The following is a 57671-nucleotide window of genomic DNA, read 5'->3' as shown; positions in this document are numbered from 1 at the left end:
ATAAAGTGGAGATTGGTTTTGGTAGTCCTGAATTTGATGCTGAGGGGCGCTATGTGCGCTGCGACTTTGGTAACTTGTCGATAATCTCAGTATATTGCCCTTCAGGATCATCCTCGCCTGAGCGGCAAGAAGCTAAATTCCGGTTTATGGCTTTGTTTTACCCGCACTTACTGGAGCTGATTGCCCAAGGACGTGAATTAGTCATTTGTGGTGACTGGAATATCGCCCATAAAGAAATCGATTTGAAAAACTGGAAAAGCAATCAAAAGAATTCCGGCTTTTTGCCGGAGGAACGTGCATGGATGACGCGCTTGTTTGATGAGCAAGGTTGGGTTGACGTGTATCGCCGCTTGCATCCGGATACGACTGGGGAGGCTTATACCTGGTGGAGCAATCGTGGCCAGGCATGGGCAAATAACGTCGGTTGGCGAATTGACTACCATGTAGCAACGGCGGGTATTGCGGCTAAAGCGAAAACAGCCGCTATCTATAAAGACCAGCGCTTTTCAGATCACGCGCCACTGATTATCGAATACGCATAAAGCTGTCTTTAAGAAAAATACTCCCTGTATGTATATGATATCAAGCTTAGATTGTCCATATAATCATTGGACAATCTAAGCTTAACTATTAATACTCCCTCTATTCTCTAAAATAAATCAAAAATCGTTTGCCAATCTATTCACTTCGTTTGACACGGTCTGTCGCCACCGCAGCCAGTTTGCCGCCCTCGGCACGCACATAAGTTTCTAGTGCATCTAAATCACGTCCGGCCAGTTGACGATCTTGTCCTTGCTTAAACATAGTGAAGGCGTCGCCACCATCGGCCAGAAAACTATTTACAACGACCTTGTAGATTTTTGCCAATTCCAAAGGTTTGCCATTAATCAGAACATTTTGCACCCGCTGGGGTAGTGGCAGAGCGGCGCTCCAACGGTAGCTAAAGCTACTCGAAACGAATAACTTTTTAGGATTATCCGCCTCGCGTCCTTGCCATTGCTGCTGCAAAACGGCCATGATCTGCTCTCCAGATAAGCTCATACGAACCAGATTGTTACCAAATGGCTGTGATGCGTAGATATCGCCAAAAGTCACGGCTACCGATTTGGTCTCCGCACCCGACGGCAAGTCACTGCGAATACCACCCGAATTCATGAAGGCAATATCTGCTGGTCCACTATTTTGCGCGTACTTCAATTGCGCATCGGCGATAACATTACCCAAACTACTGTCAAAAATACCCTTAGCACTTTCACGCTTTAAAGGTGCGGCTAGCGTTGTAACCGGGCGCAGGCGGATTTCTGTGGTCAATGCTGCGACTTTATCCACTAACTGCTGCGCTTGCGGATCAGGTTTTAGCTTCTGCTGATCCACAAGATAATTGATGGCGCTACTAGCAATCACTTGCTTACTGCTACGGTCAATGATGAGTTTGGTTTCTGTGAGATAAGCGCCGTAACTGCGTGCCTGCACAACTAAGCGACCATCAATCTTGCAGGTGTATCCTTGGTGGGTATGCCCGGAGACCACTAGGCTGATTGCTTTGTCGAGTTTTTTGCTGATATCAATAATCGGCCCTTCTAAACCATTGCATGCATAACTTGGATCATTGGCGTCACCTTTATAATTACCGCCCTCATGGATAAGGACCACTATAGCGGAGACGCCTTGCTGTTTAATCTCTGGCACATAACGATTGATCGCAGTTGCCTCGTCCTCAAACTGCAAACCCCTTACACCATCACCTGCGACTAAATTGGGAGTGTCGGAAGTAACCGCGCCGATAAAAGCGATTTTGACATCACCGACCTGGCGAATCACATAGGGTTTAAGCCAGGATTTGGCTGTCTGCGTATCGATCACATTGGCAGCAATATATTCATATTTGGCACCAGAAAAACCTGGGAAGGGGCAGCCGCTCAGCGGACACTCGCCTTTTATCTTGCTCAATAAATCAGCCCGGCCAGCGTCGAATTCATGATTGCCAACAGAAGTAACTGATAAGCCCATTTGATTAAAAGCCTCAATCACTGGCTGATCCTTTAACAAAGCAGAACCGATAGGCGATGCACCCATCAGATCGCCAGCCCCGACAAAAATGCTGGCAGGTGCTACCAGACGGCGCTGTTTTAAAAGTGCGGCCAGATAAGCGTAACCGCCGGCGAGCGTGGTCATGGCCTCACCGTGATCGTGCCCATGTTCTACCGGTGCCACTGGTGCCAAATAAGGTACAGGTTTATCAGACTGCAAATTGCCATGAAAATCGTTGATACTAAAGATCGTAATTTCACTTGTGCCAGCAGCGATTGACTGTTGTGCCGACTCCAGCCCTGATTGTTGTGTTTTTTGTGACACCGCACAGGCAACTAGCAGTAATGAGACCATCAATGCTGGTACCGACTTCATCGTTAACATATCCATCCTTACAAAAAATGAAAAAAGCCTGCAATCGCGCTAAGCATGATTGCAGGCTCAAATACTGAAGAAGTTGCGACTAAGCCTAAGCGCATCGCAACCTCCGGTCTTGCATTGACTGGTTAGAAATCAGCAGACAAAGTGACAGACATGAAACGTGGTGCGCCTAAGTAATAGAAAACACCTTTTGCCGCAGCAGTGCCATAGGGCAGCGCATTGGTTACGTTAAAGCTAGATGGATTACGATATTTCTCGTTAGTCAAGTTACTAACATTGAGGCGCAACGTTGGCTTTTTCAAATAAGTTGTGTTTGGGAATTGGTAACCAGCGTCAAATCCAAGCAAAGTATAAGAAGGCACCAGTTCGTCGTTAGTCATTGTTGCTTGTTGACTGCTTGTGTACTTAGCCGTCATTCGCGTATACCAAACACCTGTTTCATACTGTGCGCTTAGACCAGCTTTCCAATTAGGCGTCAAAGTCATTTCTTTACCTGCAGTCGGTAAAGTTGCCGTTGAACTGACGACTAAATTATCTTGAATCTCGCTCTTCGCATAACCCAATGAGCTGTAAAACGACCAGCCATTGATTGGAGTATTACCTAATTCAACTTCAAAACCATGGGTCTTAACTTTTCCGACATTAGCCAAACTAACGGTATTTGTTGAAGGATCGTAAGCTGTTGCTTGGCGATTCTGGAAATTCACTGCATACACTGTGGCTTGAGCAGTTAATTTATCGCTTTGCAAACGGTATCCAACGTCAAGATTATATGAAGTTTCAGCTTTGACATCGATAGGCAACGTGGCGACGCCATTAGTTACAGGCAAACTTGCATAAACAAAATTTGGTGGAGCCTTCATATTACGAGCGAGACTAGCAAAAATCGAATTATTGTAGTCAATCTGGTAACGGGCACCCAATTGCGGCAATAATTCAGAATAAGTTCTCTTAATATTATAAGTAACAGGCGCACTTTCATTCGCGTAATTAGTGAAATCACGTTTCATCGTAGGAGCACGCAAACCAAGGTTAACCGATAACTTGTCCTCCATCATGCTGATTGTATCTTGTGCAAAGAACTGATAAGCAGTACTAATTGTTTTCCAGTCACGGTTTTCAAATGGTGTGCCATCTGGGCGAAGAATACGGCCTTCACGCATCCAGATGTCGTTAGAATTGCCATTAGCATCGACTGCGACCATAGGACCAAATTGTTCATGTACTGCGCGCTCAACCCAGAAACCCGCCAAAATTTGATGATTACCAACGTTGTGGGACAAAGAGGCAGTAATACCTGGACGGTTGGTACGAGTTACGTTACTGCTGGCAACAATCACTTTGTCTAAAGTGTCGCCGTCACCATTTAAATCCACTCCAGCAGTATTTTTTCCAGTAGCTTTATTAAGGAATGCGCTTTCTGTTTGCAAACGTTGCTGTGTACCGCCAGTGCCGAAACCGTACCAAAAATAAGGAATGATTTTCAGGTCAGTATTTTCACCGACTCTGAACTTACCTACGGCTGATGCAATTATGTTCTGGAACGGGTTTTGTGTCAGCTTATAGAAAGTATCAGCATTTGCTTGGGTAGGATCATTACCGGCCTTACCTGGACTTGGGGGCACGTGTCCAATGAAGCTAGTAGAATAATCGTAGTAGTAACCGTTCTTCGCCAAATCAGCTAAGTTAAAAGTACTAATATTTTGGTTAATCGCACGGTTATACAAAATCGTACCGTTAATCGAATTAAAACGATCAAAGTCTGTACGGAAGCCGAAATCCACGTGATCACGGTTAGCACTGCCCTCACCTTTCCATTTATCTGCTTGAGCATGCGACACCGAAATGAACATGCGTGAACGCTCGTCTAACATACCAGTATCGTAACGAACATACGTTTTGGAGAGCGATAAACCACCCAAAGTTTGCATTACACGTATATTTCTTTGCTTAGCCGGATCACAAGTTGTAATGCCAATGTTACCGCCGGTAGCACCAATTTGTGGGGAATCTACGTCCGTAGAACCTTGAGTAACAAATTGCGTACAAGTGTTTTCCTGATCAACGAACTCTTGCGGAAACACAGAGAAGCTACCTGAATCATTGACAGGCACACCGTTAATAGTCACACCGATCTGATCGCTGTTAAAACCGCGCAAAGTCAAACCACCACCGAACAAACCCGTAGCGTCATAGTTATAGCTATTAACCGCTGGCATCAATTCAAGCGCTTGGTAAGCATTACCAGTTGGACGCTGTTTTGACAATTCTTCTGCGGTCACTGTACTACGCGCTTTGGGCGCTATTTCTTGCACCATCAGACCCATACCAACTTTTTTGCCAGTGATCGTGACGCGATTTGGATCGACTGGTTCATTTGATTCTGCTGTTGGTGCTGTTTGCGCATAAGCAGACATGCTCAGGCAAACCAACTGGCAAGCGACAGCAACCATCGACAAACGCGATGGGAATGTCGATGAAAGTTTTCTTGATTGCTTCATTTACTACTCCTTGATCAAGGTTTTTTTTGGAATTTACTAATAGATATAAAAAATGCACGAAAAACTATTTAAACAAACATCTGATACCAATTTAAGTTACTAAAAAAACAATCTATTCCGCTTTTATTTACGAGCAATTTCAACACAGCGAAAAGCGGATCAAAAATTTGAAAATATCTTCCAATCGACATAAGGAGCGTTGCATCATCACAACAAACTCTTCGTTTTAGAAGAAAAATTGCACAAAAAACATTCAAATTTCGATCAGCGCAAACGATTGCTTTGTAACTAAAAACTTTTAATTCCAAAACGCGCAAACGATTGCTTTACCAACTAAAAAAAACGATAAGGGCTGCATCCGGATTTTGTTTTTCAATTCTTTGGCTACAAATTCCATACTGCTACAGAGGAGAACATCATCGTGTAATTTTATTAAAAGCAGAGAACGTGCCACGCTTTGGAGTGCCTTTCAGCAAAAACTAAGCTGAGACAAATATCGGGTGATTTTTACACTTTCTTACCAGATATACATTCACTGAAATAAAGTCTAGCACACAAAATTTTGGGTAAGCAAAGTCTGGCATTCAATTATGAACAGTTGATGACAGGTACTAAATTCGCATTAAAACGTGTCATAAATGCGACTTTTTGGACTTTTGAGTCAAATTAGCACCACAGATGTGCGAAGCACATGAGCAGCTAGACAAGCCGCTTAGGCAAGCAGTTGTCTCAATTAATAGCGGGGATAGTTTTGATATTCGTTCGGTAAGGCGGCAAATTAGCGAGGAGAATGCCTTGTTTCTTGGCAAACAAAGGTAACACTTCTGGCAAATGACGTTGAATTTCAGCAATTCTATTTTGACCAGCAGGATGGGTGGATAGCCATTGTGGTGGCGCACCTTTATTGACCATTGCCATTTTTTTCCAAAGCGCAATACCTGCGCGCGGGTCGTAACCAGCACGGGCAGCGATGTCTAATCCGACCACATCGGCCTCGGTCTCGTCGTCACGGGAAAATTTCAGCATGCCAACATTGGCGAGACCGCCTGCCACAGAACCTGCCACGTTAGGATCGTAGCCTTTTGCACCCGCTACGATTTCTGCCAGCTTGATACCAAAATTGGCGGCAGCCGCCTTGCCCGCCCGCTCTGCGCCATGTTCACGCAAGGCATGCGCAATCTCGTGTCCCATGACAATAGCGACTTCATCGTCCGTCAATTTGAGTGTATCGAGAATGCCGGTATAAAACGCGATTTTGCCGCCAGGCATGCAATAGGCGTTGATTTGCTTGGAACCGATTAAGTTGACTTCCCACTTCCATTGCGGCGCACGCTCGTTCCAGCGCAATGCCAATGGGATTAAGGCTTTGGCGATTGCGCGTAAACGTATCAGTTGTGGGTTGCTGTCTGGCGCTAGGGCATTTTGCTGTTGAGCTTGCTGCATCGTCTGGCTATATTGCATAGCCGCTTTGGATTCTAAACCTCCACCCAATTTGCGAAAGATCGACATTTCACCAACCTTGACGCCATCCTGGCCGCTATTTTGTGCACAGGTAGGGGTAGCAAAGGTGAGGCAAACAGCGGACACAAGAATGGCAATGCGAGCTGGCGTCATAGTCTGGCGTTAGAAAATGGAATAAGCATGAAATGGTGGCGCTACATCCAATTTAAAGTCACCGGTAAAACGAATCACTTTACTCACTTTGCATTCCATGGCGCGATTTTCGGGAGTAACAACATACCGGGAATCGCAATAACGAAACAGAAAATGAAAAAGTAAAACCAGCCTGTCTCCGCCACAATAAAGCCGACAGAGGATGTGACAAAGGTGCGCGGCACAGCCGCCAGACTAGAAAACAAAGCAAATTGCGTTGCGGTGTAGCGCGGATCGGTGGTTCTGGCGATATACGCCACAAACGCTGCGGTTCCCAGTCCGACCCCAAATCCCTCAAAACCAATCGCAGCAGCCAGCAGATACAGGTTGGGGCCTACATAAGCTAACAAGGCAAACCCCAAACTGGTCAATGCCTGCAAGACACCAAAAATCCATAAAGCGCGGTTAATCCCTAACTTCACCATCCAGATACCGCCCACGACACCACCCGCGATACTGGCCCAAAACACGGTGAGTTTAGCGACAACGCCAATCTCAGTTAACTGAAATCCCAGATCAATAAAAAACTTGGTCAGTAAAGCACCGGCAACGCTGTCGCCAATCCGGTATAAAAAAATAAAACTCAATATCCACAAGGCAGTCACCCAACCATCGCGTGCGATAAATTCTTTAAAGGGTAATACCACCGCTTCTCTGATATTTTTTGGCGGCGCTCCGTACATCGTCGGCTCCGGTGCCAGCAGCGTACAAATTAGGCCTGGCAACATAAACGCAGCAGTTACCCAAAATACTAAATTCCACGACACATGATCTGCCAAAATCAAGGACAAAGATCCCGGCACCAAATTGGCAACCTTGTAGGCATTGACGTAAATCGCTGCGCCTAAACCTTGCTCGTTATCTAGCAAAGTCTCACGCCGATACGCGTCAATCACTACGTCCTGGCTTGCGGATAAAAAGGCAACACCGACCGCTAATGCAACGATGATCGGTAACTGAGTTTGGGGATCAAACATGCCCAAACTACCGATGGAGAATACCAATAAGACTTGTGTCAGCGCCATCCAGCCACGTCTGCGTCCTAGCACGTTAAAGCTAAACCGGTCCATCAACGGTGACCACAAAAACTTCCAGGTGTAGGGAATCATCACCAGGGCGAACAAGCCTATCGCTTTTACATTAAGCCCAGATTTTGCCAGCCATGCCTGCAGCAAATTGACTAGCAAATATAAAGGCAGCCCTGAGCTGAATCCTAGAAAGACGAGTACTAACATTCGCCTGTTCAGATATTCCGTCCAGTGAATAACGCTTTCTGATTTGGTCTCGACTTCTAATGGTAATTCCGCCGATGTTGCAGGTGATTTGATATCGGTCATCCTTATTTCTTCCGCAGTCTAAAGACCGCCAAACTACCGCGCAAATTAGGTAAGAATTGTATCGGCTTGCCTTCATGCAAAGCGACGCACTCTAAAACTTCCAGACCGACTTCGGTCGCCAGATCAGAAAAATCATAAATCGTCGCGCAGCGTAAATTGGGTGTGTCGTACCACTCGTAGGGCAAGGATTTAGACACCGGCATTTTGCCGCGTAGCAGCGCAGTGCGATGCGGCCAATAACCAAAGTTAGGGAAAGACACAATCGCCTCGCGCCCTACTCTGGCAATGTCGCGCAGCAAAGGCTCTACATGCTTCATCATTTGCAATGACGATAAACACAACACGGTATCAAAACCATTATCCTGAAACATACTGAGGCCGTTTTCCATATCTTGCTGAATCACATTGACGCCGCGTTTGGCGCACGCCAATACTTTGTCGTCGGCGATTTCTGTGCCGTAGGCGCTGCATTGCTTATCGCTTTTTAAATAATCGATCATGACACCATCGCCACAACCGACGTCTAGCACCCGCGATTGCGGCTTGATCCAATGTGCAATAAATGCCAGATCAGGGCGGAGCTGACTGAGTTCAGAAAAATTCATGCAAGCTCCTGGTCGATATTCGCAAAATAAGCAGCGATTAAATTCAAATAACGAGCGTCGTCGAGCAAGAAGGCATCATGCCCATGCGGTGCATCGATTTCTGCGTAGCTGACGATGCGCTGATTACTGACCAGAGCCTGCACAATATCCCGGCTGCATTGCGGTGAAAATCGCCAGTCCGTCGTGAATGAGGCAAGCAGAAATTTTGCCTTGGTCTTTGCCAGCGCCTTACTCAGATCGCCATCAAACGCGCGGGCGGGATCAAAATAATCCAGCGCTTTCGTGATCAACAAATATGTATTGGCGTCAAAATAATCCGCAAATTTATCCGCTTGGTAGCGTAGGTAAGATTCAATCTCAAAATCAATCCCAAAGCCGAATTGATATTCGCCAGTGCGCAGATCACGGCCAAATTTTTCCGCCATATCGTCATTGGATAAGTAAGTGATGTGACCAATCATGCGTGCGACTCGTAAGCCGCGACGCGGAACCACCTTATGCGCATAAAAATCGCCGCCATAAAAATCCGGGTCGGTCAAAATCGCCTGCCGTGCGACATCATTGAAGGCGATATTTTGCGCTGACAATTTAGCGGTCGAAGCGATCACGACACAATGCCGCAAACGATCTGGAAATAACATGCTCCACGCCAGCGCCTGCATGCCGCCAAGCGAGCCGCCCATCACCGCGGCAAACTGCTGAATACCGAGATGATCCGCTACCCGCGCTTGCGCTTGCACCCAGTCCTCCACCGTCACTACCGGAAAATCCGCGCCATACGGTTTGTCCGTTTGCGCATTGTTGTGCATCGGTCCGGTGGAACCAAAACAAGAGCCAAGATTGTTGATGCCGATCACAAAAAACCGGTTGGTATCGACCGACTTGCCAGGGCCAATCATGTTGTCCCACCAGCCGATATTTTTTGGGTCGTCGGCATACGCACCAGCGACGTGATGCGAGGCGTTGAGCGCGTGGCAAATCAGTACAGCATTGGATTTGTCGGCATTCAGCGTGCCATAGGTTTCTATCATCAGATGATAGTCGCTGATCGTTGCGCCACTTTGTAAAATCAGCGGCTGATCAAATTGTATCGTCTGCGGCGTGACAAAACCGATTGATGACAATGGCGTTGTTGGCACTGGCGGCGCCGATGCCGGTGTTGAAACTGATGTTGTCGATGACGGTACGGTAGTCATGCGTCTTCCTAGCGAGAATCATCTCGTTTTACATTAATTCAGGAAGGCTAAAAGAAGGGCTGAATGAGGAGGAGAGGCGGCATTCAAGCTCGCTTTAGCCGTATTTATTGTTTCAGAAAATTTTCCAAAACGGCGCCCGCAAGCTGATTTCAAATCGGCGCAATGGGTAAAGGATAACGAAGTATCGCGGTGGCGTCAAACCGGAACAAGTCCAGAGATGTATCACTCGACGCTCTCGATGGTATCCAAGCAAAACTAACGAAGTTTTAAGTACGAGGCGTTAGAATTTCGCGCCGTACTGATTAATGACTTCGACGTTTGTAAGCAATTGATAGTGACAGCAATATTCACATGGGGAACTCAATATGTAAAATGTAGTTTAAACGCAAATTATATACTCCCCATATGTATATATAAAATTCCCCCTATATACGTGGACAAATCCACTTTTTAGATAATTTATTCTGGAGTATATGAATAAAGCATTTTCCCACACTCAAACAGATGTGGCCACTGCATATGTCAGTGTCATTTCGTTTAGCGACTTCGGAAGGTCTCTGCGAAAACTATCTAAATAATTTGCAGACCCGAAGTCAAAGCGTTCTCTCTAAGAGCGATAACTCACAAGTAAATACCCAAAAATACAGGCTTTGACCGATACGCAACATGTCTGATGTCGTAACACAGACCTATCTGTTCACAAACATCTCATTAGTGACCAGCTTTTGACATAGATCAAGGAAAGATCATTCGTAGAGCCTATGCTTAAAGGTATGGCATTTTGCTGATTGTAACTTTCAAGACGCTCACGGATCACTCTATCCAATAATTACTCAATAACAAGCACTTTCTTTGCTATTACTTAGGAAATCAAATGTCAAACCGCAGAAAATTTATAGCCCAACTGAGCTGGGGGAGTGCTGCCTTTTTATTAAAAAACGCCAGTGCCCAAGTTGTGATGGTTAATGAAACGGATCCACTGCCCTCGTCTATGGGCTACAAAGAAAATAGTAATAAAGTCGATGGTACAAAATATCCTAAGCACGCTACCAGCCAGCAGTGCAGTAATTGCACTCTATACCAAGGAAAAACGGAGAATATTACCGGAGGTTGCGCACTTTTCTCAGGAAAGCAGGTAACTAGTGTTGGCTGGTGCAACGCCTGGTCAAAAAAACTGTAAACGTTGAACACAACAAACAGAAGGAGCAAGGCAAGCGATGAACTCCCTTGAGAAACCCATTTCTTTAATTAAATACTGGCACTACAAAATACTATTCATTTTTTGTAATTTTTTAATTCTCTCTTCAGTACACGCATTACCTTCTTTCGCCAGACAGACAGGACAAAACTGTGTTGCATGCCATGCCGGGGGACAATTTCCTGAATTAACGCCATACGGGCGGCTATTCAAAATGACTGGCTACACCATAGGTGAAAGAGGAAATCCTTTAGCAGTGATGGCAGTCGCAAGTTATACAAAAAGTGCGACTCCAACCGCTGACGCCGCGTTTGCAAAAGATGCAGTAGCGCTTTTTCAAACAGGTAGCGTTTTTGTGGCAGGCAAAATCACAAATAATGTCGGCATATTTGCTCAATTTACTTACAACAATTACAGCAATCAAAATACAGATACGAATCAATGGGAAGGCAAATGGGGATCAGATAACTTTGACCTGCGCTACGCTGATCGATATATCGATGCAAATCGGGATTTGATTTTTGGGTTTAGTCTCAATAACAATCCGTCTATATCGGATCCTTGGAACACCGCTCCCGCATGGTTGCAATATGTTCCGACTGGCTTTGGCGTGACCGGCGCCGACGCTAGTCCAATAATCACACAACTAGGCTCGCAAGTAGCAGGCACTGGTGCATATATTTTCTTAAATCAAACTATATATGCTGAGATTTCGGGTTATCAAACTGCGAACGGCTCATTCTCTTTTTTGAGTAAAGGTATAGCTAATACTGATCAGACCAAACTAAAGGGAATTAATCCCTACATTCGCTTGGCACTTAGCCACGATTGGGGTCCGCATAGTGCTATGGTAGGCCTGTTAGCGATGAACACTGATGTCTACCCTGATAACCTGACTCTTGCAGGTCCTACTATTAAGTACCGCGACAGAGGAGTGGATGCCCAGTATCAATATTTACTCGATCCCCATTCTGTTACTGCACAAATCAGCTATGTACGCGAAACCATTAACAATGGAGACATCACTGGCGTAAGTGCAAACGCTTCCAACACGCTAAATCAGCTAAAAATGAAAGCCAGCTATATTTATCGAGCCAAATATGGAGGTAGCCTGAGTTATTTCAGTACGACAGGAACATCCGACAATATCTTATATCCTGATCCTGCCAGTAACCCGGATACTCGAGGATTTGTGCCAGAGTTATTTTGGACGCCAGTACAATATCTGAGAATTGGTGCGCAGTATTATCGATTCAATAGATTCCATGGTGCATCTGTTAATTACGACGGATCAGGACGAAATGCGAAAAATAACAATACGTTTTTTCTGTACGCATGGGGAGCCTATTAAATGATCAATCGTGAACAAGCAACATATCTGCGTCACCAATTTCATGGGGAACAGAGGCGCCGTAAGAGCAATACATTTCTCTTACTCCTGTTAGGTACTAGTATTTTCTTAAGTGCTTGTACTTCAGAGGAAAGATCGCGAGCGCTAGACGATCCTACAGTATTACCTAAAACGGTGGCGCTTCAGGTTTGCTCAAATTGTCATGGGGTAAACGGTATTTCGACTTCGCCGATTTTTCCCAACTTAGCGGCGCAATCAAAACTCTACCTGACTGAACAATTGAAATCGTTTAAAACTCATGGCCGTTCAGACCCTGAAGGATATGAATACATGTGGGGTATCAGTGCACGTCTGACAGACAATCAGATTGAGGGGCTAGCGCAGTATTTTTCTGAACAGCGTGCTCCTGCAGGGAAAAAGTCCAGCGAAAATCTGTTAATTGCAGGAAAAGCGATTTATGAAAAAGGCATTACAGCAAGCAATACTCCCGCTTGCGCCAGTTGTCATGGCCCTAAGGCTGAGGGCATGCAACTATTCCCTCGTTTGGCAGGTCAGCATGCGGACTATACTAAGAAACAATTAATGGTCTTTAGAAATACCGATCAGCGGCCTGAGGGTGCACTGATGAAAACAATCGCGCATGGATTGAAAGACCAAGACATCGAAAACATAGCCATTTATTTAGAGGCGATGCCGTCTAGTTGAGTTAAGTTGATCGACGTCAGGTCTGTCTGCAAAAGCAGATCCGGCGTAAATCTACTTTTTTTAAGCCATTCCCAATATCAAATCAGGCGATGGCTAACTGAGCCAAACTTTCCTGAATCACATCAGGATCGTAAGAGCGCAGAATCTTTTTGACCAGAGATTGCAAGGACTCGATATTGGTATTGAGGATTTCTTGTTTAACCTCTGGCAGCAAAGCCGGGGGCATCGATAACTCGCGGAATCCCATCCCGATCAGCAAGCGCGTCAAACGGATATCACCCGCCATACCACCGCAAATCGCGACCGGAATTTCGGCCTTTTGCGCGGCGCTGACGGTCATCGCCAGCAACTGCAAAATGGCAGGATGAATGTCGCTGTATAAATGGGAGACCTCATGATCAGCGCGATCAATTGCCAGCGTGTATTGGATTAAATCGTTGGTGCCGACTGATAAAAAATCCAGCTTTTTGACAAACATCGGCAAGCTGAGTGCCGCAGCAGGAACCTCGATCATGGCGCCAACCGGGACTTTGTCATCAAACTTTTTATCTTCTGCCAGCAAGGATTTTTTGGCCTGTTCTATCATCGCCAGAGATTGATCAATCTCAAATGCGTGCGCCATCATCGGGATCAGAATATGCACCGGTCCAAAAGCGGAGGCGCGCAAAATCGCACGTAATTGCGTCAGGAATAATTGCGGCTCGGCCAGGCAATAGCGGATTGCGCGCAAGCCCAATGCGGGGTTCAGAATATTGTGATCTGTGGTGTCGAGTGGTTTGTCAGCGCCTACATCGAGGGTACGGATGGTGACGGGCTTGCCTTTCATGGCGAGCACGGCATCGCGGTAGGCGACGAACTGTTCTTCCTCGGTAGGTAATTCTTGCTCGTGGCCGGTACGTCCCATGAACAAAAACTCTGAGCGAAATAAACCAACGCCGCTGGCACCAGCTTCCATCGCGGTGATGGCATCTTGCGGCAATTCGATATTCGCCAGCAGGGTGATCTCGATACCATCTTGGGTAATGGCTGGGGTCTTTTTGAGCCGGGTTAATTTTTTACGGGTTTTGAGTAAAACCGCTAGCAGGTTGCGATATTCCTCAATCACCTGAGCCGAGGGCGCGACGATGACAACACCTGCGTCACTATCAATAATCAGCCAGTCGTCTTGCTGAATCAGATGAGAAGCGTTGCCCAAACCAACCACGGCAGGAATACCCAAACTGCGCGATACGATTGCCGTGTGGGAGTTTTGGCCACCTTCATCCGTCACAAAACCGCTGAAAGCCGCATCGCGGAATTGCATCATATCGGCGGGTGAAATATCCCGCGCAACGACAATCATATTCCCGCGGCGTTCATCCACATTGGCGTCACGTGGTAAGTCATTAGCGCTACCGGTTAAGACTTTGAGCACGCGCTCGGCAACTTGCTGGATGTCAGCTTTGCGTTCACGCAGATAGTCGTCTTCTATCTCATCAAACTGCGCAGACAAGGCATCGATCTGAGTCACCAGCGCCCACTCTGCGTTGTAATTGCGGGTGCGGATGATTTCTAGCGGCGCTTCAGAGATCATCGGGTCGGACAAGATCAGCGCATGTACATCCAGAAAAGCGCCAAGCTCGGTCGGCGCATCCAATGGCAGATCGGCCCAGATGGTTTGTAGTTCTTTGTGGACCTGAACGATGGCATCTTGCAGACGCAGCACTTCTGATTCGATCTGCTCCTGGGCAACAAGGTAATGCTCGACATCCAGCGCGGCGGGACGCATTAAGTGAGCGCGTCCTATGGCGATACCGCGTGAAACGGGGATGCCCTGCAATGTAAATGATGCCATGCTGTTGTGTCCCCTTTACTCTTTTTATTTTTGCTACGAGCTGATGGCGTTGGCTTTAGCAGCCAGAATTTTGGCGCTAGCGATGTTCACTACTCGCCCTCACCAAACTTGTCATTCACCAACGCAAGCATGGCGTCAAAACAGGCTTGTTCGTCCTCACCTTCGGTCTCCAGCAAGACTTTGCTGCCTTTGCCTGCGGCTAGCATCATCACGCCCATGATCGATTTACCGTTGACCCGGCGGTTATTGCGGGTGAGCCAGACCTCACACTTAAATTTGCCCGCCAGTTGAGTGAATTTTGCTGATGCTCGTGCATGCAGGCCCAGCTTATTTACGATTTCAATTTCTTGTTGGATCATTGCATTTTCACTTTACTCGACATAATGAACGACCTTATTGGTTTATTAGCTTGAATCTGAACCTACCTATAACCGTACATATAACCGTATTTATCCACTTACTGACAACCTCAATTACCTACTCAGTTAGGAGAAAGCCTTACCCGGTTATCCACTCGCAAAGCGCCATTTTGCCCGCCCGCCAAAGCCATCTCCACCACTACATCCAGAGTATCGTGACGATAGGTAATAGCGCGCAGCAACATCGGCAAGCTGACGCCGGCAATGGTTGCCACCTGATCAGGCTCACCTAACTGACGACAACAGTTCGACGGTGTACCGCCCAACACATCTGTCATGACCAGCACACCGGTACCAGCGTCGAGACGTTTAATCGCTTCTTTTGCAAGGCGATTAACGTCATCAATATTCTGGTCAGCGATCACATCAATCGCTTCAAAATGTTCTGGCATGCCGCGAAACACATGCGCCGCGGCCTGCATAAAGGCCGACCCCAGCGGGGCATGGGTTAATAAAAGTATTCCAACCATATTCACATTTCTTGGGAGTATGCACAAAAACCATGCTTACATCCCATTATTTATCTGGACACCAGAATATACTCTATAGCAGTATATTCTTCCATCAAATAGCGGACTCCAGCGCATCGATGAACATGCCAGCCACATTAAAGCCTTTTTGCTGCGTAATTTCTTGAAAACAAGTCGGGCTGGTGACGTTGACTTCCGTTAGATAATGCCCGATGACATCTAATCCTACCAGCAACAGACCACGCTGGTACAGTATTGGCGCCAAAGTCTCTGCAATCTCCAGATCGCGCGCAGTGAGTTCTTGCGCCACTCCGATGCCGCCAGCGGCAAGATTGCCGCGTACTTCGCCGTTTTGCGGGATACGTGCTAGCGCAAACGGCACCACTTTGCCGCCAATCAGCAAAATCCGTTTATCGCCATACACGATCTCAGGAATATAGCGCTGCACCATGATGGTTCTGGCACCATTCAAGGTCAAGGTTTCAATGACAGAACCCAGATTCATGCCATCGTCACGGATGCGGAAAATGCCAGCGCCGCCCATACCATCTAGCGGCTTTAAAATAATATCCTGATGGGTCTGATGGAAAGCACGAATCCTTTGTTCATCCCGCGTCACTAGCGTCGGCGTAGTGAACTGGCTGAATTGCGCAATACTCAGCTTTTCATTGTGATTACGGACCGCTGCAGGCTTATTAAATACCCGTGCCCCCTGCTGCTCCGCCAGCTCGAGCAAATACGTCGCGTAGATGTATTCCATATCAAATGGCGGATCTTTGCGCTGTATAACCGCATCAAACGCACTTAGTGCTGACGCTTGCGGGGCTTCGGCACGATACCAGTCATGCGCGTCACCCGTCAGATTGATCCGACGGACATTTGCCACCACCACGCCGCCTTCTAAGGCCATGTCGTCTGGTCCGAAAGCAAACAACTGGTGCCCGCGAGAATCCGCCTCGCGCATCATGGCGAAGGTGGAGTCTTTATAGGTTTTAAATTGATCGAGCGGATCGGTGAGGAAGACGATTTTCATGGTGGATCTTTAAATTACTTCTCAAATTAGAATTGCTCGGCATGTCAATCTCCCTCACCCCCAACCCCTCTCCCGCAAGCGGGCGAGGAGAGCGGACGAGACTAATCCGATATCGGCTTAATACACCTCAGGATTTGGATCTGTTTTTTCCAACTCCAGCGACGCTGCCAATAAGGCCAGACGTGCTACCACGCCATACATATAAAAACGATTCGGTGCGGCGGTGCCTGGTTTGGCGGTGATATCCGGTACGGCATGTTGCTGAGCAAATGCCAGCGGCACAAAATGCATGCCCGGTGCGTTTAAGTTTTCATCGACACCGCGATCTTCATGCACGCGATAGAAGCCGCCAACGACGTAGCGATCCATCATGTAGACGACAGGCTCGGCGACGGATTCGTTGATCTGCTCGAAGGTGTGTACGCCCTCTTGTACGATCACATCGTTGACTTCCAGACCTTCTTTAACGACCGACATTTTGTTGCGCTGTTTGCGGTTTAAATCACGTACTTCGCTACCATCACGCACCGTCATGATGCCCATGCCATAGGTACCGGCATCGGCTTTGACGATGACAAACGGTTTTTCTTTGATGCCGTATTCTTTATATTTTTTGCGGATCTTTGCCAGAATCGTATCGACGGTATTGGCTAGTTCATCCTCACCAATCCGTTCGTGGAAATTAATGCCGGTACATTTGGCAAAATAAGGATTCAGCATCCACGGATCAATATCAATCAGCTTGGCAAATTTCTTGACGACTTCATCATAAGCGGCAAAGTGATTGGTCTTACGACGTACTGCCCAACCTGCATGCAATGGCGGCAACAAGGTTTGCTCATTCAGATTTTCTAAAATCGGCGGGATACCTGCCGACAAATCATTGTTGAGCAAAATCGTACAAGGATCGAAATTCTTCAAACCAAGGCGACGGCCATTGGCGGAGCGTTCCAGCGGTTCTAAAATCAATTGCGTACCGTCTGGCAGATCAATCGCCGTTGGCTCTTTGATGTCGTCAGATAAAGTGCCGAGACGGACATTTAAACCTGTCTGACGGAAAATTTGCATCTGGCGTGCGACGTTTTGCAAATAGAACGCATTGCGCGTGTGGCGCTCCGGGATCAGCAACAAGTTTTTAGCGTCTGGACAGTATTTCTCAATCGCGGCCATTGCCGCTTGTACTGCCAGCGGTAACATTTCTGGAGAAAGATTATTGAAGCCGCCAGGGAACAGATTGGTGTCCACCGGTGCCAGTTTAAAGCCAGAATTGCGCAAATCAACTGAGCAGTAAAACGGCGGCGTATGCTCTTGCCATTCCAGACGGAACCAGCGCTCGATCGCAGGCGTGGCTTCGAGTATCTTTTTTTCTAAATCGAGTAAGGGGCCGTTGAGGGCGGTAACGAGGTGCGGAACCATGATGTCCTTTGTAGTATAGCTGGGCAGGGTACTGCTGATATGCGTAGTGCGCTAAATTGCTGAATAGCATAGGACGGATTCTAACGGGAATCAGCAATTGACGTGCTTGGCTTGTCTAACTTGGGATGAAATAACAATTATCAAGACATGACAGTTTTGCCACGCGATTCTCGGACTGCTTTTGCGTAGTCCTATGATTTGAAAGTGATTATTATTTCACAATGATTATTAAACTATCTTGTGTATCACTAGCTCAAATACCAATAAATACTCCCTACATGTATTTATTAGTTGTCCAGAGATTCATTGGACAATACGGCGTTATTGATCAAAAAATAGGGGAGTATATTGAATTCCCCTTGATAACTTTATGATCTAGCAAGCAGATTGAAATGTTCTACCGTTGGCGGCACGGCGAAGAAACCGCCGACAATCGCCCGCCATTCCTGGAACGCCGGTGACTCGCGGAAATCGACGGTGTGGTTTTCCAAAGTCTCCCAAAAAATCATCAGGACGTAACGTTCCGGCGACTCTATTCCTTTGTTGATTTTGTAACCACTAAACCCTTTGGCATGAGAGATCACTTCGCTCAGGCCACGTTGGATGGCGATATCAAATTCGGCTTGTTTGCCTGGCTGGATACGAATATCGGCGAGTTCTAAAATCATTTTATTTCCTTTAAATTAATAACTACGGAAGCGTATTGAGGTAGAGCCCATTGGCAACTACACCAAGCCCTGATCGCTCAATTCCCTTTTAATATACGCATAAAATACTGGGGCTGCTACAACCCCCGGCACGCCAAATATGGTTTCCATGACCAAAATCGCGGTCAACAGCTCCCAGGAACGGGCATTGACTTTGGAACCAATAATTTTCGCGTTTAAAAAATATTCCAGCTTATGTATCACCACCATAAATACCAGCGAGGCAACAGCCGTATGCAGAGAGTGCGACAAACTCACCACCACGATCACCGTATTGGACAGAATGTTGCCTACCACGGGGATCAGTCCGGCCAAAAAGGTAATCAAAATCATACTTTTGGTCAGTGGCAAATGAATACCGGCTAATGGCAAAATCACTAATAAATAGATCGCTGTAAATGCGGTATTAATCAGCGAGATGCGCACTTGGGCAAAGACAATTTTCTGAAACATCAGACCCAAGGTCACCACGCGCTGATGCAAAGCGGCTGCAAATGGACGGTAGTTGGCATGCTGTGTCGTCTCCTGCAAGGCGACCATACTACCAATGATCATTCCCAGCAGCAGATGCACAATCACATGTCCAGCCTCTTGCACCAGCAATTTAGCTTCGGATGCGTGTTCTCTAAAGCCGTTGGTCAGTAGCTCTCGCAAGGCATCTGCGCCTTCTGGCAAGTTATTACTGACCCAATCCGGCATCTGGTCGCTGGAGGCATCAATAATGTCGGCCATTTTTTGCAGCAGCACGTTAAGGTTGCCGCCTTCACTGCGCAAGTAGGCGTAGAGCAGCCAGAGCACCAGAGAAATCGTGGCAATAATCACTACCGACAAGAAAATAACCGCAATCATGCGCGATTGCTGGCTGCTGAATTTTCGCTCTATGGTAGGCGCGAGTAAGTGAATCAGGGAATAGACCAGCAACCCAGAAAACAGCGCCACCAGCAAACCCATCTTCAGCACAACATATAAAGCGATGGCAGCCAGAATATAAGACGCCCAAACGGGACCGGTAGTTTTAGAAGTCAGCATCGATAGATCAGTCAGGGTTAATGAGTTAAAAATAAAGGCTGCACCAAACCAAATATTGCCATTAATAATAATGCCAGCGAAGCCAGTGTAGCGATCATAAAACCGGGTGCCCGTTTTTTAGCATCTTGGTAATATGCTAGCGCATACATCAAACGCCCCACTACCCAGACTGCGCCTGCGATCCCCGCAGCACGGTCACTAAACCACATGGCGGATAGCCACAAAACGGGCAAGAAAAAGATAATTTGCTCAAGCGTATTGGTTTGTACCCGCAAAGCTCGCAGAAATTCAGGCGGACCGTCCATCGAAGGCGCAAGCACTTTGTGCTGCATGCGTGCTTTTCCTGCATTGATAAAAGTCCAGAAATATACGGCAAGCGCCGCGATCGTCGCCCAGCTGGTCCATTGTATTTGCATAGTTGCCTTTTTTAAAAATATTAAGGTCTGTTTAGAATTTGATTAAGGTTTGATCAAGACATTACAACCATTAACATCAGAATAACTTAATTTCAGAAAATTGCTTTATATGTCATGGTTGATACAGAGTTTTACATTTAAATTTCAAATCATGTCTTCTTTTTTTGGAGCCAGACGTTATATGAGGACTGTGATTAATAAAACGAGGTACAAAATGACACTCAATCTGAAGAAAACAGCCCTTATTTCAGCAACGACTGCATTCTTAGGTCTTGGCATGTCCATAGCGCATGCAGCAGATTACGATGATTTCGCTCGCGTCATCAATGTTGCGCCTCAAGTCGAACAGGTCAACGTGCCGCGCCAAGAATGCCGCACCGACTATGAGACCGTACAACGTCAGCAGCCGCAACAACAGCGCAGTGCTGGCGGCTCCATCATCGGCGGTATCGCTGGTGGTTTGCTGGGTAGCCAGGTGGGTGGTGGCAATGGTCGCATTGCAGCCGCAGCCGCAGGTGCGATTGCAGGTGCAGTGGTGGGTGACCGCGTAGACAACAATGGTAACAACGGCGGCAATCAACAGCCCACTTACGACAGTCAGCCAGTGCGCCGCTGTACTAATGTGGATCATTGGGAAACCCGCAATAATGGTTATGCCGTAACCTATGAATACCAAAACCGCACTTACACTAGCATCATGCCGTACGACCCAGGTTCACGCCTGAAATTACATGTATCAATCACACCACGTCCTTAAACAGGGATTTGAAGAACGCTAGCAAACACACTGCCGCACTCTGAGTTGAAAAAATTGCCGCAAATAGCGGCAATTTTTTTCGTCATTTTTCCCCGCAATTCGCACACATCCCCTCGAATTTAAACGAGAATCCGGCGGCCTTTATAGTATGATCTTGCCGCAACACCACAAAAATTGATTTGTGCCACAGGTACATCTGATCTTCATTTTGGCTCAGACGCATCGCCAGACACGCAGTCAAACATTTACCGCGTTTTGATTTTCATCTTATGCGAAAAATATTAAAACAATACGGTTTGCTCATCTGCCTCTCGCTCATCCTGATCGCTGGATTTGGATTTATTACGTTTGCCAGTTATAAAGTATCGCGCGATACGGTGTACCAAAATAGTTCTGAACAAGCTTTACCGGTTACCAGCGACGCTGTGCTTGCAGAACTGCAAAAGGATATTTTGCGGCCCGTTCTGATCGCTTCGCAAATGGCAAATAACACGTTTGTGCGTGATTGGATCATCAAAGCAGAACTTGATAAGACAACTGATCAACAATCGGACCAAAAGTCAGAACAAAAATCAGACCAAGAACAGCCACAAAATACAGAACAAATCACGCATTATTTAAAAGAAATCAAATCAAAAAATAATGCCGCTACCAGCTTTTTAGCATCCGCCATTACCCATCAATCTTATTCGCCCGATGGCACGCAAAAAACGATCACCGCTAGTGAAGCGCGTGACAAATGGTTTTTCCGCGTAGCAAATTTAAAAACCGCTTACGAAATCAATGTCGATACCGATGTGGTCAACCGTGACAGCATGACGATTGCTATCAATCACCGGATACTGGATTACAACGGTAAATTTATTGGCGTAGCAGGTGTCAGCGTTACCTTAGATACGATGAGGCGTCTGATCGATAGCTATCAATCGAGCCTGCATCGCACTATTTATTTTGTAGACCAAAAAGGGACAATAGTTTTAGCTGGCAGCGCGATGAGACGAAGTCTGAGTAATCTGCAAGATACGCCGGGTATGCGCAGTATCGCCGGACAAATTTTAGCTAATAAAAAAATTGACTCGCAATTTCTGGATTATAAAAACGAAACCGAAAATATCGCTGTCAGCGAGCGGTTTATTCCAGAACTAGGCTGGCATTTGCTGGTTGAGCAAGAAGTCGGCAGCAATATCAAACCGCTGCAAGATATCTTCCAGATTAACCTGGCAGTTAGTGCCGCGATTATGTTGATCGTGATCGTATTATTAGTGTTGTCGGTGCGACGCTTTCAGCAACGCTTAGAAAAATCTGCGGCCACCGATCAACTGACATCACTCCCTAATCGCCATGCATTTGATTTTGTTTTTCAGCAAGCCTTACTCGACAGCGGGCGCTCACGCTTACCGTTGTGTGTGGCGTTGATCGACATCGATTTTTTCAAAAAAGTGAATGATAAAAATGGCCACTTAGTCGGTGATCATGTTCTGAAAGAAATCGCTTTGATTGCCAAACGTTCTTTGCGTGAAAGTGATGTCATTTGCCGCTGGGGTGGTGAAGAATTTTTGATCTTATTAAAAAACTGTACCCTGGAAAAGGCTACCTCGATTGCCGAAAATCTGCGCAGTACAATTGCGGCGAATGATTTTTCACGCACCACCGATCTGGCGAAAAAGCGTTTGGCAGTTACCGTCAGCATGGGTGTGGCTCAATGCAAAGATAACGAGACGGAAGACAGCGTATTTGATCGTGCCGAAGTAGCGCTACAACAAGCCAAAGAGAATGGTAGAAACAGCGTTTATTTCTCTGAATAAGGTGTCTGCTTGCGCTGCGCCAAGGCGACCGTTGGTGGGGTAAACGCTTGATATAGTGCACCTGCGCTTGCATCCCAATCGTTGACAACCTGCAGCTGCTTAGCGACTGTGGTCATATCTCCCCGCGCAATGGGGCCGGTCAGTGCGGCAGCACTTCCTAATTGAAAAACGTTATCCAAACTTTGTTGTGCCAGGGGCTGTGCCATCGCCTTTGCCAATTCTGGCGGTATGCCTGCCGCCTCGTAAGCATGCAAAGCAATATCCATCAAGGTCACCAGATAATTACTCGCAAATACCGACCCTGCGTGATATAGCAACTTATTCTCGGCTCTAATCTGAACAGTCTGTGCACCGGTTTTTTGTATGGCTGGAAGAAGGACATCCAGCGCACGGTCATCACCTTCCAAACTACAAATCGTCCCGAGAAAATTGGCGGCAACATAGGCAACATCAGCAAAGCTGCGCACAGGATGAACGCTGGCAACCGCCGCACCTGTCGCAATCGCTGCTACTAATTCGCTGGATGCTTTCGCACCGCTGCAATGGAATACGATGTTGCTTGCAGCCAGCAAACCCGCGTCTGCCAATGACTGACAAGTAGCCGCAATATGATCGTCCGGCACGGTCAGCAGGTAAATATCGGAAGGAGTAAGTTCCGCTATCGCAGACACCGCGCTGCCGGCACCAACCATCGCCACTGCTTGCTGCCCGCTGGCCAGCGTACGATTACAAATTTGCTGAATCGTAAATAGTTGGTGTTGCGCGAATTGCTGTGCGAATACCTGACCCACTTTGCCTGCACCGATCACTGTCAGCGTTTTCATTTGGCGGCATCTCCCAAAAAACTACGCAAGCCTTCAAGATCGAGTACGGTAATACCACCGTAGTCAATGCTCAGCAATTTTTGCTTTTCTAATATCTGTAACGCTTGATTCGCTCGCTGACGTGACACACTGGAAATATAGCCAATCTCTTCCTGAGAAATTTGCAATTGCATACTGGTGCCGGGATTCAGATAGGGATTGAATAAGGACGCCAGGCAGCGTGCTACCCGGGTGTCAGTATCGAGCATGCGATCGTATTCCACCAGTGAGATAAACAAGCCTAAGCGTTCATTGAGTTGTTGCAATAAAAAACGGTTAAACGGAATACTGTTATCCAATAGCCAGTCAAAGGTACTGCGCGGCATAAATGCTACTCTGGTGTCGCGCAGGGCGACGACATCATATTTACGTGCTTCTGTCTTAAGCACCGAGCCTTCGCCAAACCAGCCGCCTGCCAGCATGCAGCTATAGGTCACGGTCTTGCCCTCGGGTGACATACTACTCATCTTCAAAAAGCCGTCAATCACGCCCATCCAATAGTCAACCGTATCGCCTTTGCGACAGACGTAGCCGCCTGCGGGGACAAAACGCTCTGTGACTTCGGCTTCTACCTTTTGCATATGCTCCGGCGTCAACATGTTCGCCCACATCGTACGGGAAAACCGGTCGGTAGAAGTCACTGCTGAAGTCAACGTTGATGCTGATGTTGACGCTGGAGCAGAGCTTGAGGACGACGATAGATTTGGCTGAATCGGCTGATCTGGAGGAATTGGTTGCATCATTTTTGCTATATTAATATGGTGCAGCGCACCACCGAAATTGTGTTGTTTCAGCGAGATTGTCGGGCAAATGACAGCACTGAGAATTTGATCTGGCTACACTCCAGCTAACAAAAATACCTAATAGGACTTACACAAAACCGCCCCAGCTGCGTTGCAGCGTCTAGCCGTACTTAAAGTACTGTCGTCGTCGCTACGCCTTGCTGGGTCAATTTTGCGTAAGTCCTACTTGATAAGAATATTTACTAAAAATGGTACTGAGACATTGTATAAGCGAAACTCAAAGCAAAGTCAGCAAATACAATTCCTGATCATCCACGCCCCCCGATATATATGTAAGCGACGCTAACAAAGTTAGTAAGTATGCCGTAAGGGATAGTGAGGACACTCAGTCGATAATCATAAAACAAGTATGAAGTGATGGAGACAAATGAAGCATATCGACGTCAACCAAGCAATGCCGGATTACACCACCTTCCCTAAGCTCCTGCTACGTAATGCGCAATTGCATGCATCGCGTCCGGCGTTCAGAGAAAAGGATTTGGGTATCTGGCAAACCTGGAACTGGGCACAAGTCTGTGATGAAGTCCGTGCGCTGGCTTGTGGGCTTGCAGCGCAGGGATTCCAGCGCGGCATGCACCTTGCCATCATTGGCGATAATCGTCCGCGTTTATATTGGGCCATGGCTGCCGCGCAATGTCTGGGCGGGATTGCGGTGCCGCTTTACCAAGATTCACCAGCGGCAGATATCGCTTATGTGCTGGAGAATGCAGAAATCCAGTTCGCAGTTGTAGAGGATCAGGAGCAAGTCGATAAACTATTAGAAATCAAACAGCACTATGCCGGGATTAGTCATATCGTGTTTGACGATGATCGCGGTATGCGTCATTACCACCAAGACGAACTCACCTCTTATGCCGTGCTGCAAGACTTGGGACGCGCTTACGACAAAGCCCATCCGGACTTTTTTATCCAGCAAGTTAACTTAGGTACAGCTGACGACACCTCCGTCATGCTCTACACCTCAGGCACTACCGGCAAACCTAAAGGCGTATGCCAAAGCCATCGCTCGTTTATCCACGCAGCGACAGGCGGCACAGGCTTTGATCAACTCAGCGAACGTGAAGATATTTTGTCTTACCTGCCAATGGCCTGGGTTGGCGATCACTTGTTCTCGTATGCACAAGCAATGACGGCAGGCTTTACCGTCAATTGCCCTGAGTCCGGTGAGACGGTATTAACCGATTTACGCGAAGTCGGACCGACCTATTATTTTGCTCCGCCACGTGTGTTTGAAAATATGCTGACCACGGTCATGATACGAATGGAAGATGCCAGCGCCATCAAGCGTAAATTGTTTCATCACTATATGGAAATCGCCCGCGAAATTGGTAGCGATATTCTGGATGGCAAACCCGTTTCACTACTCAACCGCATCCACTACGCAATCGGTAATTTGCTGATCTATGCGCCCTTAAAAAACGTGCTCGGCTTATCACGTGTGCGGGTTGCTTATACCGCCGGTGCTGCAATCGGTCCTGATCTGTTCCGGTTTTATCGCTCTATCGGCATTAACCTCAAGCAGTTATACGGCTCCACCGAAACCTGTGCCTATGTGTGCTTGCAGCCCGATGGCAACATCAAATTTGATAGCGTAGGTCAGGCAGCGCCAGGCGTAGACATTAAACTCGCCAGCAATGGCGAGGTACTGGTGAAATCGCCCTCAATGTTGTCGGGCTACTATAAACGGCCCGACGCCACTGCCGAGGTGATGGATGCAGATGGCTACTTCCATACGGGCGACGCTGGAATATTTGATAGCGATGGCCACTTAAAAATCATCGACCGTGCGGCTGATGTGGGCAAGCTGATCAATGGCGATATCTTTGCTCCCAACTATATTGAAAACAAATTAAAGTTTTTCCCCTATATCAAAGAAGCCGTCGCCTTTGGCAATGGTCGCGATACGGTCTGCGCTTTTATCAATATTGATCTGGAAGCCGTCGGCAATTGGGCAGAGCGGCGCGGCATTGCTTACTCTGGCTACACCGATCTGGCAGCCAAGGCAGAAACTTATCAGTTAATCGTTTCTTGTGTCGAGAAAGTCAATGCCAATCTGGCGGGCGAAGCCCTGATGGCTAACACCCAGATTCATCGCTTTTTGATACTGCACAAAGAACTTGATCCCGATGATGATGAACTCACCCGCACACGCAAAGTACGACGTAGTTTTGTCGCACAAAAATACGCCGTGCTGATCGATGCGCTGTATTCCGGTAAGCAGTCACAGTACATAGAAACTCAGGTCAAATTTGAAGATGGCCGTCAGGGATTAGTCAATGCTGATTTGCATATCAGCGACGTAAAAACCTATGCAGCGCATCAACAGGCGGCATGACTCATGAAAAACACAGTATGAATGCGATGGTAGATCCGATGACGATGGTGACTATGGCGACGCCCACGAATGGCAGAAAAATCGGCGAAGTGATCCTGGATTTGCAGGGCATCTCGCTGGCGTTTGGCGGCGTTAAAGCGCTGACGAATATCTCTTTCAATGTCAGAGAGCATGAAATCCGCGCCATCATCGGCCCCAACGGTGCAGGTAAAAGTTCAATGCTCAATGTGATCAACGGCGTGTATCACCCGCAAGAAGGAATGATCACTTATCGTGGTCAGCGGCGTAAAGATATGAACACCTATGCAGCGGCAAAAAGTGGCATCGCCCGGACATTCCAGAACATCGCTTTATTTAAAGGCATGAGCGTACTCGACAACATCATGACGGGACGCAATCTGAAAATGAAAAGCAATTTTCTGATGCAAGCCTTGTATTGGGGACCCGCACAAAAAGAAGAAATCGAACATCGTCAAAAGGTCGAAGAAATCATCGATTTTTTAGAAATACAGCATATACGTAAAACACCGGTAGGTCGTCTGTCTTACGGTTTACAAAAACGGGTAGAACTAGGTCGTGCCTTAGCAGCAGAGCCAGAAATCTTATTGCTAGATGAACCAATGGCAGGCATGAACGTAGAAGAAAAACAAGACATGAGCCGCTTTATTCTGGATGTCAACGATCAGCTCGGCACCACCATCGTATTGATTGAACATGATATGGGCGTGGTCATGGATATTTCAGACCGCGTGGTCGTGCTGGATTATGGCAAAAAAATTGGCGATGGTACTCCGGCGGAAGTGCTGGCGAATCAGGAAGTGATTAACGCGTATCTCGGCGTCGCCCATTGAAAGGCTAGACCAGAATGAATATCAATTTTTTCTTTGAAGTCTTAATCGGCGGCTTGCTCTCTGGTGTGATGTACGCACTAGTGGCACTTGGCTTTGTGCTGATTTACAAAGCCTCCGGTGTATTCAATTTTGCCCAAGGCGCGATGGTGTTTTTTGCGGCATTGACCTGCGTTGGTCTGACTGAGAAATTCGGCTTGTCATTGTGGCTGGCAATTCCACTCACGATGGGTGTGATGGTCTTACTCGGCTTGGCGATTGAACGTGTGGTATTGCGGCCTTTGGTCAATCAACCTGAGATCACCTTATTCATGGCAACCATCGGTTTAACTTTTTTTATCGAAGGCTTGGCGCAATTGCTGTGGGGATCGCAACCACACCGCCTGAGCTTGCCAATCGAAGATGTGCCGATTGAATATCTGATGGAAAAGTTCAACATCATCATCTCGCAATTTGATGTCATCGCCGCGCTGATCTGCGCGCTGCTGGTTACTGGGCTGGCGTTGCTGTTCTCTAAAACCAAAATTGGTCGCGCCTTACGCGCCGTAGCGGACGATCATCAGGCGGCATTGGCTGTTGGCATCCCCCTACAACAAATTTGGGCTGTAGTCTGGTCAGTGGCAGGCTTGGTTGCGCTGGTAGCGGGCTTGCTGTGGGGCGCACGTAACGGCGTGCAGTTTGCGCTGACGTTTGTCGCACTAAAGGCGCTGCCCGTGTTGATTCTGGGTGGTTTTACCTCGGTACCGGGTGCGATTGTCGGTGGCTTGATTATTGGAGCGTCTGAAAAATTAGCTGAGGTCTATATCGGCCCTATGGTTGGCGGCGGCATTGAAGGCTGGTTCCCATATGTACTGGCATTATTATTTTTGCTAGTACGGCCAGAAGGTTTGTTTGGCGAAAAAATTATCCGGCGGATTTGATTTGGCTTAGCTAAGTTGGACGAGTTGGACGAAATGGGAGCTTCTAAAAACCTTTAATCGAGATGCAGCGCTGGTCGTAGGGTGCGCCATGCGCGCCGCAGCGCGCAGCACCAACTGTGTACTGGTGCGCATGGCGCACCCTACGATGATCAGGTCATTTATTACAATGATTTTTAGAAGTTTATGAATTAGAACGTCCAATACTTCTGTGCCTTCCCAGGCAAAAATGGCCTGATAGCCGCATAGATATTGGAGATAAAAAATGAAAATATCTAAAAATGGTTTCAACATAAAGGAAACACATGTTCTATCGTGAAGCAGGTCAATTCAAATCTAGCTATGCCGCGGACAACCAGATTTTTCCGTTGCGTCAGGACAGGATCGCTATGGTCGTCCTTCTGGTACTGGCGTTTTTTGTCGTGCCGCTGATTGCGTCGGCATACACCTTTTCTGCGATCTTGATTCCTTTTCTAATCTTCTCACTGGCGGCATTGGGCTTAAATATTTTGACGGGATATGCCGGGCAACTATCGCTAGGCTCTGCTGCGTTTATGGCAGTGGGTGCGTTTGCCTCGTATAACTTTGTGTTGCGTGTTCCTGGCATTCCTTTATTGCTAGCGTTTGTGCTTGGGGGGCTGTGTGCGGCACTGGTGGGGATTGCATTTGGTTTGCCGTCCTTACGCATACGTGGTTTTTATCTGGCGGCAGCGACGCTGGCAACGCAGTTTTTTGTGGTCTGGTGTCTGACCAAAGTGCAGTGGTTTAGTAATTACAGTTCTTCTGGCGTGATCACCGCGCAGGAGATGGTGATTTTTGGTGTGAGCTTTACTACCCCAGTGAAAAAGTATCTGCTCACTCTGAGTATTGTTTGTGTGCTCGCCCTGCTGGCAAAAAATATGGTGCGTTCGAATGTTGGACGCTCCTGGATGGCGGTACGCGACATGGACGTTGCGGCAGAGGTCATCGGCTTTCGCCCTATGCGTACTAAATTATTGGCGTTCGCCGTTTCGTCATTTTATTGCGGTGTGGCAGGTGCTTTGTATGCTTACGCTTATCTTGGTACGGTGGAGCCTGATGCCTACAATCTAGATTTATCCTTCCGTATTTTGTTCATGATTATCATCGGTGGCGTGGGTTCGATTCTTGGCTCTTTTTTAGGCTCGGCCTTCATCATCTTGTTACCGATTTTTCTGAATATGATCGCGCATGGTTTGTCGCTGCCGACCAGCGTAGCGTCTAATCTGGAGCTAATAGTATTTGGCGGCTTGATTATTTTTTTCCTGATAGTAGAACCACATGGTCTGGCGCGCTTGTGGCAAATTGCAAAGGAAAAATTGCGCTTATGGCCTTTCCCGTATTAAGTTGTATCAATCAATAAGTAATCAGTAAAAACAGTAAAAAAAACATTAAGCAACAAGTACAAATAGTTGCAATATCCATCCAAAAAAGGAGACATCATGAAATTGCTTAAATCAGTATTAGTCAGTGCAGCCTTAGTCAGCACTGTTGCGCTATCTGGCTTGGTGCAGGCGGATGAACAGTTCATCCCCTTACTGTCGTATCGGGTCGGTCCGTATGCAGCGGGTGGCTCGGGATTTTATGGCGGGATTATTGATTACTTTAATCTGGTCAATGCCAAAGGTGGCATGAACGGCGTCAAGCTGACATGGGAAGAATGCGAAACTGAATATAACGCCTCGCGCGGTATCGAATGTTATGAACGTCTTAAACATGCCAAAGGTGGCGCGTCCTTAGTTGATCCGCTTTCTACCGGTATTGCATACGGTATTCTGGATCGCGTGGCAGAAGATAAAATCCCGATGACGATGCTGGGCTATGGCCGCTCTGATGCAGCCAACGGTAAGGTGTTCCCTTATATCTTCCCGCTGATTACCAGTTACTGGAATCAGGCTGCCGCCATGACCAAATATCTGGGCGACAAATCGGGGGGCATGGATAAGCTCAAAGGTAAAAAAATCGCTTATCTGTATCACGACTCCGCCTTTGGTAAAGAGCCCTTACCTGTGCTGGAGGCGCAAGCAAAACAATACGGATTTGATCTGGTAAAAATCCCTGTCGCGCATCCTGGTAACGAACAACAATCGCAATGGCTGCAAATCCGTCAGGCCAATCCTGACTACGTCATTTTGTGGGGCTGGGGCGTGATGAATGCGGTAGCGATCAAGACCGCGCAACGCAATGGCTTCCCACGTGAAAAAATGCTCGGTGTATGGTGGGCTGGCTCTGAGGAAGACACCATCCCGGCGGGTGACGCAGCAAAAGGCTATTCTTCCATGACTTTTAATACCCCAGGCAACTACCCAGTTCTGGATGAAATCCGCAGCAAAATCTATGCGCCCGGTAACGGCAATCTGGCGGACAAAACCCGTATTGGTTCGGTGTATCACATGCGTGGCGTAACTGCTGGCATGTTGTGGGTTGAGGCCATCTTAAAAGCGCAAGAAAAGTACGGCAAAGGTAAGCAAATGACAGGCGAGCAAATCCGTTGGGGCTTCGAGAATCTGAACGTGGACGATGCACGTCAAAAAGCCTTGGGCGCTTTTGGTATGTTCCCGCCGGTCAAAACATCTTGCGACGATCATGAAGGTTCTGGCGCAGTCAAAGTACAGCAATGGAATGGCAGCAAATGGGTCGCCATCACACCGAACTGGATGGTCGGTGACAAAGCATTGACCCGCAGCTTGCTCGAAGAATCGTCGAATAAATATGCCGCTGAGAAGAAAATTACACCAGCTTGTTTGAAATAAATTGTTGCGACGAGGGAGTCGCTGTGCCCGTAAAAAATATCATTGGCACAGCTTCTTTCCCCTGTTTTATTGATCAACAATAAATTGGATGAAATCGCAGGTGAGATCGATATGACGACCCATAGTATTGCTGGTATCACTGATGCGGTAGCGGCCAGCCCCGCCTATCTGAGTGTGAATAATATTGAGGTGATTTACGACCACGTCATCCTGGTATTAAAAGGGATTTCGCTGCAAGTCCCGCAGGGCAAAATCGTTGCTCTGCTCGGTGCTAATGGCGCAGGGAAATCAACCACGCTCAAAGCGATCTCCACCTTATTACGCAATGAACGCGGCGATATTACCAAAGGCGATATTTGCTTTAAAGGACAGCGAGTTGACCATCTGACACCGAACGAATTAGTCAAACGCGGCTTATCGCAAGTGATGGAAGGTCGTCATTGTTTTGGACATCTCAGCATAGAAGAAAATCTGCTGACGGGTGCGTACACGCGCAAAATCTCACGCGCTGAATTAAAAGAATCGCTAGAGATGGTGTATCACTATTTCCCCCGTTTAAAGCAGCGTCGCACGTCGCAGGCAGGCTATACCTCTGGCGGCGAGCAGCAGATGTGCGCAATCGGTCGTGCACTGATGGCGAAGCCCTCGATGATATTGTTAGATGAGCCGTCGATGGGAATCGCACCACAATTAGTCGAGGAGATTTTTGACATCGTCAAAAGTCTGAACACCAAAGAAAACGTCTCATTTTTACTGGCGGAACAAAACACTTATGTCGCTTTACGTTACGCCGATTTTGGCTACATCCTGGAAAACGGTCGAGTCGTGATGGAGGGTGACGCTAAAGAGTTGGCAACGAATGAGGATGTCAAAGAATTTTATCTAGGTGTCTCCGGTGCTGGTCGCAAGAGTTTCCGTGAGATGAAATTTTATCGTCGTCGTAAGCGTTGGCTAGCGTAATTAATACCTATTTTAAATCTCGTCAATAACGTTACCCCCTACTAGAACAAGCTATGAACGCCTATCTGGATGCATTAGAAACCCGTCACCCTCCAAGCCGCGAGCAAGCCTTGTTAACACGCTTGCCGCAACTGATTGCACATGCGCAGACTGCACCGGGATGGGCGCATATTTTGCAGGGAGTACAGGCGTCTGAGATTAAAAGCAGGCAAGCACTGGCGCAGTTGCCGGTAACGCGCAAATCGGATTTAAAAACCATACAAAAAACAGCATTACCTTTTGGCGGATTAACGACAACAGCACCGCGGCAATTGAGTCGTATTTTTATGTCGCCCGGTCCGATTTTTGATCCTGAAGGTCGTACACAAGACTGGTGGCGCTTCGCCAGACCGATGCACGCAGTCGGCCTGCGTGCAGGTCACATCATACAAAACTGTTTTTCTTACCACTTCACGCCTGCGGCGTTTATGGTGGAGGGCGCGGCGGCTAAGCTGGGTTGTACCGTGATTCCGGCAGGCATAGGCCAGACCGAGATGCAAGTCCAAGCCATGGTGGAATTACGTCCTGATGCTTACGTAGGTACGCCCAGTTTTTTAAAAATCATCATCGACAAAGCGGCAGAAATGGGCGCGGATATCAGCAGCGTGCAATACGCGATTTTGGGCGCAGAAGCCTTACCACCCAGCTTGCGAAAATGGCTGCAAGAACACGGCATACCGAATGTGGTGCAGATGTATGCCACTGCAGATATCGGCAATATCGCTTATGAGACGCTGACCAACGGACAAGTCAATCCCGGTATGGTATTAGACGAAGATATCTTGCTAGAAATCGTCCGCCCGGGCACCGGTGATCTGGTAGCAGAAGGGGAAGTCGGCGAAGTCGTGGTCACGTCCTTCAATCCGGATTACCCTTTAATCCGCTTTGGCACTGGCGATATGTCAGCTACCTTGCCGGACATCTCGCCATGCGGCCGTACCAATACCCGTATTAAGGGATGGATGGGGCGCGCCGATCAGACCACCAAAATTAAGGGGATGTTTGTGCACCCGTCACAGGTCGCAGAGATCGTCAAACGCCATCCGCAGATTCATAAAGCCCGACTGGTTGTGACAGGTGAAATGGCGAATGACGTGATGACTTTGCATTGCGAGGTGGATAAAACAGCCGAAACGTCCACGCAAACAGATTTTAAGGAAGCCCTGATCAATTGCATGCGTGACCTGACTAAACTACGCGGCGATGTCGTGTTGCTGGCGAAAGGTAGTCTGCCCAATGACGGCAAAGTCATTGATGATGCCAGAACCTATGAGTAAACCATTCTCACGACATCTTAGCGGCAACGATTTCAATTTCGACCAAAAATCCTGGCCTGACTAACGCAGGAATCACCATCAGCATAGAAGCAGGTCTGGCATCGCCAAGAAAACGACTGCGGACTTGCACATACTCAGGGACATCAGACTCCTGTGTTAAGTAGTGGTTAATTTTTACCAAGTCGTTTACCGTCATTCCCGCACGATCTAGCATAGTAAGGATGTGCTGCCAGGCCATCTCTGCCTGTGCCACGATTCCATCCGGCAATGCGCCACCCAATGCCAAACCTGGCGTACCCGATGTCATCAACCATCTTGCGCCTGTTGGCACTTCTATTGCATCTGTGTACTTACCAATTTGGCTGGCGACGCCAATATTGTGCTGAGTATTCATTTATTTCTTTCGTTATGGACAGTGCCAACGATTATGGGCAATATAGATGCTCGACGTTTCACCTTGCGATGAAATATGGCTGACACACTAAATACCGCACTCAACATACCAGCCGTTGCCAATTTGATGGCCGACCCCGCACGGGCAAAAATGCTTTGGACTTTGATTGATGGCACGATGCGTCCTGCCGGTGAGTTAGCGTTTGCAGCCAATGTATCGCCACAATCTGCCAGTGCCCACTTAACTAAACTGGTCGAAGGTGGCCTGCTACTTTCAGAGGCGCAAGGACGGCATCGATATTTTAAAATTGCGAGCACCGAGGCCGCGAATTTGATCGAAAACATGGCCTCATTTGGCGCATCAATCCAAGCGAAAACACCACGTAGTCCACCGCTGCTAAAAACCATGCCCAGTCAATTTTTGCATGCAAGGACTTGCTACGACCACTTGGCAGGCGATATGGCAGTGAAAGTGTTGCAGGCTATGCTGAAATCCGCATGGCTGGTCAGCGAAGGACAAGATTTTGCGTTGACGCCTTTAGGTAAAGAGAAATTAGCTGCGCTAGACATAGAGGTGCAGAGTGAAATTAAAGGGCGACGGCTATTTGCACGCAGTTGTGTCGACCTGACGCAACGACGCCCGCATCTGGCGGGCGTTTTGGGCGCTGCATTGCTTGATTTGTATGTGCGAGATGGGTGGATACTCAGGACGACTCAATCTCGCGTAGTCAACATCACACCCAAGGGACATGATGCCTTTAAATACATACTCGGCGTTCGTGACTAATTAGTCTGTTAGTCAGGCCTTGATTACCCAATACTAAATCAAGGTAATCAAGCCTGAAGAATACAAACTACCAACGACGCCAGTGTCCGTATCCGTAGCCGCCATAGCCATAACCCCAGGCTGGTGCAACGACGACAGGCGCGGGTCTGACATACACCGCCGGACCGTATGGTGCCGGTCCGTAGACCGCACAGCCTGATAACAAACTTGAGGCGACGACCGCTGTGATGATGGCATAGCGGGAAACATGCTGAGATAAACTCAACGAAAGGTTGTTCAGTGGCAGGCGCATGATGGGCTCCTTTTAATTAATTGTCCGTGTAGGGAATTAACTCTTTGGAGGCGATTTGCGTTGACGAAAAGCTTGTAAGCGAATGTTGCGTCCGTAAGCAACTATGACTAATTTTTTGACTCGGCTTGATGACAACTCATCGATATTAAGGTGTTCATTCCGGTGAAATGAACATGGTAATAGGCGGTCTGCTATCTATGATTTTATTTATACTCCCTATATGTATATTTAACCGTCCATGTATTAACTAGACATTAGAGCATTTTTATGAAAAATACAGGGGAGTATATTTTAATTCGTTGATTGATCTCGATAAAATAATGTTTGAGCCAAGGTCTGAACCGTGCCCTAAGTTAATCTCTAAATTAGTTAGATTCCTTGATCAGACGACCCGAGGTCTTTTGTATCGGTCTGGCGTTCATCGGATACAAACGGTTGAAGATCGCTAATTGCTCTGCGGATATTTCTATCGGCTCTTTCATGACCAGCCACAATACGCCTTCGGTACAAGGTGGTTCGGTCAGAGACCCCATAAAAGTGTAATAGTCGCGCCTGGCTGGCAGTATCTCGTTTAAATCCATTGCAGCAGGTCCTTGCATGGAGTCATTTTTTTCCAGCGGCAAATTATTCCAGACCGATTGCACCAGACTATGCGGTTTGCCGCGCTCAATCAGCACTGCGAGGATCGCGAGTTTGCCATCAGCATCTTTGTGTACCAGATGCACGACCATCTCAAAACCTTTGCCATTGACGCGCTCTTCCGCTGGCTTATGGAAATGGAATTGCACCAGCTCAAAACTACGGCCATTCACCGTAATGTAATTGCCGGGACCAAGGTTGACCTGAAACGTATGACCAGTGTCCGTGACTCTGAAACCAGCCGGTTTATAGTCAAAACTGACGGGAGCCAGATCCACCCGGATACCGTCACGGATATCAATCGGCGATTGCCGGTCGCCGCTATCGCACTTGGCGTTAGCAGGGCTAATCTTGCCCCAGTTTAAAGGTCCGCCCTCACCTTCATAACTCCATTGCACCGGTTTGCTGGATGCCATGGTGCCGTTGGGGCTGATGGTCATGCCACGGCTATCCATGATTTTTTCTTTTGACATGTCAGCGCTTACTGGTTTTTTGACCGGTGGTGCATAGGCGTAACTTCTCGCCATCGCCTTAGGATTGCTACGGGACGTTTCTTCTTTTTCTTTGCGGATGATGGCGAGCTTGTCGGCAATTTTGGCGGCCAGCTCATCGGCGGCTAGAGCTTCTTTGGCACGCGCTGCGGCGGCAGCTTTACTTTCTTTGGTTTCTTTCGGTTCTTTGTCTTTGCTGTCTTTTTCTTTCGCAGCGGGTTTTGCTTCGTCTTTTACCGAAGCCTCCTCTTTTGCGGCAGCTGGTTTAATCGGTTTAGACGGAGTCGGCTCGTCATTCGCCTGCACCTGGGCGCACAGCAATACGGGGATCAGCACAGCAATCAGGCGACGCATCATAAGAATTGGGAAGTAGTTGGCGGGGTATGACGAGGTTACGGCAGATTGTGGAAAAAACTTGAATGGCGGCAAGAGATCGCTACGATGAAGGAAATTTTAGCCTTGCAACTGCCGGCAGTTTGATCCGTGTACGTTATGATAAAAATATACTGGTAATTAGTATATATAGATTGTCCATATAATTGCTGGACAATAGAGCAATTTTTATAAAATAAAAGGGGAGTATGTTGAACGGATGGCTATATTCAGGTTAAATATTGATCATCGTCACATTGATGTTCAAAAAAACGGAAGCGTCATTCCGGCGTGTTTTAAGCCGGAAACTAGCGACAGCAAACGTTATCAAGATGAAGACACGGGATTCCGGCTAAAACCATGCCGGAATGACATGAGAAAGTAATGCGCTGGCAGCAAAGTAAAAAAGCATCCGGTATGGATGCTTTTTAGAGTGATTTTTGAGCGCGCCTGCAAGTTTGTCAGGACACACTCGCAATCAATTACAGCGCCATCAAACGCGCTTTCGCCGCATCGTATTCCAGCTTAAACCGCGCAACGACTTCCGCCACGCTTGGTGCATCTTCCATCAGACCTACGCCTTGGCCAGCGCCCCAGATGTCGCGCCAGGCTTTGGCTTTACTGCTGCTGCCTGAGCCAAAGTTCATGGCGGTTTTATCGGCGACTGGCAAATTGTCCGGGTCGAGGCCAGCAGCGACGATGGATTTTTTCAGGTAGTTGCCGTGCACTCCGGTGAACAGGTTGGTGTAGACGATATCGGCTGCGGAGGATTCAATAATTGCATTGCGATAGCCATCATCCACATTCGATTCTTGCGTTGCCAGCCAGCGTGAGCCGATGTAGGCAAAATCTGCTCCCATCGCCTGGGCTGCCAAAATCGCATCGCCGGAGGCAATCGAACCGGACAACGCAATCGGACCTTTGAAGAACTTGCGCACTTCGCCGACCAGCGCAAATGGCGACAAACCACCGGCATGGCCACCAGCACCAGCAGCGACCAGTATCAAACCATCGACACCCGCTTCCAACGCTTTTTCTGAGTGACGGATAGAAATCACGTCATGCATGACGATACCGCCGTAGCTATGGATCGCGTCCAGCATCTCTTTTGGTGGTGCGCGCAGGGATGAAATGATGATAGGAATTTGATGCTTGACGCACATTTCTACGTCATGGGCGAGGCGATCATTGGATTGATGCACGATCTGATTGACCGCAATCGGCCCGACTTTGGCGGTCGGATTGGCGGCTTGATAGTCGGCCAGTTCTGCTTTCAGATCGGTCAGCCAAGTGTCTAGTAATTCTGCCGGACGAGCGTTGAGAGCAGGGAAAGAGCCGACGATACCAGCCTTGCATTGGGCGGCGACCAGCTTAGGACCGCTGGCGATAAAGAGCGGTGAACCTATCACTGGCAGCGAGAGATTTTGTAAGGCTTTAGGTAGATGAGAAGTGGTCATAATCTTGTCTCTAATGTGGTTTGTCTGGTCTGAACTTGGTACTGATGTTTTTGCTGACGTTTTTGTTGATGTTTGTACTGATCTTAGAAATTATTTTGGTATTTATTAATGATGCTGATATGATGTTATCAGAAAAAACGTTGTTTTTCATAAAAAATTTGCGGGTCATTATGCCAACACAAAAACCCAAAGTCATCGATTTTAAGCAGGGGCAGGAAGAGCTACGCAGCACTTTGCGCCAAGGCATGCTGGATGCCGCCAGCCGCTTGCTGGTGGAAGAAGGCGCAGCCGCGCTGACGGTACGTAAAGTAGCCGAGGCGGTCAATTGTTCGACCACGCTTTTGTACTCCTTGTTTGGCGGTAAGGACGGTTTATCCAATGCCCTGTATCTGGAGGGTTTTAGCCGGCTTAAACAAGACTTTGCTACCTACGAAGCTAGCCTTCCACTTGCCGAAAAGACGCATGGCCTCGATCGATTGTGGATGTATGCCACCAATTATCATCAATACGCCCGCCGTAATCCTAGCTATTACATGGTGATGTTTGGCGATGCGATTGCAGGCTTTGTGCCACCGCTAGAATCGCGGGTCGCCGCCTGGGAATCCTTTACGCCGCTGATCAATGAGTTTGACCACTGCATACAAGAAGGCAGCCTGCCCACGACGACTAAATCGACCAATGCCGCGCGTCTTTTGTGGGCGGCAATGCATGGCGTGATCAGCCTGGAACTCAAAGGGTATTATTTAAAAAAAGAGCATTCGGATGAACTGTATCGCGCAGCCGTGAATGCCGTATTGCAATCGCTTAAACATCCTGAAGCATAAGAACTTCGCACGATCAAAATCAAAAAATCCAAATCGGAGACACCATGACTTACCAATGTTTTTCCCTCAACATCAGCAATAAAGTCGCTCATCTGCAACTGAACCGCCCTGCCAGCATGAACACCATGCAGCCAGTATTTTGGCGCGAGCTGACCGGAATACTGCAAACCCTGCAACGCGAAGCCAGCGCCAGAGCCTTGGTGATTTCTTCTACCGGAAAGCACTTTACGGCGGGCATGTCGCTGGATGTTTTTTCTAGCGGCGGGATGACGATGGATGATTTGACGGCAGTCGGTCGCGCCAATATTGTGCTGGCATTGCAAGACATGCATCAGGCGTTTAATCTGATTGAAACTTTGCGTATGCCAGTAATCAGCGCGATTCAGGGAGGTTGTATCGGCGGCGGCGTGGACATGGTGTGCGCCAGTGACATCCGTCTGGCAACAACGGATGCTTTTTTCTGCATCCAAGAAATTAATATCGGGATGACCGCCGACCTTGGCACCTTGCAACGCTTGCCAAAACTGATACCCGAAGGTATCGTCCACGAAATGGCCTATACAGGTCGGCGCCTGCCAGCACAACGCGCCTTAGCGGTTGGCCTGGTCAATGAACTATTTGATACGCAAGAAAACATGCTCGCCGCCGCGCTGCAAATGGCAGCTGAAATCGCGGAGAAACCACCGGTGGCGATCTGGGGCAGCAAGCAAGCGATTCACTACGCCCGCGACCATTCTACGCACGACGCCTTACAGCAAATGGGCTGGCTACAATCCGGAATCTGGCAAAACAGTAATTTGATGGAAGCGTTTATGGCGAAGCAACAAGGACGCCCTACCGAATATGCCGATCTGCTGCCGATCAGCTCGTTTGCGGATGCGGCTTATCAAGTCAAATAATTAATCTGATTTGATAAGCCGGTGAAGAAACAATAAATCAATAAAACAGGAAGCGGTAAGCAGGAAGCAGTTGTTGGTTTACTCACTCACCGAGTGTTTGAACCAACAACCAAGCACACAACTTACTGTTTATAGGATCGGTGCAGCTTGCTGCTTGCTCTCTTTGACTCGCTTACCGCGACCTGACACCAGCATCAATAATTTTTTCAGCAGGCGATAAATCAATCGCAAGAACAATAGCGTGAACAAGGCCTCCAGCATGGTCATGGTGAATCCTAATAAAGGATTAAAGCGCTCCATGCGGCGATGCATCTTGACCATCATACGATCACGTGCAATCTCAATACTGTCGTAAAAAGTTGGCACGACCAGCAGCGTCAAAATCGTAGAAGTAATCGTGCCGCCGATAATCGCGATTGCCAGCGGACGATAAAACTCGCCGCCTTCACCCAAGCCTAATGCGACCGGCATCATGCCCGCGATCAGTGCAAAGGTCGTCATCAAGATAGGACGCAAACGGATACGGCCAGCATGCATCAGAGCGTCTTCACGATTCATCCCTTCCTTTTCATTTTTGCGTGCCGCATCGAGTAACAAGATGGCATTTTTCGCGACCAGTCCCATCAGCATAATGATGCCGATAAAGCTCATCAGATTGAGTGTGCTACCTGTAATCAATAACGCGACGACCACGCCGATCAGTGACAACGGCAAGGACAACATCACGCCCAAAGGTGCGGTAAAAGAACCGAACTGAATCACTAGAATCAGATACATCAAACCGATACCCGATAATAAGGCGATCAACATGGCGCTAAATACCTCTTCCTGATCCTGACCAGAACCACCCAGTGACAAACCATAGCCAGGAGGATAGTTAAATGACTTGGCCAACTTCAAGGCATCATCAATCACCTCACCATTAGACCGGCCCTGGGCGTTGGCAGACACGGTAATCGTGCGCTTGCCGCTAGCATGTTCGATACCAGAAGGACCTTTGCCCATAGAAATCGTCGCAATCTGATCCAGCGGTACCATTTGATTTGTACCGGTGACAGAAATCGGCAGACGTTCAATATTCTCTTTGCTGACACGGTCATCGGGATGCAAACGTACCGCCACATCACGGGTTTCACCCGTTGGATCAACCCAGTCACCCACCTCAATGCCGGCAAATGCAACCCGTAAAGCTTGTGCCGCATCGTTGGATGAAATACCCATAGAATTGGCTAAGCCACGGTTCAGTTCGATCTTCAATTCTTTCTTAGGATCTTGTTCTGATAAGCCGATATCTACGGCACCCGGCACTTCACGCAACTTATCCATGTAGGCGCTGGTGATTTCAAGTAATTTACGGGAATCAGGACCGGTAAAATCAATTTGTACCGGCTTGCGGGCACCGTTGTTCAGATCATCCAGTACCACGTATTCTGCACCGACCAGACCACGGACTTTTTCACGCAATTCAACCGCAATTTCTTTGGCGCTGCGCTTACGTTCGGTACGTTTTCCGATGTCCACATAGATACGTCCACCAGCTGGATTGATTGTGCTATTAGTGTCTTTAGTCTCAGGAATACTGCGTGCAATCGCTGCGGCGCGCTCCATTTTCAGACGAGCATATTCCAGTGATGAGGATGCAGGTGTCCGCACTTGTATCATCAAGTTGCCGGAATCCGCCGTAGGCAAGAAACTGGTACCGCCCCATTTAATCTGCAAACCCAAAGCCGCGATCAAAGTCACCAGCACAATCGTCCCCATCCAGCGACGATGATGCAAAGCCCAGGCGATCACTTGGCTATAACGGTCGGACTGATGATCAAACCAGTCGTTAAAACGCGCCAGAACTTTGCTGATACCTTTTTTAGGCGCGGTGTGATGATCGACAGGATCACCCCAATACGCAGACAACATAGGATCGAGCGTAAAAGAAATACCCAGGCTGACCAGGACGGAACAAGTCACCGTCAAGGCAAACGGACGGAACCATTCGCCGGGCATACCCGGCATAAACGCCACAGGAATAAATACCGCAATGATAGAGAAGGTGGTCGCAGCAACGGCCATACCAATCTCAGCCGTACCTTCCAGTGCAGCAGTACGGCGATCCGAGCCGCGCTGCATGTGGCGCACGATATTTTCCCGCACCACAATCGCATCATCGATCAGTACGCCAATCGCTAGCGACAGTCCCAGCAAAGTCATGAAGTTGAGGGTAAAGCCACACAACCAGACCGCGATAAACGCAGCAATCACCGAGGTAGGTAAACTCAAAGCGGTGATCAGCGTTGAACGCCATGAATTGAGGAAAGCGTACACCACAAAAATAGTTAAGCCTGCACCCAAGACCAGCGATTCGATCACATTATTCAAACTGTTTTGTGCATCTTTACCGCCATCACGCGTGATTTCCAGCTTTGTACCCGGATGGTTTTTATCTAGATCAGTATTAATTTCTTTGACCATATCGCGTACCGCTTTGGCGACGCTGACGGTGCTGGCATCATGCGAACGGGTGATCAATAAACCGACGTTGGGCTTACCACTACGGATACTCAATCCATTGACATCAGCAAAGCCGTCTTCAATCGTGGCGACCTGCGCCAGGCGCACGATTTGATCGCCATTGCGTTTCACCACAATATTCTGGAACTCTTCTGGTGATTCAATGCGACCAACCAGACGGATGCTCTCTTCTTCCAGAGTACCGCGAAGTTTACCGACTGGCGCGTTGGTATTCTGGTTGCGTAGCGCGTTGACGACTTCTCCAGCGGAGACATTAAATTCGCGTAGTTTTTCTGCGCGTAGTAAGACCGACAATTCACGCTTTAAAGAACCATTGACCTCTACGTTGGCAACACCGCTGACACCGCGCAATTTGTCCGCTAACTGATCTTCTGCCAAGCGGGAAATTTCGGCATGCGTTTGCTTGCTGGAAGAAAGTGCCAGATTCAAAATAGGCTGTGCCGCGGGGTCCCAGCGTTCAATAATCGGTTCACGCATTTCTGTCGGTAATTTATAGCGGACACTGGCGATGACGTTACGCACTTCATCACTGGCTTCAATCATGTTTTTCTTAAACACGAATTCCACGTCGAATTGGGCAGTGCCCTCTTTTGCACTGGCATAGACCTGACTCGCACCGGATACGCTGAGCAAAGATTTCTCAATCCGGTTGATGATTTCGCGCTCTACCGTATCAGGCGATGCGCCTGGATAGGCAATCACGATCGATAGGCCGGGTACTTCCACATCCGGGTTTTGATTGACCTTGAGCTTGGTGATGGCGAGCAAACCCATCGCCATCAGAGCAACAATTAAAACGATAGTCGCCGTAGGTCGTTTGATACTGAAGTCGGATAAAAACATAATCAGTTTCCTTCCGAAGTGGCGTTTGCAGTACCGGTAGCAGAACTTGTCGCCGCCGCAATCGCTACTTTCGCCGCTGCCATTTCTATCGACTGACCGTCTTTAAAATTAGAGCTTGGATTACGCATGATAATGTCGCCTGCACTCAGACCACTACGCACCTCGTAGTTGCCGGTACGCTGATCGCGCTTACCGATTTGCAGATCGACCTTACTCAGAGTTTTTCCTGCGATCTTCCATGCATAGGATTTGTCACCCGACTTGACTACCGCAGCTTCTGGCAACATTAAGGCGCTGACAGTCGCGGCCTCGATATTGCCTTCGGCATACAGACCAGAGACACGTGGCTGATTGGTATCAGCAAAAGTAACCAGCACTTCAACCTGACGCGTGACATCATTCGCAGCCGGATCAACCCGGCTGACTTTGCCACGGAATTCCTGGCCGCCATAACCATTGATGCGGAAGCTGACCGCCTGACCAGTTTTTACCATAGCGATTTTGTCGGCAGAGACGCGACCTGCAAAACGCATGCTGGTAGGGTCGATCACCTTGACCAGTTCTTTACCGATGGATGCCGTATCACCCGCCGATACCTTGCGCTCACTGACCACACCATCAAACGGTGCCCGCACAACCGTGCGCTGTAACTGCTGCCGCGCGACGACCGCACGCGCTTTGGAGGCGGATAATTCGCTTTGTGCGCTATTGCGACGTACCTCCGCATCATCCATCGCTTGCATCGACGTCATGCCTGAGGCACGTAAAGTTTTTAAGCGTTGCAAGGCACGATCCGCCTGATCCAGCGCCGACGCCGCATTACGGGCGTTGTCTTCTGCCGAGGCCAAATTATCGCGGATCGAGGTTTCGTCCAGTTTGACCAGAATATCGCCATGCTTAACGACATCGCCGTTTTCTTTTAGTACCTGCAATACCACGGCAGAAACTTCGGCACGTAAATCTGCCTTACGTTCTGGCTGTATCGATCCGGTCACAACCGGTCCTGATGCCAGCGCATTGCTTTGCACGGTCATGACATCTTCTGGCGCGATGACAAGTTTGACTGGTGGCTTAGCATCCTTTTTGTCGCCTGCGCTGGTTTTATCGGGGGCGGTATTTGCCGCCGAACTAGCCGCACTTGCAGCAGCACTGCTGGCGGCGGACGCATCAGCACTCGCTGTATCTTTTTTATCTTTGCTGCATGCAACCAGACCAGATGCGATAGCAATTGTGGTGGCGAATACGAGAACCGTTTGTCGTAACATGATGAATCCCTGAGGCAAGAGGAATGGGGGAATGATGCCGCAGTATGAGCAAGCACCAGTTTGGCTTCAAGAGGCGAAGTGGCGAGTTGCTGTTTTGGACGGATGAAATGCCATTTTTACAGCTTGAAGTGCAATAGCCTGCTGTGCCAGATTCCTGGACTTCTCTTGCGGCGCTGCTTTTCGCTTAAGATGCAAGGCGTCCATCCTCCTGAACTAAGCCAGAATGTCACAAGCACCTGTACTCACTCTGCCCGGCACATTTCGCCCAAGAATCACTTTGCAAACTCTGGGGCGTGGCGATGGCCTGTTAGGGATGAAGCCGACCGGCACTTTTGGTCCGCGTGGTGGCAGCGTGACGGTAGTGCAGATCGACTGGCTGTATAAAATCGACCACACGGTCGCCCCTTCCAACCAAAACAACATTACTTGGCAGACACCGGCGCCAACCACCCTGCTTAACCGCCGGCCACATTCCACTCAGGAACTACTTGATGCGCAATCTAAGCCTTTTCTGTTATTGCGTGATCTGGGTGCAGAAGCCGATGCACTGGACAAAGTCTGGGAACTGAATTTACAACCGCTACCTGCCACCTGTTTGCAATGGCGGGATGAGGCGGCGGCAACCGAGTTCGGTCCGTTCTGGAGTTTGCAGCAAGAACATTTTTTCGCTGACTTTTGGGCTGAGCAGTTACCAGTGTTACAGGCGCTGGGCTGGTCGGTGGTGATACGCCCTGGCTTTGGCCATCAAAGTGTGCCGGTGGAAGCCTGGCATCTGATGATTAATCAGGATAGCGGAGAACTCATAAGTAATGAAGGTAATGATGGCAATGAAGACCAGACCGCCCGCCTTCCCAACACTAACGGTGTCGATAGTAGTGCTCTTGCCAAAATCAGCCGACTCGGGTTACCCGCACGCGAAGGCTCATGGCTACTAAGTCTGGGAATCGAGATCGATGGGCAAATCCTCGATCTGGTCCCTTTGCTTGCCAATTTGCTCCAGCGCGACAGACGCTGGTTAAACATCAAGCAAGTCATGGCAATTGACGATCTGGAAGTAGTACAGCTAAGGGCACCAGGCGGCAAACGGATTGACGCTGTAGCCGCACCTTTAAAAGCCATCGTCATGCATATGCTGGACTTGCTCACTGACGACTCCCGCCTGAACAATCCAGCTTCAACCGCTTTGCATTTGTCTGCATGGGACACCCAAAGGCTGGAAGCCCTGCGCCAGAGTTTGTTAGACAGTCAGGCCGACCGTGCCGGTGTGCATGGCAGCTGGCAATTGCGAGGTGACTTGGGACTGCGTGCACTGGCAAACCGCTTAACAACAGCGGGAAGCCCGCAAGCCGTGACCGCACCAGAAGGCTTAAACATTACGCTGCGGCCTTATCAATTGCATGGCGTCGCGTGGCTACAATATTTACGTACCCATCATCTGGCAGGGATTTTAGCGGACGATATGGGACTCGGTAAAACAGCACAAGCGCTGGCACATATTCTGATAGAAAAACAAGCAGGGCGTCTTGATTGCCCCGCTCTCATCGTATTACCTACTTCGCTGATTTTTAACTGGCAGGCTGAGGCGCGGCGTATGACACCTGGGCTGCGCGTACTGGCTTTGCAAGGTGCGGAGCGTGCCGACGGATTTGAGCAAATGTCAAAGGCAGATATCGTACTGACCACCTACCCGCTGTTGTGGCGCGATCTTGCCTATCTTGAGGCGCAGCAATTTCATTTACTGATACTGGATGAAGCACAAACCGTCAAAAATGCTGCAAGCCGCAGTGCCGATGCAGTCCGCCGCCTGCGCGCCCGGCATCGTCTGTGCATCACCGGAACACCGCTGGAAAATCATCTGGGCGAACTATGGACCCAGTTTGATTTTTTGATGCCAGGCTTTCTTGGCGACATGCGCAGTTTTACACGCTTATGGCGCAAACCCATCGAAGTCAATGGCGAAACCCTGCGGGCTCAATTGCTATCGCAGCGGATACGGCCTTTTATTCTGCGCAGGCGAAAGCAAGATGTTGCCAGCGAGCTGCCGCCAAAAACCGAAGTCATCAAACGGCTGAAACTGCAAGGCCAGCAGCGCGATTTGTACGAAAGCGTACGCGTCGCTGCCGACGAACAGGTGCGGCGCATCCTGCAGCGCAAAGGGTTTAGCGGCGGACAAATTACGATTCTGGATGCCTTATTAAAACTGCGCCAGGTTTGTTGCGATCCCTATCTGCTAAAACAATCGAGAGGATCAAAGGGGCAAACCGGAGCAGCCAGATTTCCGACAATGGAGCGCGCCAAGCTAGAGATGCTCAGCGATATGCTGCCAAATCTGGTCGCCGAAGGGCGCAGGATACTAGTGTTTTCTCAATTTACAGAAATGCTGGAGCTGATCGCCACACAGCTAACCGAACTGGAATTGCCGTGGTTGTCGCTGACCGGAAAAACACCACCAGCGCAACGCGGTGCCGTGGTGGCAGAGTTCCAGAGTAAAACTATTCCGATTTTACTAATCAGCCTGAAAGCAGGCGGCGTGGGGCTAAACTTAACCGCTGCCGACACCGTGATCCACATGGACCCTTGGTGGAATCCGGCGGTAGAAGAACAAGCTACCGCACGCGCGCATAGGATTGGTCAGGAGCAAGCCGTCTTTGTGTATAAATTGGTGGTCGAAGGCAGCATAGAAGAACGCATACTCGACTTACAAGCGCGCAAGGCGGCGCTGGCGGAAGGTATCTTAGGCAGTGATGCTGCTCTGGCACCGAAGTTTACTGTGGAAGATTTGCAGGCATTGCTGGCACCGCTGAGTGTCTAAAACAACATTAGTCGTGCCAAGATCGGTTCAATATCAGCTCGATCATTGTTGTTGAGTTAAAGGCTTGATACCATCGACGGGCTTTTTTACTTTACCTACATTTATGAACACCAATCATCAATCACCCGAGCAAGACAATGTGACTCAATCCAGCAGTTTTTCTAGCGATATCGTTACGCCGGAAACCATCGTCGAAGCCGGACCAACGCAAGATTTTTACGTCGTTTCACTGAAAAAATTCTGGCTCTTATTTGTGCTGACCATGGGTTTTTATGGCATGCTCTGGTTTTATAAGAACTGGGCGATGTATAAACAGAGCAGCGACGATAAGGACATATGGCCGGTACCACGCGCCATTTTCTATATCTTTTTCACACATTATTTATGCAACGCGGTTGATGCAAAAATACAAGATCAACAAAAGAATTTCAGCTGGTCGCCCAGCATGGTTGCAACTACGTTCGTAATCCTAAGTATTTTAAACCGCCTTGTTGAGCGCTTCGCTAGTAAGAATACTGATTGGGGCCTATTTGATGCGGTAAGCATGAGTTTGCTATTTGTATTGGGCTATTTGTTGAGTCAGGTTCAGATTGCTATCAACGTCGCCTGCAATGATCCCAAAGGACAATCCAATTCGCGCTTATCTGAAGCAAATTGGTTTTGGATGCTGATCGGAGCGATCTTATGGTTACTGACCGTGATCGGCATTATGTACACCCCAGCACCAACCTAACAGCGATCAAGAGCGCGATTAATACCGCGCCAAAATCATATACTCCCCCAGTTTTAACCTTCAATATGCCATAGTGTCCATATAATCATTGGACAACAAAATATTACTAGGGCGGAGTATTTATTTGATTACCCGCGCTGATCTTACTTCGCTGGCTGAGATCCCGTCGTAGATACAGGCTGACGCCCGGCGTCCGTCAACACAAATTGACTGACGGTGTCCAAGGTCGGCGCCAGGCCTCGCAGTGGCCAGGACATGCTGCCGATCAGACTCACATGGCTGGTTTTATCAAAATGGAACTCCTGCACCGGCACACCGGCAGCACGTAATTTGTTGGCGAGTCCGGTAGTGTTACGGATGGGATTCACCAACTTATCGTCCACTGGCGCGATCAATAAACTCGGTATCGAACTGGTACTGACATGGTTAATCGGTTGAGAATCTACAGGCGTATCCGGATAAAAAAATACTGGCTTCGCTTCTTCATTAGTGATGGGAATAAAGTCATACGGCCCGGCCAAACCGATCCAGCCGCGCAAGGCCGAAGGCTGCATACCGACCGCTGCCAACCAGCGCGGATCGAGCGCGATCATCGCCGCGTTGTAGGCACCGGCGCTGTGCCCCATCACAAAAAGGCGCTTGGGATCACCGCCGTAACGCTGGATTTCTTTACTCACATACGCCATGGCTAATGCGCCGTCTTGCAAAAATGCCGGATACCGGACTTGCGGATACAAACGGTAATCTGCCAACACACAAAGAATGCCGCGTGAGGTCAACGCTTCTGCCACAAACAGATAGTCAGCACGCGAGCCCGAATTCCAGGTACCGCCATAAAAAAACACCACGACCGGCCATGAAGCCTTGGGCATGGTATTGGTAGTACTAGCCGACGCAGGAGGATTGCCGGTGGGCGTGTAAATATCCATCTTTTGCCGCGGGTCGGTGCCGTAAGCAATATCGGCAACCTTGCTATACGACGAGCTTGGCGTCAGTGCATTGATCGTACGTACCGGTGAACAGGCAGCGATAACGCCAAACAGAATTAGTACCGTCGCTATAGAAATAATGAGTTTTAGCCAAGCTGCCACAGTAGCTCCTAGAAGATGGGTATGACTTTATTCGCAGTAAAACCGCGTTTGGATTCAAATCAACGGCTTTGTTGAGTGTTGCTGTTACTCCGGCAATTCTTAAAATACGTCATTCCTGCCCTCGCAGGAGCGACGAAGTGAGAATCAAATTGAGCCCGCATATTGAATTGCCGAATCAATAAATTATGTTAGCGGGTACTTACCAGCACATCATCCTGCAATCTGGCGACACCGGATTTAATTAAGTCAGCAAGCAAGGAGTTCATTAAGGGCTCTACAGCTTCATCAACGATCTGCGAAGACGCTCGCATGATGCGGTTTTGCGTCAGCGATTGCCGGATGGCGCTTACTGGTAATTGCTGCGTCTCTAATAACTGAAACGCGATCATCACCTTTAAGGCGTTGCGGGCATTGCGTTTGGGATCAGCCGCCAGATAATCGAGCCTGCTGTGGGCACGCTCAAGCGCTGCAGCAACATCGGTAAACGGTGCGCCGTGGCCTGGAATAACGATGCGTACCTCGAGCTCGCTAATCATCTGCAAGACTGCTGCTTGCTCAGCAAAACCGGATTCACCTTCCAGTTCGGGAAAGATCACACCAAAACCGTTTTGCCATAAGGCATCGGCGGAAATCAAAATTGCCTCGCTGGCGCAATACAGCATCAGCGAATGTGGATCATGACCGGGTGCCGCCAATACTTGCCATTGCAAACCGGCCAAAGTCACCTGCTGACCCGGCGACAAACTGGCATCAAAACTAAATTGCTGGCAACGTTGCCCGGTCGCCTTGTAGGTCAGGACATCTTCATCCCAAGCCGCAACCGCCGGCGCATCTGCCACCGGAATCAGCGTGCGGCAAGCGTAAGTCTGTTGCAGGATGGCGTTACCACCACAATGATCTGAATGCAGGTGAGTATTGATCAGCAAATCTAATGGACGCCCTTGCAGTGCATGCTGCACTAGTGCCAGGGTTTGACCGGCATGCGTCAGATAACCGCTGTCAACCAAGGCGGTCGTGTGTTCGTCTACCAAAAGAATATTATTGGACGAGAGCCAGCCGCGTTCAAAGACTTGCATACCCGCGGGCAATTGCAAGCCAACCGGATCTGCTAACCGGATGGATGAGGATATTGCTGGCTGAATATTCTGAGTATTAGTTGTGGCTGGCATGAAGCTTCTGTCTGAACGCGGTGGAGTATTAATATTAGCTAAGGATGTAAGTCCTCATCATTTCTAAGCAAACATCCGCTCCTTAACCTGCATCCAAATCTGGCGCTTAATGTCGTTGCTGGCGGTGCTCCAGCCAGTCAGTTCCGGTATGGTCCGAAAACATCCGGCACACCAGCCGTTGACCTGATCCATTTTGCAAATGCCGATACAAGGTGAGGGCACATCGCCGACACTGTTTTCAGGGTCGTAATCGTATAAAACGTTTTTGCTTGTGCCGCTGTTAAGATTATTTCCATTACTCATAAATTACTCATAAAGATGTTTTCAGTGCGATGTCTGCCAATGGCGCTTGGGTCATGGCGATTAATTGTGTTGGGGTGAGTTTAAAGACGGCATGCGGATGTCCGGCAGCCGCCCAGACCGCAGGGTATTGCATCAAGTCCTGATCAATCAAGACTAATGTTTTTTCCAGATGACCGATAGGGCAAACGCCACCGATGGCATAACCGATTTTTTCTTTTACAAACCTCGCATCGGCTTTGCCCAGTGCGCCGACAATCGCGGCAACTTTGTTCTCATCAACGCGGTTGCTGCCACTGGCAACGACCATCACGGCAGCATCATCCGACAAACGGCGGAATACAATCGACTTAGCGATTTCAGCAATACTGCAACCCAGACCGGCGGCTGCTTCGGCCGAGGTTTTGCCGCTGGCTGGCAGCATGACAATGGTTTGGTCGTGACCTAAATGTTGGAGTAAACCGGCAACGCGTTGTACGGTTTCGGGAAGAGCTTGATCTGTGGACATGAGCGTAAAGTTCAAACGAAACAGATCAATTTATAACATAGGCCGCACAAGGATGCTTGTGCGGGTGTAGCGATGTGATATTGCGGGGTGCTTAAGAAGATTTTGATAGCAACAAATCCAGCAAAAAAATACTTACTCCATCGTCACAGCGACTTTGCCACCCCAGCTATTGAGCAGAGCCTGATGTTGTGAAGGCACATCAAAATACTTCATACCGGCACGGTATTCACTGCCGCTTAAAATGCTGTAAAGGCAGGTCGCTTTACAAATAACCTGTGTCCGTTGCGAGGCATCACGCTGATCCGGCACTTCCATCATCATTTGATAAATTTGTCCGTCCTTTAATAAATGCGCACATTGCACCTGAATACCAGAACCAGAAAAATTAAGGATTTTGGAGGCGACAATATTACCGGGGGAAATCAAGATGGCAGAACGCCAGGACACATTAGAGCGAGGACTAGTACGGGACTCATTCATGACAAAACACAGACTAGAAAAACAGAGCTGAAATTGATTAAAAGTTGAAAGAAAAAATTCAAATTGACGTTTTGATTGTACCAAATTTTTCCATAGCGCAACTTAAATGTTGCGATAATCTTGTTGTTCCTAATTCCGTCAAAATTGCTTTTTCATTCTTAGTAAGCTAGGGTAGCCAAAGAACAAACAAAGTTAACTATGTCCAACTATCAAATTTTTTTCCAGTCAACTTTATTCAATATTGAACATGGTGAAGATGAGGAAACGAATCCAATGTGTTTTGGTCGTCAATTTGCGTCTTGGATGCATGAACAACTTCTAAAGGAGGGTCTGACAGTATTGGAAGTTGTTCCCGAAGACTGGGGGTGGTGTGTTGTAGTTCAGCGCAAACCATTCTTACTTTGGATAAGCTGTGTGAACGTCCATGATTATTTTAATTCATCTGAAAATAACCCACTCCCTATTGGCAACGAAGTGGTTTGGACATCCACCATCGTCGCTGAGCAGTCACTGATAAGCAAATTATTTTACAAACAGGATACGGAGTCCACAATCAAAAAACTTTTTAATCAGGTACACAAAATTATTCAGTCTGACAGCGCAAATACTATTATCACCGAACCAAGACAATAATAATTTCTTAAAAAGATCTATAACTAAAAGATGAATTGACCCTGTGTTTAAACAAACTGAATTATTCTAAATCTTAGTTAGCAGATCAAGCACTCCCAAACCGGCCTGCCTGCCGCTGGCAAAACAGGCTGTTAATAAATATCCTCCGGTCGGTGCCTCCCAATCCAGCATCTCGCCTGCACAAAATACCCCGGGCAAATTCTGCAACATCAGCTTATCGTTTAAAGCATCAAACATCACGCCACCTGCACTGCTGATGGCTTCATCAATTGGTCTTGCTGCATGCAAGGTGAGTGGCAGCGCTTTGATCGCTGCTGCTAGCGAGGCAGGTTGTTGGAATTGTTCTGCAGTCAGGCACTCTCGCAGCAAGCCGATCTTTAAGGGATCAAGCCCGACTTTGCTTTGTAAATGACTAGAGAGCGAGCGAGATCCTCGTGGATGCATTACCTCTTGCATGATGCGTTCTGCACTTTTGCCGGGCGCAAGGTCCAGGTGCATTACGGCCTTGCCTTGGCTAGCGATACGCTTACGTAGCAGTGCTGATAAAGCATAAATCAGACTGCCCTCTACACCGCCTTCTGTCATGACAAATTGCCCTTGGCGTGCGAGTGGCGTGCCATCATCTTGAATAAAGTGCGCAACTACCGTGATGAGCGCTTGCCCGGCAAAACGCTGTCGAAAGTGTTCAGACCAGCCAACATCAAAACCACAATTGGCAGGCTGCAAAGGCGCAACGTCGATACCTCGCTGCTGTAAAGGCGCCACCCATGCACCGTCTGACCCGAGGCGTGCCCAACTACCACCACCTAATGCCAATACAACGGTATCGGCTTGTATAGTTTGCTCGCCCTCTGGCGTACTAAAACGTAGCGCAGCACCATCCCAGCCCAACCAACGATGCCGCATGTGAAAGCCAACGCCAGCAGCTCGCAAGCGATGCAACCAGGCACGCAAAAGCGGTGCGGCTTTCATATCGGTGGGAAAGACGCGACCGGAACTACCGACAAACGTAGTGACACCCAGCGCCTCTGCCCAGGCTCTTAATTCGGCAGCTCCAAAACTCGCTAACATGCCAGCTAAATATTGTTGGCGATCTCCATAGCGCGCCAGAAAAGCGTCGCTGGGTTCGGAGTGGGTGAGGTTCATCCCGCCTTTACCGGCGAGTAAAAACTTGCGCCCGACTGAGGGCATAGCATCATATACATCCACCTGCACATCCGTCTGCACATCCGTCTGAACAGTAAGCTGCGTGGCATCGCTACTAATCGCTTGCGATACCGTTTCTGCCGCCATCAAACCTGCGGGACCACCGCCAATAATGACTACCTTATGCTTGGCGGTTTTTACGCTGGTTTTTACATTGGTTCTTATGCTTGTTTGTGCACCTGTCTGCATACTGCTTCCATCTTTTATGAATCAGCACATTGTAAAGGCTAAGAACCGCAAAACAAAAAACAAAGGGTGAATGGTTTCCCACTCACCCTTTGTTTGTCATGAAGCTTACGATTACTTGCTGCTGATTTGCTGCTGATTTCTAGTGCAGCTGCTCATTCAATATCTATAGTGTTTATTTAGCCCAAATTTTTAAATACTGATTGCGATAATCATTTTCTGGGTCAAACATGTTTTTTGGACCGCCGTCATAGGCAATATTTTGATTCGTGACCAGATGTACTGGAGTGACGTAACCGCTGGGGGCGACCCCTGAAAAAGCACGATTCATTTCATCGACTAACTGCCAGCCATGTAAAGATAACGGCTCTGGCACAGTGCCAATTTGTAAGGCATTCGCCCGGATGCGCTTGAAGGCACTATTAGAACCGTCGCCTGCTGATAGTCCGATCACTTTATTTCCGCCAAGCAGAGCCGCGATACTTGGTTTTTCCAGCAAATCAAAATACACGTCATTTACACCAATAACATGCGTCCATTTAGCACCGAATTTTTTCTCTACGCTCTCAACAACTTTGGACATCTTGGTATAAGCCTCCGCTACCGGCACATCTTCTACGCTTAGCAAACGGCAATTTTCGCATTGCTTGATGACTTCAATAATCGCATTGGATTTGGCAGCCGTGTACGGACTGGACATATCTGAAAAAACGACAATCCCGGCCTTGCTATTGGACTCAACTACGCCATACAAAGCCGCAATTTGTGCCGATTCTTTGGGATTAGAAGTGATGTTGGTGAACATGCCCTCGGAGGGACCGCTCTTGACCATAGAATGCCAGCCGACGACCGGTACTTTTGCTTTGGCTGCGGCAGCTAAACCTTTAGCCTGGCTAGTCGCGTCTACACCTGCCAAAATAATGCCGTTCGGTGACATGTCCAGCGCCTGACTGACAATCGCAGCGCCCTGGTTGCATCTGCCCCTGCAATCGATATATAAAAGTTCCCAGTCAGCGCCTTTGACCGCCTCTTTAATACCATTAAAAACGCCAACGATACCCGGGTCGCTTAGATCGGCGGCGACAAAGACAATTTTCTTTTTCTTGAGTAATTTGGGACCGTCTACCGGACCTTCCCAGCGATTGTTTAATCCAGCTGCTTTTGCTACGGTGGCATTAGCACGGCTGAGGAACAGCATAGGATTTTCCTGGGCATTGGCGGCACCAATACCACTGATGGAGCAAAACGCAACAAGCAACAAGGTCAAGCACTTACTTTGAATAGCAGTCATGATTCTGGATCGGTCAAGTTGAGTAAAAAACCGGCATGCCTGAAGGTGATCTGCAGACAGTCCGCACCGCTGATGAAACTTATTTTACAAATGCGGGATGATTATTGCAGAAAATTGTCGTGCGTAAATAGAGTTTCACTACCAAGCGGTCACGGAAGAATATTAAACTGGATCACATCAACGAAACTGACTTTTATTCTTTGAAACTTATTTTTATCAGAATAAACTTTAATAATAAGTGGTTGCGGTGCGACAAAATCAGCGCTTTAGAGCAGACACAAAACTGCCCCGGCGAAGCAACCAGGAGCGGCAACTTAGCTGGGGCAGTTTTATGTCAGTCTGGAGTTCACAACTCATTGCCAGTTAACTTCTCCCGAGCCAGAGCTCTGTACTGTACGTTTAGTAGGATTGCCGTAAATTCTAGCGTCACCGCTGCCGCTGAGACGTACTTTGACTTCTTGCGTTGCCGTGATCTTTGCGTCAGAAGAGCCACTGGCATTGAGTATCGCTAGATTTGCACGTAAAGCCACGGCGTCGAGGTTGCCCGACCCACTCATTTTTGCCGTCAGTAGTTTAGTTTGACCTTTTAGATTGATGTTGCCAGACCCCATAGCGGTCAGTTCAATATTGTCACTGTTGGGTAAGACCAGATTAACATCGCCGCTGCCAACCGCATTGGCCAACACTTGCTGATAATCGCCCTCAAACTGGAGGTTGCCCGAGCCACGCAAGATGGTTTCAAACTGTCTTCCATGAAAGCCTTTGATCATGGCATCACCACTGCCCTGCATTTGCAATTTTTCTAGCGCAGGTAGCGCCATCTCTATACGCAAGGGCTGACGGATCACGATGAACATGCCACGGGTGCCGATATACAAAGTATTGCCTTCGATTCTGGTAGTCACGCGAGACAACATATTAGGTTCGCCATGTACCATCAACTCAGGTACTGCCGCTTGTTTCAGTACCAGATCAATCGGCCCGTTCATCACGATATTGACGATGGAAGCATCAACAGGTCGCACCTCGCTATTGGAGGCAGATGATGTAACTGATGCGGCTGACGAAGCTGACGAGGCTGATATCACTAGTGATACAGATGCTGCATGCGCCCGCATTACGACCGCGCTTAAGCCGATTAAAACGATGGCGAGCAACAACATGCCTAGACCTGTTTTGATGATATTTCTCATGATTTTCTCCTGCAAATAAATAAACAAATAACGTGGGCGCAAAAATTAAAATGATGTTTTAGGCTGGGATTCTTAGGCATTAGCATTAGCGTGAGCAGGCAAGCGCAGCAGCGAAATATTCCATTGCAAGTAATTTTTGAAGCCGATGAAAGTGTATTTCGTCATGAACAGACACAGCATGAATAAGGCAATGCCACCGAGCAGAAAGCCAATACCTTGCAAGACATGGTATCGATTCAAACCATTGTCAACATTGACTTGAATACCGCCTTGCTTACTCTTGCTTTCTATTGCGATGGTGCTTGCACCGAGAGTGTTGCTGGCTACAGCACTAGATGCGCTATTCGCTACAACGCTGGAGGCGCTATTGACTGGATTATTGGTAGTTGTTTTAGAACTGGTGGAAGCCAACGGCTCCACAGAATCAGACGACTCAGTATCACCATCCTCGATATTAATTCCGACCGGCGTGATATCGACGGTGACATTGTTACGACCATGGAATTTGAGATCATGGTCATCCATGATCACCACATGATGGTTGTGCGACGGCATGTCAAATTTAAAATGCTCTACGCCGGACAGACCACCTGCTGCAATCGCAATGCCAGCAACGTAGAAACTTAATGAAGTGACATAGGCTGCCACGAGCATGCTGACATACACAATCGCCGGAATAATCATAAATAAGTTAAACACCATCACGCCTAACAGAGCCACCAGCAAAGCCGCCAGATTAGCCGGGCTAGCTCGATGCTTAAACGCATCCAGGCGCGCTTTACTGCGTTGTTGCGCAGCGACCAATTGTGGCGAAGGCAAACTGGCAGCAACTTGTTCTTCGCTGCGCCCCGCCATTAAAGCGTCAATAAATTTGCTCTCGTAAGCCCACATGGTTTCTTCCACTACCGCTGTAGGTAAGCCATCCAGCGATTGCTTGAGGGCATTCATATATTCTGCTTTGTTCATTTTGTTCTCCTCTGATGCTCTGTGGGTAGTCATAACGGATTGCGTAGAGTGACTGTAAGCAATCACGCTGCATGGCGCTACCCGGATGCGACAGTACGCAAGATAGTGGGATCAGATTGCGAGAGACGGGGATAGTTGGCTAGAAAAATGAGCCGGGCAATGGGATATAAGCTGGCCGTCAGTTGAATCGAGATGCCTTTTTTTTCAGCAAAACTCTGCCATTGCGCATCAAGGACTTAAGCTGCCTGTCATTTTCTTAATTAATATACTCCCTAAGGGTATATATTAGTCCTCCATATAACCCCTGGACAATACGGCATATTTCATAAATTTGATTGGGAGTATATTGATTTCAAGCCCATTTAGACGAGCAGTCACGCTCTGCATTGTTACGCTACGGTATTAGCTTGAGCCTCATCACTTGCGCTGGATTGTAAATCTAAGCCTACGCATCAAATCTGCAGCCTTAGAATAAATGCCATTTATACATCTACTTTTCTTTCTTTATAAAATGTCATGATAAAATTATCAACATTAATTTATTGCCATTGATTTACAACCACTAATTTATCAATATCAACAAGCCCACGTTCACGGAAATACATTTGATGGATTACCTCACCACCAGCCCCACCGCACGCTCCGGCGCACTGTCTGG

General features: G+C 48.2%; 51 protein-coding genes (1 of these 51 running past the window's edge). 19 read left to right on the top strand and 32 right to left on the bottom strand.

What is annotated here, in order from left to right:
* Positions 1-542 carry the 3' portion of an exodeoxyribonuclease III gene (locus tag AAKU61_RS14580; protein ID WP_354333342.1) on the top strand. The gene continues 232 nt to the left of window position 1, outside the view, so the window shows 542 of its 774 coding nt (coding positions 233-774); its start codon lies beyond the left edge, outside the window; it ends in the stop codon at positions 540-542.
* A 136-nt stretch (positions 543-678) separates the two neighbouring features.
* On the opposite strand, the gene AAKU61_RS14575 is transcribed toward AAKU61_RS14580, so the two are convergent.
* The 6 genes from AAKU61_RS14575 to metX form a co-directional block, all read right to left on the bottom strand.
* Positions 679-2415 carry a bifunctional metallophosphatase/5'-nucleotidase gene (locus AAKU61_RS14575; RefSeq protein ID WP_354333340.1) on the bottom strand — a complete coding sequence of 579 codons (1737 nt, stop codon included), beginning with the start codon at positions 2413-2415 and terminating at the stop codon, positions 679-681.
* Positions 2416-2537: 122 nt separating this feature from the next.
* Positions 2538-4913, bottom strand: coding sequence for a TonB-dependent receptor (locus AAKU61_RS14570; protein ID WP_354333338.1), 2376 nt, complete (start codon positions 4911-4913; stop codon positions 2538-2540).
* A 729-nt stretch (positions 4914-5642) separates the two neighbouring features.
* Positions 5643-6527 (bottom strand): M48 family metallopeptidase, encoded by an 885-nt coding sequence (locus AAKU61_RS14565; RefSeq protein ID WP_354333336.1) that lies wholly within the window; start codon positions 6525-6527, stop codon positions 5643-5645.
* An 83-nt stretch (positions 6528-6610) separates the two neighbouring features.
* Positions 6611-7903 (bottom strand): AmpG family muropeptide MFS transporter, encoded by a 1293-nt coding sequence (locus AAKU61_RS14560; RefSeq protein ID WP_503012618.1) that lies wholly within the window; start codon positions 7901-7903, stop codon positions 6611-6613.
* A 2-nt stretch (positions 7904-7905) separates the two neighbouring features.
* Complete coding sequence (gene metW, locus AAKU61_RS14555) at positions 7906-8508, bottom strand: methionine biosynthesis protein MetW (protein WP_354333334.1); 603 nt, start codon at positions 8506-8508, stop codon at positions 7906-7908.
* Positions 8505-9704, bottom strand: coding sequence for a homoserine O-succinyltransferase MetX (gene metX, locus AAKU61_RS14550; protein ID WP_354333332.1), 1200 nt, complete (start codon positions 9702-9704; stop codon positions 8505-8507). Before metX ends, metW begins: the two co-directional genes overlap by 4 nt.
* Before the next feature lie 874 nt (positions 9705-10578).
* Between metX and AAKU61_RS14545 the strand changes: the two genes are divergently transcribed.
* The 3 genes from AAKU61_RS14545 to AAKU61_RS14535 are packed head-to-tail and all read left to right on the top strand — an operon-like array spanning position 10579 to position 12958.
* Complete coding sequence (locus tag AAKU61_RS14545; protein ID WP_354333330.1) at positions 10579-10884, top strand: high-potential iron-sulfur protein; 306 nt, start codon at positions 10579-10581, stop codon at positions 10882-10884.
* A 37-nt stretch (positions 10885-10921) separates the two neighbouring features.
* Positions 10922-12253, top strand: a complete 1332-nt coding sequence (locus AAKU61_RS14540; RefSeq protein ID WP_354333329.1) for a cytochrome C — start codon at positions 10922-10924, stop codon at positions 12251-12253.
* Positions 12254-12958 carry a c-type cytochrome gene (locus AAKU61_RS14535; RefSeq protein WP_322120838.1) on the top strand — a complete coding sequence of 235 codons (705 nt, stop codon included), beginning with the start codon at positions 12254-12256 and terminating at the stop codon, positions 12956-12958.
* Between the two features lie 82 nt (positions 12959-13040).
* On the opposite strand, the gene ptsP is transcribed toward AAKU61_RS14535, so the two are convergent.
* The 8 genes from ptsP to AAKU61_RS14495 form a co-directional block, all read right to left on the bottom strand.
* A complete protein-coding gene (ptsP, locus tag AAKU61_RS14530; protein WP_354333327.1) occupies positions 13041-14792 on the bottom strand; it encodes a phosphoenolpyruvate--protein phosphotransferase in 1752 nt (583 codons plus the stop codon).
* Positions 14793-14881: 89 nt separating this feature from the next.
* The gene (locus tag AAKU61_RS14525; protein ID WP_322120836.1) at positions 14882-15151 is read right to left on the bottom strand and encodes an HPr family phosphocarrier protein; all 270 of its coding nucleotides are present in this window, start codon (positions 15149-15151) and stop codon (positions 14882-14884) included.
* A gap of 122 nt (positions 15152-15273) precedes the next feature.
* Positions 15274-15681, bottom strand: a complete 408-nt coding sequence (locus AAKU61_RS14520) for a PTS sugar transporter subunit IIA (protein WP_322120835.1) — start codon at positions 15679-15681, stop codon at positions 15274-15276.
* A gap of 94 nt (positions 15682-15775) precedes the next feature.
* Positions 15776-16714: a glutathione synthase gene (gene gshB / locus AAKU61_RS14515; RefSeq protein WP_354333325.1), complete on the bottom strand. Its 939-nt coding sequence runs from the start codon at positions 16712-16714 to the stop codon at positions 15776-15778.
* A 117-nt stretch (positions 16715-16831) separates the two neighbouring features.
* Complete coding sequence (gene gshA, locus AAKU61_RS14510; protein ID WP_354333323.1) at positions 16832-18130, bottom strand: glutamate--cysteine ligase; 1299 nt, start codon at positions 18128-18130, stop codon at positions 16832-16834.
* A gap of 368 nt (positions 18131-18498) precedes the next feature.
* Complete coding sequence (locus AAKU61_RS14505; protein WP_354333321.1) at positions 18499-18798, bottom strand: antibiotic biosynthesis monooxygenase family protein; 300 nt, start codon at positions 18796-18798, stop codon at positions 18499-18501.
* Between the two features lie 57 nt (positions 18799-18855).
* Positions 18856-19866, bottom strand: coding sequence for an AI-2E family transporter (locus tag AAKU61_RS14500; RefSeq protein ID WP_354333319.1), 1011 nt, complete (start codon positions 19864-19866; stop codon positions 18856-18858).
* Between the two features lie 17 nt (positions 19867-19883).
* Entirely contained in the window at positions 19884-20282 is a 399-nt protein-coding gene (locus AAKU61_RS14495; RefSeq protein WP_354333317.1) for an MAPEG family protein, read from the bottom strand.
* Between the two features lie 214 nt (positions 20283-20496).
* On the opposite strand from AAKU61_RS14495, the gene AAKU61_RS14490 reads away from it, so the two are divergent.
* Complete coding sequence (locus AAKU61_RS14490; protein WP_354333315.1) at positions 20497-21039, top strand: glycine zipper 2TM domain-containing protein; 543 nt, start codon at positions 20497-20499, stop codon at positions 21037-21039.
* Between the two features lie 269 nt (positions 21040-21308).
* Complete coding sequence (locus AAKU61_RS14485) at positions 21309-22844, top strand: sensor domain-containing diguanylate cyclase (RefSeq protein WP_354333313.1); 1536 nt, start codon at positions 21309-21311, stop codon at positions 22842-22844.
* On the opposite strand, the gene AAKU61_RS14480 is transcribed toward AAKU61_RS14485, so the two are convergent.
* Both AAKU61_RS14480 and AAKU61_RS14475 read right to left on the bottom strand, forming a co-directional pair.
* Positions 22829-23668 (bottom strand): Rossmann-like and DUF2520 domain-containing protein, encoded by an 840-nt coding sequence (locus tag AAKU61_RS14480; RefSeq protein WP_354333311.1) that lies wholly within the window; start codon positions 23666-23668, stop codon positions 22829-22831. The genes AAKU61_RS14485 and AAKU61_RS14480 overlap by 16 nt on opposite strands.
* Positions 23665-24318, bottom strand: a complete 654-nt coding sequence (locus AAKU61_RS14475; RefSeq protein ID WP_354333356.1) for a Crp/Fnr family transcriptional regulator — start codon at positions 24316-24318, stop codon at positions 23665-23667. The genes AAKU61_RS14480 and AAKU61_RS14475 overlap by 4 nt, the downstream gene beginning before the upstream one ends.
* A 559-nt stretch (positions 24319-24877) precedes the next feature.
* Between AAKU61_RS14475 and AAKU61_RS14470 the strand changes: the two genes are divergently transcribed.
* From AAKU61_RS14470 to AAKU61_RS14460, 3 genes are read left to right on the top strand one after another with little or no spacing between them, the layout of a single operon-like run.
* On the top strand, positions 24878-26845 hold the full coding sequence (locus tag AAKU61_RS14470; RefSeq protein ID WP_503012617.1) for an AMP-dependent synthetase/ligase: 1968 nt from the start codon (positions 24878-24880) through the stop codon (positions 26843-26845).
* A 17-nt stretch (positions 26846-26862) separates the two neighbouring features.
* Positions 26863-27696 carry an ABC transporter ATP-binding protein gene (locus AAKU61_RS14465; RefSeq protein ID WP_503012619.1) on the top strand — a complete coding sequence of 278 codons (834 nt, stop codon included), beginning with the start codon at positions 26863-26865 and terminating at the stop codon, positions 27694-27696.
* Positions 27697-27716: 20 nt separating this feature from the next.
* Positions 27717-28613, top strand: coding sequence for a branched-chain amino acid ABC transporter permease (locus AAKU61_RS14460; protein ID WP_354333350.1), 897 nt, complete (start codon positions 27717-27719; stop codon positions 28611-28613).
* Positions 28614-28619: 6 nt separating this feature from the next.
* On the opposite strand, the gene AAKU61_RS14455 is transcribed toward AAKU61_RS14460, so the two are convergent.
* Entirely contained in the window at positions 28620-28904 is a 285-nt protein-coding gene (locus AAKU61_RS14455) for a hypothetical protein (protein WP_354333309.1), read from the bottom strand.
* 11 nt (positions 28905-28915) lie between these two features.
* Here AAKU61_RS14455 and AAKU61_RS14450 point away from each other — a divergent pair, with 11 nt between their 5' ends.
* From AAKU61_RS14450 to AAKU61_RS14435, 4 genes are all read left to right on the top strand, one after another.
* Positions 28916-29974, top strand: a complete 1059-nt coding sequence (locus tag AAKU61_RS14450) for a branched-chain amino acid ABC transporter permease (protein WP_354333307.1) — start codon at positions 28916-28918, stop codon at positions 29972-29974.
* 96 nt (positions 29975-30070) lie between these two features.
* Entirely contained in the window at positions 30071-31381 is a 1311-nt protein-coding gene (locus AAKU61_RS14445; protein ID WP_354333305.1) for an ABC transporter substrate-binding protein, read from the top strand.
* Positions 31382-31492: 111 nt separating this feature from the next.
* Complete coding sequence (locus tag AAKU61_RS14440; protein WP_354333348.1) at positions 31493-32341, top strand: ABC transporter ATP-binding protein; 849 nt, start codon at positions 31493-31495, stop codon at positions 32339-32341.
* Positions 32342-32394: 53 nt separating this feature from the next.
* Positions 32395-33657: a phenylacetate--CoA ligase family protein gene (locus AAKU61_RS14435; protein WP_354333304.1), complete on the top strand. Its 1263-nt coding sequence runs from the start codon at positions 32395-32397 to the stop codon at positions 33655-33657.
* 7 nt (positions 33658-33664) lie between these two features.
* On the opposite strand, the gene AAKU61_RS14430 is transcribed toward AAKU61_RS14435, so the two are convergent.
* Positions 33665-34051, bottom strand: a complete 387-nt coding sequence (locus tag AAKU61_RS14430) for a RidA family protein (protein ID WP_354333302.1) — start codon at positions 34049-34051, stop codon at positions 33665-33667.
* Positions 34052-34126: 75 nt separating this feature from the next.
* Between AAKU61_RS14430 and AAKU61_RS14425 the strand changes: the two genes are divergently transcribed.
* Complete coding sequence (locus tag AAKU61_RS14425) at positions 34127-34837, top strand: ArsR/SmtB family transcription factor (protein ID WP_354333300.1); 711 nt, start codon at positions 34127-34129, stop codon at positions 34835-34837.
* A gap of 67 nt (positions 34838-34904) precedes the next feature.
* Here the strand turns inward: AAKU61_RS14425 and AAKU61_RS14420 are convergent, their stop codons facing one another.
* From AAKU61_RS14420 to AAKU61_RS14410, 3 genes are all read right to left on the bottom strand, one after another.
* A complete protein-coding gene (locus AAKU61_RS14420) occupies positions 34905-35129 on the bottom strand; it encodes a hypothetical protein (protein ID WP_354333360.1) in 225 nt (74 codons plus the stop codon).
* Positions 35130-35494: 365 nt separating this feature from the next.
* On the bottom strand, positions 35495-36616 hold the full coding sequence (locus tag AAKU61_RS14415) for a carbonic anhydrase (protein ID WP_354333298.1): 1122 nt from the start codon (positions 36614-36616) through the stop codon (positions 35495-35497).
* A 497-nt stretch (positions 36617-37113) separates the two neighbouring features.
* Complete coding sequence (locus AAKU61_RS14410; RefSeq protein ID WP_354333296.1) at positions 37114-38088, bottom strand: NAD(P)H-dependent flavin oxidoreductase; 975 nt, start codon at positions 38086-38088, stop codon at positions 37114-37116.
* 170 nt (positions 38089-38258) lie between these two features.
* Between AAKU61_RS14410 and AAKU61_RS14405 the strand changes: the two genes are divergently transcribed.
* Together AAKU61_RS14405 and AAKU61_RS14400 are read left to right on the top strand one after the other, a co-directional pair.
* Positions 38259-38912, top strand: coding sequence for a TetR/AcrR family transcriptional regulator (locus tag AAKU61_RS14405; protein WP_354333294.1), 654 nt, complete (start codon positions 38259-38261; stop codon positions 38910-38912).
* Positions 38913-38956: 44 nt separating this feature from the next.
* Positions 38957-39811 carry an enoyl-CoA hydratase-related protein gene (locus AAKU61_RS14400; protein WP_354333293.1) on the top strand — a complete coding sequence of 285 codons (855 nt, stop codon included), beginning with the start codon at positions 38957-38959 and terminating at the stop codon, positions 39809-39811.
* Positions 39812-39940: 129 nt separating this feature from the next.
* Here AAKU61_RS14400 and AAKU61_RS14395 read toward each other — a convergent pair whose 3' ends face one another.
* Positions 39941-43180, bottom strand: a complete 3240-nt coding sequence (locus AAKU61_RS14395) for an efflux RND transporter permease subunit (protein ID WP_354333291.1) — start codon at positions 43178-43180, stop codon at positions 39941-39943.
* A 2-nt stretch (positions 43181-43182) separates the two neighbouring features.
* A complete protein-coding gene (locus tag AAKU61_RS14390) occupies positions 43183-44445 on the bottom strand; it encodes an efflux RND transporter periplasmic adaptor subunit (RefSeq protein ID WP_354333289.1) in 1263 nt (420 codons plus the stop codon).
* A gap of 223 nt (positions 44446-44668) precedes the next feature.
* Between AAKU61_RS14390 and AAKU61_RS14385 the strand changes: the two genes are divergently transcribed.
* Positions 44669-47257: a DEAD/DEAH box helicase gene (locus AAKU61_RS14385; RefSeq protein WP_354333287.1), complete on the top strand. Its 2589-nt coding sequence runs from the start codon at positions 44669-44671 to the stop codon at positions 47255-47257.
* A gap of 103 nt (positions 47258-47360) precedes the next feature.
* Positions 47361-47990 (top strand): hypothetical protein, encoded by a 630-nt coding sequence (locus AAKU61_RS14380; RefSeq protein ID WP_354333285.1) that lies wholly within the window; start codon positions 47361-47363, stop codon positions 47988-47990.
* Between the two features lie 143 nt (positions 47991-48133).
* Here the strand turns inward: AAKU61_RS14380 and AAKU61_RS14375 are convergent, their stop codons facing one another.
* From AAKU61_RS14375 to AAKU61_RS14355, 5 genes are all read right to left on the bottom strand, one after another.
* Positions 48134-49081, bottom strand: coding sequence for an alpha/beta hydrolase (locus tag AAKU61_RS14375; protein WP_354333283.1), 948 nt, complete (start codon positions 49079-49081; stop codon positions 48134-48136).
* A gap of 188 nt (positions 49082-49269) precedes the next feature.
* A complete protein-coding gene (locus AAKU61_RS14370; protein WP_354333346.1) occupies positions 49270-50157 on the bottom strand; it encodes an MBL fold metallo-hydrolase in 888 nt (295 codons plus the stop codon).
* 156 nt (positions 50158-50313) lie between these two features.
* Positions 50314-50553, bottom strand: a complete 240-nt coding sequence (locus AAKU61_RS14365) for a DUF1289 domain-containing protein (RefSeq protein WP_354333281.1) — start codon at positions 50551-50553, stop codon at positions 50314-50316.
* 7 nt (positions 50554-50560) lie between these two features.
* A complete protein-coding gene (locus AAKU61_RS14360) occupies positions 50561-51058 on the bottom strand; it encodes a YbaK/EbsC family protein (RefSeq protein WP_354333280.1) in 498 nt (165 codons plus the stop codon).
* Between the two features lie 132 nt (positions 51059-51190).
* Positions 51191-51538, bottom strand: a complete 348-nt coding sequence (locus AAKU61_RS14355) for a PilZ domain-containing protein (RefSeq protein WP_354333278.1) — start codon at positions 51536-51538, stop codon at positions 51191-51193.
* Positions 51539-51736: 198 nt separating this feature from the next.
* On the opposite strand from AAKU61_RS14355, the gene AAKU61_RS14350 reads away from it, so the two are divergent.
* Entirely contained in the window at positions 51737-52171 is a 435-nt protein-coding gene (locus AAKU61_RS14350) for a hypothetical protein (RefSeq protein WP_354333276.1), read from the top strand.
* A 66-nt stretch (positions 52172-52237) separates the two neighbouring features.
* Here the strand turns inward: AAKU61_RS14350 and AAKU61_RS14345 are convergent, their stop codons facing one another.
* The 4 genes from AAKU61_RS14345 to AAKU61_RS14330 form a co-directional block, all read right to left on the bottom strand.
* The gene (locus AAKU61_RS14345) at positions 52238-53566 is read right to left on the bottom strand and encodes a TIGR03862 family flavoprotein (protein WP_354333274.1); all 1329 of its coding nucleotides are present in this window, start codon (positions 53564-53566) and stop codon (positions 52238-52240) included.
* Between the two features lie 172 nt (positions 53567-53738).
* Positions 53739-54854, bottom strand: coding sequence for a substrate-binding domain-containing protein (locus AAKU61_RS14340; protein ID WP_354333273.1), 1116 nt, complete (start codon positions 54852-54854; stop codon positions 53739-53741).
* Positions 54855-55207: 353 nt separating this feature from the next.
* The gene (locus tag AAKU61_RS14335) at positions 55208-56047 is read right to left on the bottom strand and encodes a head GIN domain-containing protein (protein ID WP_354333271.1); all 840 of its coding nucleotides are present in this window, start codon (positions 56045-56047) and stop codon (positions 55208-55210) included.
* Positions 56048-56119: 72 nt separating this feature from the next.
* The gene (locus tag AAKU61_RS14330; protein WP_354333269.1) at positions 56120-57013 is read right to left on the bottom strand and encodes a DUF1700 domain-containing protein; all 894 of its coding nucleotides are present in this window, start codon (positions 57011-57013) and stop codon (positions 56120-56122) included.
* Between the last annotated feature and the right edge of the window lie 658 nt (positions 57014-57671).

It is taken from the genome of Undibacterium sp. GrIS 1.2 (assembly GCF_040544435.1).
GTDB lineage: Bacteria > Pseudomonadota > Gammaproteobacteria > Burkholderiales > Burkholderiaceae_D > Undibacterium.
Note: the sequence above shows the minus strand (reverse complement) of the source record. Positions and strands in the feature narration are given on the sequence as shown.

Excerpts from the sequence above, each read along its gene's own strand:
- AAKU61_RS14380 (WP_354333285.1), top strand. The coding sequence starts at position 47,361 with ATGAACACCAATCATCAATCACCCGAGCAAGACAATGTGACTCAATCC.
- AAKU61_RS14465 (WP_503012619.1), top strand. The coding sequence starts at position 26,863 with ATGAATGCGATGGTAGATCCGATGACGATGGTGACTATGGCGACGCCC.
- metX (WP_354333332.1), bottom strand. The coding sequence starts at position 9,704 with ATGACTACCGTACCGTCATCGACAACATCAGTTTCAACACCGGCATCG.
- AAKU61_RS14410 (WP_354333296.1), bottom strand. The coding sequence starts at position 38,088 with ATGACCACTTCTCATCTACCTAAAGCCTTACAAAATCTCTCGCTGCCA.
- AAKU61_RS14405 (WP_354333294.1), top strand. The coding sequence starts at position 38,259 with ATGCCAACACAAAAACCCAAAGTCATCGATTTTAAGCAGGGGCAGGAA.
- AAKU61_RS14535 (WP_322120838.1), top strand. The coding sequence starts at position 12,254 with ATGATCAATCGTGAACAAGCAACATATCTGCGTCACCAATTTCATGGG.
- AAKU61_RS14390 (WP_354333289.1), bottom strand. The coding sequence starts at position 44,445 with ATGTTACGACAAACGGTTCTCGTATTCGCCACCACAATTGCTATCGCA.
- AAKU61_RS14470 (WP_503012617.1), top strand. The coding sequence starts at position 24,878 with ATGAAGCATATCGACGTCAACCAAGCAATGCCGGATTACACCACCTTC.
- AAKU61_RS14495 (WP_354333317.1), bottom strand. The coding sequence starts at position 20,282 with ATGCAAATACAATGGACCAGCTGGGCGACGATCGCGGCGCTTGCCGTA.
- AAKU61_RS14435 (WP_354333304.1), top strand. The coding sequence starts at position 32,395 with ATGAACGCCTATCTGGATGCATTAGAAACCCGTCACCCTCCAAGCCGC.
- AAKU61_RS14400 (WP_354333293.1), top strand. The coding sequence starts at position 38,957 with ATGACTTACCAATGTTTTTCCCTCAACATCAGCAATAAAGTCGCTCAT.
- AAKU61_RS14370 (WP_354333346.1), bottom strand. The coding sequence starts at position 50,157 with ATGCAAGTCTTTGAACGCGGCTGGCTCTCGTCCAATAATATTCTTTTG.
- AAKU61_RS14395 (WP_354333291.1), bottom strand. The coding sequence starts at position 43,180 with ATGTTTTTATCCGACTTCAGTATCAAACGACCTACGGCGACTATCGTT.
- AAKU61_RS14565 (WP_354333336.1), bottom strand. The coding sequence starts at position 6,527 with ATGACGCCAGCTCGCATTGCCATTCTTGTGTCCGCTGTTTGCCTCACC.
- AAKU61_RS14545 (WP_354333330.1), top strand. The coding sequence starts at position 10,579 with ATGTCAAACCGCAGAAAATTTATAGCCCAACTGAGCTGGGGGAGTGCT.
- AAKU61_RS14450 (WP_354333307.1), top strand. The coding sequence starts at position 28,916 with ATGTTCTATCGTGAAGCAGGTCAATTCAAATCTAGCTATGCCGCGGAC.
- AAKU61_RS14345 (WP_354333274.1), bottom strand. The coding sequence starts at position 53,566 with ATGCAGACAGGTGCACAAACAAGCATAAGAACCAATGTAAAAACCAGC.
- AAKU61_RS14455 (WP_354333309.1), bottom strand. The coding sequence starts at position 28,904 with ATGTTGAAACCATTTTTAGATATTTTCATTTTTTATCTCCAATATCTA.
- AAKU61_RS14440 (WP_354333348.1), top strand. The coding sequence starts at position 31,493 with ATGACGACCCATAGTATTGCTGGTATCACTGATGCGGTAGCGGCCAGC.
- AAKU61_RS14500 (WP_354333319.1), bottom strand. The coding sequence starts at position 19,866 with ATGCTGACTTCTAAAACTACCGGTCCCGTTTGGGCGTCTTATATTCTG.
- AAKU61_RS14340 (WP_354333273.1), bottom strand. The coding sequence starts at position 54,854 with ATGACTGCTATTCAAAGTAAGTGCTTGACCTTGTTGCTTGTTGCGTTT.
- AAKU61_RS14355 (WP_354333278.1), bottom strand. The coding sequence starts at position 51,538 with ATGAATGAGTCCCGTACTAGTCCTCGCTCTAATGTGTCCTGGCGTTCT.
- AAKU61_RS14330 (WP_354333269.1), bottom strand. The coding sequence starts at position 57,013 with ATGAACAAAGCAGAATATATGAATGCCCTCAAGCAATCGCTGGATGGC.
- metW (WP_354333334.1), bottom strand. The coding sequence starts at position 8,508 with ATGAATTTTTCTGAACTCAGTCAGCTCCGCCCTGATCTGGCATTTATT.
- AAKU61_RS14575 (WP_354333340.1), bottom strand. The coding sequence starts at position 2,415 with ATGTTAACGATGAAGTCGGTACCAGCATTGATGGTCTCATTACTGCTA.
- AAKU61_RS14420 (WP_354333360.1), bottom strand. The coding sequence starts at position 35,129 with ATGCGCCTGCCACTGAACAACCTTTCGTTGAGTTTATCTCAGCATGTT.
- AAKU61_RS14570 (WP_354333338.1), bottom strand. The coding sequence starts at position 4,913 with ATGAAGCAATCAAGAAAACTTTCATCGACATTCCCATCGCGTTTGTCG.
- AAKU61_RS14385 (WP_354333287.1), top strand. The coding sequence starts at position 44,669 with ATGTCACAAGCACCTGTACTCACTCTGCCCGGCACATTTCGCCCAAGA.
- AAKU61_RS14525 (WP_322120836.1), bottom strand. The coding sequence starts at position 15,151 with ATGATCCAACAAGAAATTGAAATCGTAAATAAGCTGGGCCTGCATGCA.
- AAKU61_RS14335 (WP_354333271.1), bottom strand. The coding sequence starts at position 56,047 with ATGAGAAATATCATCAAAACAGGTCTAGGCATGTTGTTGCTCGCCATC.
- AAKU61_RS14560 (WP_503012618.1), bottom strand. The coding sequence starts at position 7,903 with ATGACCGATATCAAATCACCTGCAACATCGGCGGAATTACCATTAGAA.
- AAKU61_RS14480 (WP_354333311.1), bottom strand. The coding sequence starts at position 23,668 with ATGAAAACGCTGACAGTGATCGGTGCAGGCAAAGTGGGTCAGGTATTC.
- AAKU61_RS14430 (WP_354333302.1), bottom strand. The coding sequence starts at position 34,051 with ATGAATACTCAGCACAATATTGGCGTCGCCAGCCAAATTGGTAAGTAC.
- AAKU61_RS14475 (WP_354333356.1), bottom strand. The coding sequence starts at position 24,318 with ATGTGGGCGAACATGTTGACGCCGGAGCATATGCAAAAGGTAGAAGCC.
- ptsP (WP_354333327.1), bottom strand. The coding sequence starts at position 14,792 with ATGGCATCATTTACATTGCAGGGCATCCCCGTTTCACGCGGTATCGCC.
- AAKU61_RS14505 (WP_354333321.1), bottom strand. The coding sequence starts at position 18,798 with ATGATTTTAGAACTCGCCGATATTCGTATCCAGCCAGGCAAACAAGCC.
- AAKU61_RS14350 (WP_354333276.1), top strand. The coding sequence starts at position 51,737 with ATGTCCAACTATCAAATTTTTTTCCAGTCAACTTTATTCAATATTGAA.
- AAKU61_RS14520 (WP_322120835.1), bottom strand. The coding sequence starts at position 15,681 with ATGGTTGGAATACTTTTATTAACCCATGCCCCGCTGGGGTCGGCCTTT.
- AAKU61_RS14415 (WP_354333298.1), bottom strand. The coding sequence starts at position 36,616 with ATGATGCGTCGCCTGATTGCTGTGCTGATCCCCGTATTGCTGTGCGCC.
- AAKU61_RS14360 (WP_354333280.1), bottom strand. The coding sequence starts at position 51,058 with ATGTCCACAGATCAAGCTCTTCCCGAAACCGTACAACGCGTTGCCGGT.
- gshB (WP_354333325.1), bottom strand. The coding sequence starts at position 16,714 with ATGAAAATCGTCTTCCTCACCGATCCGCTCGATCAATTTAAAACCTAT.
- gshA (WP_354333323.1), bottom strand. The coding sequence starts at position 18,130 with ATGGTTCCGCACCTCGTTACCGCCCTCAACGGCCCCTTACTCGATTTA.
- AAKU61_RS14490 (WP_354333315.1), top strand. The coding sequence starts at position 20,497 with ATGACACTCAATCTGAAGAAAACAGCCCTTATTTCAGCAACGACTGCA.
- AAKU61_RS14365 (WP_354333281.1), bottom strand. The coding sequence starts at position 50,553 with ATGAGTAATGGAAATAATCTTAACAGCGGCACAAGCAAAAACGTTTTA.
- AAKU61_RS14485 (WP_354333313.1), top strand. The coding sequence starts at position 21,309 with ATGCGAAAAATATTAAAACAATACGGTTTGCTCATCTGCCTCTCGCTC.
- AAKU61_RS14445 (WP_354333305.1), top strand. The coding sequence starts at position 30,071 with ATGAAATTGCTTAAATCAGTATTAGTCAGTGCAGCCTTAGTCAGCACT.
- AAKU61_RS14425 (WP_354333300.1), top strand. The coding sequence starts at position 34,127 with ATGGCTGACACACTAAATACCGCACTCAACATACCAGCCGTTGCCAAT.
- AAKU61_RS14540 (WP_354333329.1), top strand. The coding sequence starts at position 10,922 with ATGAACTCCCTTGAGAAACCCATTTCTTTAATTAAATACTGGCACTAC.